General features: G+C 63.6%; 53 protein-coding genes and 1 pseudogene (1 of these 54 cut by a window edge). 16 read left to right on the plus strand and 38 right to left on the minus strand.

What is annotated here, in order from left to right:
- Window positions 1–180, plus strand: a 180-nt coding sequence (locus tag CK498_RS23235; RefSeq protein ID WP_176475834.1) for an ATP-binding protein, incomplete at its 5' end; no start/stop codon positions are given.
- Window positions 181–616: 436 nt separating this feature from the next.
- Here the strand turns inward: CK498_RS23235 and folD are convergent.
- The 6 genes from folD to CK498_RS23265 form a co-directional block, all read right to left on the minus strand.
- A complete protein-coding gene (gene folD, locus CK498_RS23240) occupies window positions 617–1471 on the minus strand; it encodes a bifunctional methylenetetrahydrofolate dehydrogenase/methenyltetrahydrofolate cyclohydrolase FolD (RefSeq protein WP_095623231.1) in 855 nt (284 codons plus the stop codon).
- A gap of 117 nt (window positions 1472–1588) precedes the next feature.
- Window positions 1589–2068, minus strand: a complete 480-nt coding sequence (locus CK498_RS23245) for an AAC(3)-I family aminoglycoside N-acetyltransferase (protein ID WP_095623232.1) — start codon at window positions 2066–2068, stop codon at window positions 1589–1591.
- A gap of 207 nt (window positions 2069–2275) precedes the next feature.
- Window positions 2276–2749 (minus strand): SRPBCC family protein, encoded by a 474-nt coding sequence (locus CK498_RS26920; RefSeq protein ID WP_095623233.1) that lies wholly within the window; start codon window positions 2747–2749, stop codon window positions 2276–2278.
- A gap of 35 nt (window positions 2750–2784) precedes the next feature.
- Window positions 2785–3285 (minus strand): GNAT family N-acetyltransferase, encoded by a 501-nt coding sequence (locus CK498_RS23255; RefSeq protein ID WP_095623234.1) that lies wholly within the window; start codon window positions 3283–3285, stop codon window positions 2785–2787.
- Window positions 3286–3361: 76 nt separating this feature from the next.
- The gene (locus CK498_RS23260) at window positions 3362–3826 is read right to left on the minus strand and encodes an HIT family protein (protein ID WP_095623235.1); all 465 of its coding nucleotides are present in this window, start codon (window positions 3824–3826) and stop codon (window positions 3362–3364) included.
- A gap of 241 nt (window positions 3827–4067) precedes the next feature.
- Window positions 4068–4985, minus strand: a complete 918-nt coding sequence (locus CK498_RS23265; protein ID WP_095623298.1) for a pyridoxal-phosphate dependent enzyme — start codon at window positions 4983–4985, stop codon at window positions 4068–4070.
- A 411-nt stretch (window positions 4986–5396) separates the two neighbouring features.
- Here CK498_RS23265 and CK498_RS23270 point away from each other — a divergent pair, with 411 nt between their 5' ends.
- Complete coding sequence (locus tag CK498_RS23270; protein WP_095623236.1) at window positions 5397–5831, plus strand: GFA family protein; 435 nt, start codon at window positions 5397–5399, stop codon at window positions 5829–5831.
- Window positions 5832–5887: 56 nt separating this feature from the next.
- Here the strand turns inward: CK498_RS23270 and CK498_RS23275 are convergent, their stop codons facing one another.
- On the minus strand, window positions 5888–7453 hold the full coding sequence (locus CK498_RS23275) for a glutamate synthase-related protein (protein ID WP_095623237.1): 1566 nt from the start codon (window positions 7451–7453) through the stop codon (window positions 5888–5890).
- 215 nt (window positions 7454–7668) lie between these two features.
- On the opposite strand from CK498_RS23275, the gene CK498_RS23280 reads away from it, so the two are divergent.
- Window positions 7669–8259, plus strand: coding sequence for a LysE family translocator (locus tag CK498_RS23280; protein ID WP_095623238.1), 591 nt, complete (start codon window positions 7669–7671; stop codon window positions 8257–8259).
- Here CK498_RS23280 and CK498_RS23285 read toward each other — a convergent pair.
- The 4 genes from CK498_RS23285 to CK498_RS23300 form a co-directional block, all read right to left on the minus strand.
- Complete coding sequence (locus tag CK498_RS23285) at window positions 8248–9078, minus strand: AraC family transcriptional regulator (protein WP_217987844.1); 831 nt, start codon at window positions 9076–9078, stop codon at window positions 8248–8250. The genes CK498_RS23280 and CK498_RS23285 overlap by 12 nt on opposite strands.
- Window positions 9079–9243: 165 nt before the next feature.
- Window positions 9244–9633 (minus strand): DUF1801 domain-containing protein, encoded by a 390-nt coding sequence (locus CK498_RS23290; protein ID WP_095623239.1) that lies wholly within the window; start codon window positions 9631–9633, stop codon window positions 9244–9246.
- A gap of 105 nt (window positions 9634–9738) precedes the next feature.
- A complete protein-coding gene (locus CK498_RS23295; RefSeq protein ID WP_095623240.1) occupies window positions 9739–11436 on the minus strand; it encodes a methyl-accepting chemotaxis protein in 1698 nt (565 codons plus the stop codon).
- A 105-nt stretch (window positions 11437–11541) separates the two neighbouring features.
- Window positions 11542–11895 carry a DUF1428 domain-containing protein gene (locus CK498_RS23300; RefSeq protein WP_095623241.1) on the minus strand — a complete coding sequence of 118 codons (354 nt, stop codon included), beginning with the start codon at window positions 11893–11895 and terminating at the stop codon, window positions 11542–11544.
- A gap of 226 nt (window positions 11896–12121) precedes the next feature.
- On the opposite strand from CK498_RS23300, the gene CK498_RS23305 reads away from it, so the two are divergent.
- From CK498_RS23305 to CK498_RS23325, 5 genes are all read left to right on the plus strand, one after another.
- The gene (locus CK498_RS23305) at window positions 12122–12592 is read left to right on the plus strand and encodes an aminoacyl-tRNA deacylase (protein WP_095623242.1); all 471 of its coding nucleotides are present in this window, start codon (window positions 12122–12124) and stop codon (window positions 12590–12592) included.
- Window positions 12593–12682: 90 nt separating this feature from the next.
- A complete protein-coding gene (locus tag CK498_RS23310; RefSeq protein WP_095623243.1) occupies window positions 12683–14446 on the plus strand; it encodes a chloride channel protein in 1764 nt (587 codons plus the stop codon).
- On the plus strand, window positions 14433–15524 hold the full coding sequence (locus tag CK498_RS23315; protein WP_095623244.1) for an extracellular solute-binding protein: 1092 nt from the start codon (window positions 14433–14435) through the stop codon (window positions 15522–15524). Before CK498_RS23310 ends, CK498_RS23315 begins: the two co-directional genes overlap by 14 nt.
- A 66-nt stretch (window positions 15525–15590) precedes the next feature.
- A complete protein-coding gene (locus tag CK498_RS23320; RefSeq protein WP_095623300.1) occupies window positions 15591–15818 on the plus strand; it encodes a DUF2835 family protein in 228 nt (75 codons plus the stop codon).
- 78 nt (window positions 15819–15896) lie between these two features.
- Window positions 15897–17576, plus strand: a complete 1680-nt coding sequence (locus tag CK498_RS23325) for a GGDEF domain-containing protein (RefSeq protein WP_095623245.1) — start codon at window positions 15897–15899, stop codon at window positions 17574–17576.
- A 194-nt stretch (window positions 17577–17770) separates the two neighbouring features.
- Here the strand turns inward: CK498_RS23325 and ureG are convergent, their stop codons facing one another.
- The 21 genes and pseudogenes from ureG to CK498_RS23430 form a co-directional block, all read right to left on the minus strand.
- The gene (ureG, locus tag CK498_RS23330) at window positions 17771–18409 is read right to left on the minus strand and encodes an urease accessory protein UreG (protein ID WP_095623246.1); all 639 of its coding nucleotides are present in this window, start codon (window positions 18407–18409) and stop codon (window positions 17771–17773) included.
- A gap of 256 nt (window positions 18410–18665) precedes the next feature.
- Window positions 18666–19358, minus strand: coding sequence for an urease accessory protein UreF (locus tag CK498_RS23335; protein ID WP_095623247.1), 693 nt, complete (start codon window positions 19356–19358; stop codon window positions 18666–18668).
- The gene (gene ureE / locus CK498_RS23340; protein WP_095623248.1) at window positions 19348–19863 is read right to left on the minus strand and encodes an urease accessory protein UreE; all 516 of its coding nucleotides are present in this window, start codon (window positions 19861–19863) and stop codon (window positions 19348–19350) included. The genes CK498_RS23335 and ureE overlap by 11 nt, the downstream gene beginning before the upstream one ends.
- Window positions 19864–20099: 236 nt before the next feature.
- A complete protein-coding gene (ureC, locus tag CK498_RS23345; RefSeq protein ID WP_095623249.1) occupies window positions 20100–21803 on the minus strand; it encodes an urease subunit alpha in 1704 nt (567 codons plus the stop codon).
- Window positions 21800–22165, minus strand: a complete 366-nt coding sequence (locus CK498_RS23350; RefSeq protein ID WP_095623250.1) for an urease subunit beta — start codon at window positions 22163–22165, stop codon at window positions 21800–21802. Before CK498_RS23350 ends, ureC begins: the two co-directional genes overlap by 4 nt.
- A 10-nt stretch (window positions 22166–22175) precedes the next feature.
- Window positions 22176–22478, minus strand: a complete 303-nt coding sequence (locus CK498_RS23355; protein WP_095623251.1) for an urease subunit gamma — start codon at window positions 22476–22478, stop codon at window positions 22176–22178.
- 216 nt (window positions 22479–22694) lie between these two features.
- A complete protein-coding gene (locus tag CK498_RS23360) occupies window positions 22695–23588 on the minus strand; it encodes an urease accessory protein UreD (RefSeq protein ID WP_095623252.1) in 894 nt (297 codons plus the stop codon).
- 261 nt (window positions 23589–23849) lie between these two features.
- Complete coding sequence (gene urtE, locus CK498_RS23365; protein ID WP_095623253.1) at window positions 23850–24548, minus strand: urea ABC transporter ATP-binding subunit UrtE; 699 nt, start codon at window positions 24546–24548, stop codon at window positions 23850–23852.
- Window positions 24548–25381: an urea ABC transporter ATP-binding protein UrtD gene (urtD, locus tag CK498_RS23370; RefSeq protein ID WP_095623254.1), complete on the minus strand. Its 834-nt coding sequence runs from the start codon at window positions 25379–25381 to the stop codon at window positions 24548–24550. The genes urtE and urtD overlap by 1 nt, the downstream gene beginning before the upstream one ends.
- Complete coding sequence (gene urtC, locus CK498_RS23375) at window positions 25378–26496, minus strand: urea ABC transporter permease subunit UrtC (protein WP_095623255.1); 1119 nt, start codon at window positions 26494–26496, stop codon at window positions 25378–25380. Before urtC ends, urtD begins: the two co-directional genes overlap by 4 nt.
- A 5-nt stretch (window positions 26497–26501) precedes the next feature.
- Window positions 26502–28067: an urea ABC transporter permease subunit UrtB gene (urtB, locus tag CK498_RS23380; RefSeq protein ID WP_217987847.1), complete on the minus strand. Its 1566-nt coding sequence runs from the start codon at window positions 28065–28067 to the stop codon at window positions 26502–26504.
- A 193-nt stretch (window positions 28068–28260) separates the two neighbouring features.
- Window positions 28261–29550 carry an urea ABC transporter substrate-binding protein gene (urtA, locus tag CK498_RS23385; RefSeq protein WP_095623301.1) on the minus strand — a complete coding sequence of 430 codons (1290 nt, stop codon included), beginning with the start codon at window positions 29548–29550 and terminating at the stop codon, window positions 28261–28263.
- A gap of 410 nt (window positions 29551–29960) precedes the next feature.
- Entirely contained in the window at window positions 29961–31763 is a 1803-nt protein-coding gene (locus CK498_RS23390; protein WP_095623257.1) for an acyl-CoA dehydrogenase C-terminal domain-containing protein, read from the minus strand.
- Window positions 31764–31947: 184 nt separating this feature from the next.
- Complete coding sequence (locus CK498_RS23395; protein ID WP_095623258.1) at window positions 31948–33444, minus strand: tripartite tricarboxylate transporter permease; 1497 nt, start codon at window positions 33442–33444, stop codon at window positions 31948–31950.
- A gap of 34 nt (window positions 33445–33478) precedes the next feature.
- Window positions 33479–33961, minus strand: coding sequence for a tripartite tricarboxylate transporter TctB family protein (locus CK498_RS23400; protein WP_095623259.1), 483 nt, complete (start codon window positions 33959–33961; stop codon window positions 33479–33481).
- 105 nt (window positions 33962–34066) lie between these two features.
- A complete protein-coding gene (locus CK498_RS23405; protein ID WP_095623260.1) occupies window positions 34067–35065 on the minus strand; it encodes a Bug family tripartite tricarboxylate transporter substrate binding protein in 999 nt (332 codons plus the stop codon).
- A gap of 187 nt (window positions 35066–35252) precedes the next feature.
- The gene (locus CK498_RS23410; protein ID WP_095623261.1) at window positions 35253–35993 is read right to left on the minus strand and encodes a response regulator; all 741 of its coding nucleotides are present in this window, start codon (window positions 35991–35993) and stop codon (window positions 35253–35255) included.
- 46 nt (window positions 35994–36039) lie between these two features.
- Complete coding sequence (locus CK498_RS23415) at window positions 36040–37761, minus strand: ATP-binding protein (protein WP_095623262.1); 1722 nt, start codon at window positions 37759–37761, stop codon at window positions 36040–36042.
- A gap of 8 nt (window positions 37762–37769) precedes the next feature.
- Window positions 37770–38192, minus strand: coding sequence for a septal ring lytic transglycosylase RlpA family protein (locus CK498_RS23420; RefSeq protein WP_229359193.1), 423 nt, complete (start codon window positions 38190–38192; stop codon window positions 37770–37772).
- 31 nt (window positions 38193–38223) lie between these two features.
- Window positions 38224–39090, minus strand: coding sequence for a uroporphyrinogen-III C-methyltransferase (gene cobA, locus CK498_RS23425; RefSeq protein WP_217987845.1), 867 nt, complete (start codon window positions 39088–39090; stop codon window positions 38224–38226).
- 141 nt (window positions 39091–39231) lie between these two features.
- Window positions 39232–40691, minus strand: a pseudogene (locus CK498_RS23430) (sodium-dependent transporter).
- A 294-nt stretch (window positions 40692–40985) separates the two neighbouring features.
- Between CK498_RS23430 and CK498_RS23435 the strand changes: the two are divergent.
- The 4 genes from CK498_RS23435 (at window position 40986) to maiA (ending at window position 44565) form a co-directional block, all read left to right on the plus strand.
- The gene (locus CK498_RS23435; RefSeq protein WP_176475888.1) at window positions 40986–41456 is read left to right on the plus strand and encodes a MarR family winged helix-turn-helix transcriptional regulator; all 471 of its coding nucleotides are present in this window, start codon (window positions 40986–40988) and stop codon (window positions 41454–41456) included.
- Between the two features lie 68 nt (window positions 41457–41524).
- Window positions 41525–42838 carry a homogentisate 1,2-dioxygenase gene (gene hmgA / locus CK498_RS23440; RefSeq protein ID WP_095623266.1) on the plus strand — a complete coding sequence of 438 codons (1314 nt, stop codon included), beginning with the start codon at window positions 41525–41527 and terminating at the stop codon, window positions 42836–42838.
- 28 nt (window positions 42839–42866) lie between these two features.
- Window positions 42867–43901, plus strand: a complete 1035-nt coding sequence (locus CK498_RS23445; protein ID WP_095623267.1) for a fumarylacetoacetate hydrolase family protein — start codon at window positions 42867–42869, stop codon at window positions 43899–43901.
- A gap of 19 nt (window positions 43902–43920) precedes the next feature.
- On the plus strand, window positions 43921–44565 hold the full coding sequence (gene maiA / locus CK498_RS23450; RefSeq protein ID WP_095623268.1) for a maleylacetoacetate isomerase: 645 nt from the start codon (window positions 43921–43923) through the stop codon (window positions 44563–44565).
- Between the two features lie 87 nt (window positions 44566–44652).
- On the opposite strand, the gene CK498_RS23455 is transcribed toward maiA, so the two are convergent.
- The 3 genes from CK498_RS23455 to CK498_RS23465 all read right to left on the minus strand — a co-directional run bounded on the left by CK498_RS23455 (window position 44653) and on the right by CK498_RS23465 (window position 49017).
- On the minus strand, window positions 44653–46629 hold the full coding sequence (locus CK498_RS23455) for a tripartite tricarboxylate transporter permease (protein ID WP_095623269.1): 1977 nt from the start codon (window positions 46627–46629) through the stop codon (window positions 44653–44655).
- A 74-nt stretch (window positions 46630–46703) separates the two neighbouring features.
- On the minus strand, window positions 46704–47816 hold the full coding sequence (locus CK498_RS23460) for a type 2 periplasmic-binding domain-containing protein (protein WP_229359194.1): 1113 nt from the start codon (window positions 47814–47816) through the stop codon (window positions 46704–46706).
- A gap of 106 nt (window positions 47817–47922) precedes the next feature.
- Window positions 47923–49017, minus strand: a complete 1095-nt coding sequence (locus tag CK498_RS23465) for a 4-oxalomesaconate tautomerase (protein WP_095623270.1) — start codon at window positions 49015–49017, stop codon at window positions 47923–47925.
- A gap of 148 nt (window positions 49018–49165) precedes the next feature.
- Here CK498_RS23465 and CK498_RS23470 point away from each other — a divergent pair, with 148 nt between their 5' ends.
- Window positions 49166–50083: a LysR family transcriptional regulator gene (locus tag CK498_RS23470; RefSeq protein ID WP_095623271.1), complete on the plus strand. Its 918-nt coding sequence runs from the start codon at window positions 49166–49168 to the stop codon at window positions 50081–50083.
- A 99-nt stretch (window positions 50084–50182) separates the two neighbouring features.
- On the opposite strand, the gene hppD is transcribed toward CK498_RS23470, so the two are convergent.
- On the minus strand, window positions 50183–51283 hold the full coding sequence (gene hppD / locus CK498_RS23475; protein WP_095623272.1) for a 4-hydroxyphenylpyruvate dioxygenase: 1101 nt from the start codon (window positions 51281–51283) through the stop codon (window positions 50183–50185).
- Between the two features lie 222 nt (window positions 51284–51505).
- The gene (locus CK498_RS23480) at window positions 51506–52114 is read right to left on the minus strand and encodes a LysE/ArgO family amino acid transporter (protein ID WP_095623273.1); all 609 of its coding nucleotides are present in this window, start codon (window positions 52112–52114) and stop codon (window positions 51506–51508) included.
- A 137-nt stretch (window positions 52115–52251) separates the two neighbouring features.
- Between CK498_RS23480 and CK498_RS23485 the strand changes: the two genes are divergently transcribed.
- A complete protein-coding gene (locus tag CK498_RS23485) occupies window positions 52252–53199 on the plus strand; it encodes a LysR family transcriptional regulator ArgP (RefSeq protein ID WP_095623274.1) in 948 nt (315 codons plus the stop codon).
- 5 nt (window positions 53200–53204) lie between these two features.
- Here the strand turns inward: CK498_RS23485 and fdhA are convergent, their stop codons facing one another.
- Window positions 53205–54398, minus strand: coding sequence for a formaldehyde dehydrogenase, glutathione-independent (gene fdhA, locus CK498_RS23490; protein WP_095623275.1), 1194 nt, complete (start codon window positions 54396–54398; stop codon window positions 53205–53207).
- A 262-nt stretch (window positions 54399–54660) separates the two neighbouring features.
- Here fdhA and cfa point away from each other — a divergent pair, with 262 nt between their 5' ends.
- Both cfa and CK498_RS23500 read left to right on the plus strand, forming a co-directional pair.
- The gene (gene cfa, locus CK498_RS23495) at window positions 54661–55812 is read left to right on the plus strand and encodes a cyclopropane fatty acyl phospholipid synthase (protein WP_095623276.1); all 1152 of its coding nucleotides are present in this window, start codon (window positions 54661–54663) and stop codon (window positions 55810–55812) included.
- 170 nt (window positions 55813–55982) lie between these two features.
- Window positions 55983–56761 carry the 5' portion of a sensor domain-containing diguanylate cyclase gene (locus CK498_RS23500; RefSeq protein WP_095623277.1) on the plus strand. It continues 136 nt past the right edge of the window, so the window shows 779 of its 915 coding nt (coding positions 1–779); the start codon lies at window positions 55983–55985; the stop codon falls past the right edge of the window.

Genomic DNA, 56761 nt, shown 5'->3' on the forward strand with positions numbered 1-56761 from the left:
ATCACCGCCAACCAACCGTTCAGCGCCTGGGACAGCATCTTCCCCGACAGCATGATGGCGGTGGCCGCCATCGACCGGTTGGTGCACCACGCCACGCTGATGGAGCTGAGCGGGGAAAGCTACCGTAAGCGTGCTTATCAACGTCAATTACAAGGAGGAAAAGCCGGGTCGTCAGACTGACGACAATTACCCCACCCAACCGGCCATTTTAATTGTCGCCAAGCGGCCAAAGTAGTTGACGTCGCATATTCAATACCTTAGCACACCGTCCCAGAGCGATAACGGCGACGTGGCAGAAGGGAGTGTCGACGACTCGATCATGGGAAAAATACCCTCTCGATACCAAGATGGGCGGGGAGGCATTGATCTTGAACGTGTGAGGCTGGACCAGCACGAGGCTCGGCGACAGGTAACTCGGGGGATGATACGACGTATCCAAAAGCGATGGTGGTGACGCTGAGAGCAGAAAGAGCGAAATGCTCATAATGTTTGCAGTACCGTGAAGGTTCACGCCAGGGCTGACCAACGCCCTGCGTAGCGCAGCCGCTGATCAGCGCCATTTCACGTTGCCAGGTAGCGAGGTCTTCCTGATATTCGTGCTGTGTCGACTGACGGTCTACTCCCCTACACTATGCACATTGTCAGCCGCGTCTACTGTCTGTGAAATCAGGGTTGATATGGTCATCGGCCCCACGCCCCCAGGTACAGGCGTATATGCCGAACATCTTTCTACAACACTGCCCAATTCTATATCACCCACTCCACCCTGGTGGTAGCCGGCATCAATGACGACAGCGCCATCCTTGATCCAGCTGCCCTTGATGAATTCAGGTTTACCCACCGCCCCCACGACTACGTCTGCATTTTCTATGATTCCAGGAAGCCCTTCCGTCCTTGAGTGGCATATGGTTACCGTAGCGTTGGCATTCAGCAGCATCATTGCCATGGGCTTACCAAGGATAGGACTTCGACCTACGACCACTGCATGCTTGCCGGCGAGGCTAATACCATAGTGACTGAGTAGCCGCATGACGCCCATGGGGGTGGCAGAGCCGTAGGATTTCTCTGCCATGGACATCCTGCCGAAACCGTGGCAGGTCACACCGTCCACATCCTTATGGAGAGCGATTTTGTCGAAGCAGACGCGCTCATCAATTTGCGCTGGAACAGGATGCTGAAGAAGGATTCCGTGTACGTCGGGGTTGTTGTTTAATTCAGATATTTTTTCCAGCAATTCTTCCGTAGTGGTAGTTTGAGCAAGCTCTATTTTCAGGGATTGCATGCCCACTCTTTCACACGCATTGCCCTTCATTCTGACATAGGTTGCCGAAGAGGGGTCATCGCCAACCAATATCGTAGCCAGTATTGGGGCGACTCCATTGTTTCGTTCCTTGATCCTCGCCACTCGTACGGCCAGCTCGTTCTCGATTTTTTGCGACAGCGCCTTGCCGTCCAATACTACTTTGTTCAACCTGTCCCCCTCTAAGGCTGGAGCCAGTCCTCACAGGGCAAGGGACATGCTCCACGCAGTGGCAATGAATGAAAGTGACGATAGGTATCACGATACCACAAGGCAGCCAATGCCTGGCTATACGCCCCCTCCATCCAAGGTGATATCAAAGTGTAGAACGTCTTCCCGGCGACCGAGCTTGCTGTACAAGGCAATTGCCGCTTGGTCTTCCTCGCCGGTATCTGCCTGGACGAAGATGGCGTGGGCGCCGCGCCGCGTCCCGATTTGCTTGAGCTGCTCGATCAGGGCAGTGGCAATTCCTTGCCGCCGGTGGACTTCCGCTACCGCCAGGTCGTAGATGTAGATCTCGCTGCGCGGCTGCTCGAATTTCTTCAGCTCATAAGCCGCCAGCCCACCAACGACCACACCACCCTTCAGTGCAACCAGGGCGATAAAACCGTCACTCTCGAGCATCTGGCGCATATAGCCGGCATCAGGAGGGCTGCCGGTATAGGTCTCGGGCTGGTCGAATACCTCGCCGAAGGTAGCCAGGAGCCCATCCATCAGTGCCAGATCATCGGGGGTGAGTTGATGGATTCGATAGTCGCCACTATTCATTCGATAGTCCTCTCGCGAGCTAGTCATTATGTCATTTATTGTTGTTATTCACGAAGACGCCAACCCGTATGGGTTGATCATGCGCCCTTATGGATGGCACTGATTGATACACGTCTCCTCCTTTTGCACATAAGGCTGACAAAACAGAAAGCTTTATAGTAGAAGCGAAGCCGCAGCAAGCAAAAACTATTGCTGTGCTTTGACCGGTTATTTCGCACCTTCGCGAGCACGTCGCTCTGCTTCGATTTTCAGCGCTGTTACGCTCCTTTGCAGTGATGCAGTCAGCATCCTCTGCATCGGGCCTGCAAAGACCAGCACGAGCCTCCCGTCGAAAGACTCTTCCGTGCGTACACGCGTGCCCTCGCCCTCTGCCTCAAACACCCACGTGTGGACAGCACGAATGCCGAGTGGCGCACGTCCAGTCCAGCCAATCATTCGCCCCGAGTCGACTGCCTGGAGCGTCGATGCGATCGGCACACCGCCCGCTTTCCATCGGAACCTCTCCCCAGGCGCAAGAGTCCCGCTGAAATGGATAGATGTCACGTCTGCGTTCCACTCCGGCCACGTTAAAAGGTTCGTTTTCACCGCCCATACCAATGATGATGGGGCATCAACATACGCCTCGGCTGAGGCGATAACTGATGCATCACGATTGATCTCCACAGAAATAACCTCGATCACTTAGATGCCAAGTATCGCGTGGCATGACGCTACACTCAGCTACTGGTACGTTGCATTTCCTGACGATACAGCTCTAAGTCCAACCCCAAGAACTTAGTTCCTGGGACTGGATTGTTCGTCACCGGCGGATGCTTAGCGAATCCATATGATTTGTACAATTTCAAGGCTGTCTTGAACTCAGGGAGAACATCAAGACATATTTTTTTGTAACCGCTAGTGATGGCTTCTTTCAATATTCTGTCAACTAGCTTGGCACCCAAATTACTTCCACGCGCACTGGGGCGGATATAAACTCGTTTCATTTCACAAGCCGTGTCATCCAACTTTCTAAATGCCGCGCACCCAACCGGGCTATCGTTTTTCTTCAACAAGAAAATCTTAGATTCTTCAGAGCCATACTTATCCGGCAATCTATCGAACTCCTCCTCATTATTCTGAAAAGAGAGATCCGCAGAAGTACTATTCACATACTCATGGTATAGGTCAAGAACGTCGCTCAAGTCAGCCGGAAAAACTGCTCTTTCTATTTTATACAACTCCCCCTCCTACCTGTCAGGACATTAAATCATGTGAATTATAGCGGAGAAAACCAGCAGCCTCACACTAAAACATCTATACATTTGCAGATGTTCTTATTTTTTCAGCGAGCTCGGCAAGTACGACATCGTCTGCTCGCTTGTAATCATGAGACGAGATATAGCCTTCATAGTTTTCAAAGTATTTATCTAAACTAGAAGCAATCGGCTTGAACTCATGACTGCCACCCGTACCATGCATCGGAAATAGCTTAGCATGCAGGTGATCCACTCCGTATCCTTCAAAGATCATGCCCGTTCGAGCGACGCCATCAAGAGCATTATCGAGTAGGGTGCCGACTCGCTTCGCTGCTAATACCAGTGCAGACACCACCTCATCTTCCTGAGCAAACAGGTAGCTCTCGGTATGCTGCTTTGGAATGACTACCGAGAATCCAGGCGTATTCGGAAAGATTGACAGGAAAGCCAAATGATCTGGGCCCTCCCATATCTTGTGGCACGGGGCTTTGCCGCTTACAATATTGCAAAAAATACAGTTCATATTCGTCTCTATATCTGTAATGTATAACGACGTCCGACATGTTAGGTAGTCAAGACGACTACAAGCTACCCGCTTGATAAGCGAGGGGAGGCAGCATTAGACTCAGTCAGGAAGGCAGCAATGTAAACACGTATTATTCACTGGAGGGAACCTCTCCGGACACCCTGGATCCTACCCTTGCCGATGTTCAGCTTGGCGCTTTCATTATCACTGAAGATATCTTTCACTTCCTAGCCTCGCTTCACCTGGACTTTTCACCGACCCTAATCTGATCAACTGTCGAAGTAGCCCCACCACACACCACAACCAGGATATTGCTAAAACTCTTAAGTTCTGGTGAATTCTCATATACCACTGCCAGGCTTGCACCGCAGGCTGGTTCGACCAATATGCGATGATCGTCAAGAAAACGCTCGCAAGCAGACAGTGCGCTTTGATCGGATACCACGACACTGCGGACTGGGTGGTCTTTAGACCATTGAAAGGCTTGCTCACAAACACGCTTGGCACCAAGCGAGGTGGCGATGCTCGTTATCTGTTCCAGCTCTACCGTATGGCCAGCTCTTACGGCTGAGTTAAATGAGGCGGCGCCCATCGTTTCTACAGCTAGAACGGGAATATCACTCCATCCATTGCGATGTAGCCCTTCAATCACGCCAGACAGTAAACCACCGCCGCCGACGGAGAGTACAACTGCATCTGGCTTAAGGCCGGAGCGAAAAACCTCATCAATTAGCGTCGCGTGACCTTGCCAAAGCAATGGGTCATCAAAGGGATGAAGAAATGCATCTGATACGTCGATCAACGATTGTGCAAAGGCGTTGGCTTCTTGCCAAGAGGTACCGTGCACGATGACCTGCGCTTTCTCCAACTGTAGAAGCTCCTTAGCTCTTTCAGTAGTGGTTTCAGGCACCACAACCGTTACCGGAACACCTAAACGTCGGCCAGCGTAGGCAACAGCCAAGCCAGCATTTCCTCCAGAGGAGGAAATGAATCTACGAGCACCTCGAGAAAGGCAGGTCTCACACGCATAACCAATGCCCCGAATCTTGAATGAACCAGATGGTTGCAACGCGTCGAGTTTAAGCCAGACGGAACGCCCCGAGGTAACGCTCATCGTGCAGGATTCAATTAGTGGCGTTTCAATGTGTAGTGTCATAAATCCCCATATCTCTTCCAGCCCGTGCGGCTTCATAGTGAAGGCGAAGCGGCTGCATTCGTTGCTTCATACGCTTCCATGGAGTGGACCACTCCAATAGCAAGAGTGCCGAGAGTTAAACACCAGTCCATGTGGCCGAGCACGCTACCGCCCCTACCCTGCACGATACGATGGCGACCGCCATCCATGCGATAGTCGCTGTGCTGCTTGTAGTCGCTACTCTCTCTACCTTTTGCCCCGCCATCCTCAGCGGCCTTAGGCCAAGAATAAACAGGGCTGGCTTCGGTTGCAAAACAGCCAAACACGAAGATGCCAATCCAATGGGCAAGTATGGCGCGATTGGTACTCCGTGTTTTGCGCTACCCGCCATACTGTTGGTGAGGCATTGCGTATCATAAGAGGAGGTGCGTCATGGCCAGCGAGCCGAGCTATCAGGGGAGCTGCATTTGCGGCGCTGTTCGTTTTACCGTTCAGGGCGAACCGGTCGCCATGGGCTATTGCCACTGTGAATCTTGCCGACGCTGGTCGGCCGGCCCGGTGAACGCCTTCAGTCTCTGGAAACCCGAGGCAGTAAGCGTTACCCAGGGTGCCGACAAAATCGGCAGTTACAACAAGACGCCAGGCAGCACTCGTCAGTGGTGCCGGGACTGTGGCGGGCACGTCTTCACCGACCATCCGGAGCTAGGGTTGATCGATGTCTACGCCGCCGTAATGCCGGATTTTCCTTTTTCTCCCGGCATCCATGTGCATTACCAGGAGACCGTGCTGCACCTTCAAGACGGCCTGCCCAAGATGCGCGATGTCCCCAAGGAGATGGGCGGTTCGGGGGAGCATCTCCCGGAGTAGGTGACACGGCGCTTGCTCTGCGCCGCGCTACCTATCCGAGGCGTAGTTAGTTGCGCTCAGGATGTCGGAGGCATCACACCGGCATAGCGCACGCCGCTGAGCAGCGCCATCTCGCGCTGCCAGGTGGCGAGGTCCCCCTGGTTGAACTGGTGGAGGGCGTCGTGACCACAGGCGCGGGCCATCACCTGCATCAGCTCGATGGAGGCGCCAAAGAAGGTCTTGAGGCGCTCTGCCGAGGCATCCACGTCGAGGCGCTTGCGCAGGTCTTCGCGCTGGGTGGCGATACCCGCCGGGCAGTTGTTGGTGTTGCAGATGCGGGCGCCTACGCAGCCGATCGCCTGGATGGCGCTATTGGAGAGCGCGATGCCGTCGGCGCCCAGCGCCATGGCCTTGACGAAGTCGATCGGCACACGCAGGCCGCCGGTGATGATCAGCGTGACCCGGCCGCTGGCCTTCTGCTCGTCGAGGTAGCGACGCGCCCGGGCCTGGGCGGGGATGGTCGGCACCGAGATATGGTCGCGGAACATCGTCGGGGCGGCCCCGGTGGCGCCACCGCGGCCGTCGAGGATGATGTAGTCGGCGCTGGCGTCCAGCGCGAACTGGATGTCGCGCTCGATATGATTGGCGCTGAGTTTGAAGCCCACCGGCACGCCACCGGTCACTTCGCGCACGCGGTCGGCGAAGCGCTTGAAGTCGCCCACGCTGGAAAGGTCCTCGAAGGTCGGTGGCGAGACCGATGGTTCACCGGCGGTGATGTGGCGTACTTCGGCGATCTTGGCGGTGTTCTTGTTGCCGGGCAGGTGGCCGCCGGTACCGGTCTTGGCGCCCTGGCCGCCCTTGAAGTGGAAGGCCTGGATTTTCTCCAGCAGCGCTTCGCTGTAGCCGAACTTGGCGCTGGCCAGTTCATAGAAGTAGCGCGAGTTCTCAGCCTGCTCTTCGGGTAGCATGCCGCCCTCCCCGGAGCAGATGCCGGTACCGGCCATCTCGGCGCCTTTGGCCAGGGCGACCTTGGCCTCCTGGGAGAGCGCGCCGAAGCTCATATCGGAAACGAACAGCGGGATCTTGAGGGTCAGCGGCTTCTTGGCCTCGGGACCGATCACCAGTTGGGTATCCACCGCAGCGTCTTCCATCAGCGGCTTGGTGGCCATTTGCGCCACCATCAGCTGCAGGTCATCCCAGTGCGGCAGGGTGTGACGCGGCACGCCCATGGCGGTTATCGGGCCGTGGTGGCCAACGCCCTTGGTGCCCTCCTTGGCGAGCTGGTGGATGAACTCCACGGTGGGCTCTTCTTGGCTGGCCTTGGGCTCAGGCTGGCCACCGCTGCTCTTCTGCTCGGCGGCGGCGTCCTTGCTTTTGGGACTCTCCTGGCCTACGTCATCGTCGCTGAACTGCTTGTGGGTACCATCGCAGTACGGCGCGTCCCGGGTGTGCTTGCACTGGCAGAGAAAGGCGTCGCCGTCCTTATCGGCCTTGAACATCTTGGGCGTGATGCCGGTGCCGCTGTGGGAGCCGTCGCAGAACGGCTGGTCGCTGGAGCGTCCGCACATGCAGAACGCATACTCCTCACCTTTGTTCAGGCTTACTTTAGTGGGCTTGTTCGCCGCGATGATGGGTTGGCTCATGGGGACTCCGTGTTGTGGTTATTGGCGCGAGCCGGGTGTCAGGCCCGGCGCGTGGCGCTATTCGTCAACGGTCGTTGCCACTCTCCATTGAGCTAGCCTAGAGGGTTTTGTTCAATCACGCCGAGCCAACGGCTGTGATGGATACCTCAATTTCGTTCAATATCGGTCGGCGCCGTCACGGCAGACTCCTGACACTGTGTTCCAGGAGACGAACGATGAACCTTGCCATGATCCTGCCAATGTCGGCCTTTGCCCTGGCCGCGTCCATTTCACCGGGACCGGTGAACCTGGTGTGCCTCAGCAGCGGTACTCGCTACCCCATCTCACGTGGGCTGGTCTTCGTTACCGGCGCCACCCTGGGCTTCGTTGTTCTGTTCCTCGCCGTGGGCCTCGGGCTCTACTCACTGCTGACGATGGTGCCAGGGCTGAAGGACGCCCTACGCTGGGCCGGCGTAGCATTTCTACTCTATCTAAGCGTGCAGCTGTTCCGCGATGATGGTCATCTGCCGGAGGGCGATGCTCAGCGAGCCCCCGGGTTTCTAGCCGGCGCGCTGATGCAGTGGCTCAACCCCAAGGCCTGGCTGGCGTCGGCCTCCGGCATCGGTGCCTACACCGGCGGCGATGTCGGTCTGCTGTGGCTGTTCGCCGCCCTCTATCTGCCCATCTGCTGGCTTTCGCTGGGTAGCTGGGTCTATGTCGGTGCCTTTCTACGCCGCTACGTGCAGCGCCCTGGCGTCCTGGTCGCCGTCAACCGGGGGCTGGCGGTGCTGCTAGCGGTCAGCTGCGTCTATCTCTTATTCGAGTAACGGGCTTCGGTACTGATGGGGTGTAGCGGCCACCAGACGCTTGAAGGTGCGCTGGAAATGCGGCTGGTCGCTGAAGCCGGCATTCAGCGCTGCCTCGGCGATCGGCTTGCCCTGCTTGAGCTGGCGCTGGCCTAGTTGAATGCGGCGATTGATCAGGTAGGCATGCGGCGTGAGGCCGAAATGCTGCTTGAAGGCACGGATCAGGTGGCCGGCGCTGTAGCCGGAGCGCTGGCAGAGGGCATCCAGCGATACTTCCTCAGCAACGTGCTCATCGAGGTAGGCAGCCAATTCGCGCAGGGTGGCCGGCGGTAGTGAGCGCGGCCTGGTCGGCTGCCCCGTCAGGTGATGCATTAGCGCCGAGAGATATTCGACCAACTCGCTCTGCTTGTTCAGAAGGTCGCGCTGCGGGTCCAGCAGGGCATCGGTCATGCAGCGATAGCCGGCGTACCATCCAGGGTCGGCGATTACGGCGGCGGAAATGTCCTGCCAGCACGGCGTATCGATCAGCCCCGCTGCATGGCGCAGCCGAGTCAGCCACTCGGCGTCCACGTAGAGCATGCGGTAGGCCCAGGGCTGGCCGTCGACAGGATTGCAGGCATGCACCCAGTCCGGGTTCATCAACACCAGGTGCCCGGCGTGGATGCGATACTCGTCATCGAGGTAATGGAAGGTGCTCTCTCCAGCAGTCACCGCCCCCAACGACCACTGGGTATGGCTATGTCGGGCGTAGCCGACCTGGCGGCCATCCTCGACCACGCGCAGCTCCACATGGGGCATACGCGGCTCGCGCCAGAAATGGGGCTGGTGGACATGTGCCATGCTCGGATCGTCTCGCTACCAAGGAAAGAAGCGTGCTCAGCCTCGATGCGATAACTCTACGACATTCGCCGCCGTCCTTCGAGGATGCTGGCGACTCGGCAGCGCTGCGCGCTGCAATCGCGAATGACTTCGCTCCCACAATGATCTTGCAGCGAGGTAGTCAGGTCATTTTAGCCGTTCCAGGCGCCCCTTGCGGCGCACGATGTTCTTGTAGTCCCACTGGATATCCCGCGCCTTGCCGAGCCAGCGGCGTAGCGGCTCTGCGTCGATCTGCTCCACCGCGGTATAGCGGACCTCGGCGGCCTTGAAGCTGCCTTCCTTGCGCAGCCCGCTCTCATCGAAGGATTGTCCGCTCCAGAACAGCAGCCGCACGCAGTGCTTGAGCTTGCTGTAGCCGACGATGGGATTGCCTTCCAGGAACCATACCGGGTGGGCATGCCATAGCTTGCCCTCTGCGTCGGGCAGATAGCGCTCGATGGCATGGGCCAAATACTCGCATATCTCCCGGTCGGCCGGCGCCTGGCGCGCGTGATACATCTGGATATCGGGATGCATGGCGACTCTCCTGTAGCAGTATCACTCCCAGGATAATCGGCCAGACAGGTAAAAATTCGACAGCCGCCCCAGGGGAGCGGCTGTCGCGAGCTGAATTGGCGGTGCCTAGAACTCGGACCAGTCCTCGACGGCTTCAGCGGGTTTCTTGTAGTCCTGTCGGGACTTTTCAGCAGCGGGCTTGGCCGGCGCCTCAGGCGGTTGGCTGCGCTCGCTCTGCTGATGCGTCAGCTGTGTGGCGTGCGGCTCAACTGGCGCGGCCTGGTCGTCGACGCGGAAGGTGGCTATCAGCGCGGCGAGATGCTTGGCCTGGTCTTCCAGCGAGGTGGCAGCGGCGCTGGTCTGCTGCACCAGCGAGGCATTCTGCTGGGTGACCGAGTCCATCTCGGTGATGGCACTGTTGATCTGCTCGATGCCGCTGTTCTGCTCGCGGGTAGCACTGGAGATCTCGCCCATCAAGGCAGTGACCTGGCGGATCGACTCGACGGTCTCGCCGATGGTGGCGCCACTGCGTTCGGCCTGCTCGGCGCCGCTGGTGATCTTGGCGGTGGTCTCTTCGATCAGCGTGCGGATCTCCTTGGCAGACTCGGCGCTGCGCGAAGCGAGGTTGCGCACTTCGCTTGCTACCACGGCGAAGCCGCGGCCCTGCTCGCCAGCGCGGGCTGCTTCTACCGAGGCGTTGAGAGCCAGGATATTGGTCTGGAAGGCGATCGAGTCGATCACGCCGATGATGTCGTTGACGCGGCTGGCACTGGTGGAGATTTCGCGCATCAGCTGTACGGTGTGCTCGACCTCCTGGCCACCAGCCTCGGCGCGCTGCGAGGCAGACGCCGAGAGGCCGTCGGCCTGCTGGGCGGTCTCGGTGTTCTTGCTCACGGTGGCAGCCATCTCTTCCATGCTCGAGGCGGTCTGCTGCAGCGCCGAGGCCTGCTGCTCGGTGCGTGAGGAGAGATCCTGGCTGCCCAGGGCAATTTCGCCGGCGCCGGTGAAGACGCTGTCGCTGCTGCTGCGCAGCGACACCACCAGGGTCTTGAGCTTGTCCTGCATGCGCGCCAGGGCGCTGTAAAGCTGGCCGATCTCGTTGCGGCCGCGGTCGCGAATCTGCCCGGTGAGATCGCCAGCGGCAATCCGCTCAAAGTGATCGATGGCCTCGCGCAGCGGCGTGACCACCACCCGCATCATCGCCAGGCGGATCGCCACCGCGGCGAGCAGCGCCACGACCAGTAGCGTTATGGCGATCATGCCGACCATGTCGCCAAGCCGGCCGACCTCATCGATCACCGCGTTGCCGCGCCGTTCGGAGTAGGCGACGAAGTCCTCCATGGCGGCGTCGAGCTCGGCCCCCAGCTCGGCCATCTGATCCTGGCTGCGCTGCACCTGGAAGGGCGCGGCATCCATCAGCGGCTCTAGCCCTTCCACTACGTAGGCATCGTAGGCGGCGATGATCGCCGCCACGTAGGGCGCCCGTGAATCGTCGGCGTCGATGGGCACGGCACGGAACTCGTCGAAGCGCTCATGGGCCCCGGCCAGGGCCTCCAGAGCCTGCTGCTGGCTCTGCTGGCCACGCTCAGCGTTACCTTGCGTGCTCAGGCTGGCAAAGCGGTCCAGCATGATCTGCGCGCGCAGCACGTTGACCTGGGTGCGGTTGGCCATCGTGGAGAGCTCCACGTTGGTTTCCGCGAGCTCATGCAGCGCCTCCTCGCTGGTGGCGCTGGCATAGAAGCCCAGCCCGCTGATCAGCCCGATCATCAGTACCAGCGCGGCCAGTGCTGCCGTCAGGCTCCACTTTATGGATAAGTGTGTCATCTGCCTCGTCCCCTCGCGATGGCGATATTCAACATGTCATCGGCCGGTGGGGGACGAGGTTGAGGAGAAATGAACCGATTACGACTAAAGCATGAGGCCTGAAAGCTACGCCTCTACCACCACCTCGAAGCCGCCGTAGATCAGCCGCTTGCCGTCGAACGGCATGGGGTTGACGTCGGGCTGCAGGCGCGGGTCTTCCATCACCTTGGCCATGCCGCGGTCGCGTACCTCGCGGGACGGCCACAGGATCCACGAGAAGATCACCGTCTCGTCCCCCTGACACTTCACCGCTAGGGGGAAGGAGGTGAGCTTGCCCTCGGGCACGTCGTCGCCCCAGCACTCCACCATCTGCAGCGCACCGTGCTCCTTGAACACTAATGCAGCGTCGCGGGCATGCTGAATGTACTTGTCACGGTTGGCGGTGGGCACCGCGGCGACGAATCCGTCTACATAGGTCATGGCTGATCTCCTTCGTCTCTGGGGTGGTGCCCGCACCAGCGCTGCCAGGGCGGGCGGAGATGTCTCTTCAACGAGTATCGAACGACACGCCGCGAAATCGACATCGACCAGACCTTGGGCATGCCAGGCGCTGCCCGTCTATGCTGATCACTAGGAGAGTTGCATACAGCGAAGGGAGGCGCACGCACAGGTCATTAGCGGCCCAGGCGGCCGAAGGAGCACTACCATGACCATTCCGATGACGCTTCGGGAGTACCTCCGCGCCTGCGACATCGACTACGAGGAGGTGTCCCACCCACGCGAAGTCACCACCAGCCGTATCGCCCAGCGGTCGCATATTCCCGGCGATCAAGTGGCCAAGGCCGTCATGCTGCATGGTGAATCCGGCTATGGCCTGGCGGTCGTGCCCAGCACCCACGACACCGATCTCGACAGCCTGACGGCGCTGTTCAAGGAGCGCTTCGAGCTCGCTTCCGAAGAGCAGATCGTCAGCAGCTTCGACGACTGTGATCCCGGCGCCGCACCTCCGGTGGGCCAGGCCTACGGACTCAAGGTCTATGTCGACGACATGCTGCGCCACCAGCCGGACATCTACTTCGAGGCGGGCGACCACGAAACCCTGCTGCACATGAGCGGCCGCGAGTTCGAACGCCTGATGGACGGCGCTCCCCACGGCCGCTTCAGCCACCATCGCTGACCCCATACCGAGGCCACCAGCGCCTCGCCTCCCCCGCGCTGTCGGCCGGTGTCGCTTGCCGGCAGCGCGCACTGCGCCTACAACTTGAGCATGGACACGCTTCCGGCATCCCATACCGCTGGCCGTGGGCCACTGGCGGTGATCCGTTTTCTTGGTCTGGTGCTGCTCGGTGCCCTGGTGGGCGGCATCGCCGCGCTGGCCGCGGTCGGCTTCGTGACGATCGTGCTGTGGCTCAACGAGGTGCTACTGATATCGCCCCGCAGCCGCATGATGTTCGATCAGCGCGGCATGCTGGTCGCCGCCACCGTCGCCGTACCGACACTGGGCGGATTGATCGTCGGCCTGCTACACCGCTATATCCCCGAGGGGCGGGCGCACTCCCCCGCCGATGTGATCGCCGCCGTGCAGACCCGCCGCGGCCGCTTGCCGGGCCGTGCCGGCGGAATGTCGGCGCTTAGCGCGATGATCTCACTCGGCGCCGGCGCCTCGGTGGGCCAGTACGGTCCCTTGGTTCATCTTGGCGCGACCCTGGGGTCACTGGGCGCACGCCTGCTGCGCATGAGTCGCTCGGACGACAACATCACCATTGCCTGTGGCGTGGCGGCGGCCATTGCTACCGCGTTCAATGCCCCGCTGGCGGGGATCGTGTTCGCCCATGAGGTGGTGCTGCGCCACTACGCGCTGCGCGCCTTCGCCCCGGTCGCCGCGGCGGCCATCGTCGGCTATGTCATCGCCACCAACGTGCTCGAGCGCGGCGCCCTGTTCCATGTCGCCGACACCGCCGTACCACGCCCCTGGGAGTTTGCCCTGTTCGTGATCATCGGCGGCATGGGGGCCCTGGTCGCCGGTGGCTATATGCGCGCCATCCTCGGCGTCGGACGGCTAGCCGGCCGTGTGCCGCTGGCCGCGCCGCTGCGGCCGGCCCTGGCCGGCGCGCTGCTCGGGGTGGCTGCCCTCTGGGTGCCGGACATCCTCGGCATGGGCCAAGAGACGTTGCGCTTCGCTACCATTGCCGGGGCCTTCGGCAGCGGCGAGCTATTGCTGGTGCTAGTGCTCAAGCTGGCGGCGACCGCGCTGTGCCTGGGCATGGGCTTCAGCGGCGGCGTGTTCAGCCCGGCACTGGTGATCGGCACCCTGTTCGGTGCCCTGTGTGGCACCCTGGTGGGCCAATTCAGCGATGCGCCCCAGGCAACCTTCGTGTTCTACGCCGTATGCGGCATGGTGGCGGTCACCGCGCCGGTGATCGGCGCTCCCCTGACCAGCCTGCTGATCGTCTTCGAGCTCACCGGCAGCTATGCGCTGACCACCGCGGCACTGGCCAGCGTAACCCTGGCCAGCCCGATTGCCGCCCAGCTGTTCGGCCGCTCGCTATTCGATATCCAACTCTCGAACCGCGGCCTGGATCTCTCCGCCGGGCGCGGCCGCGCGCTGCTGCAGGCCACCCAAGTAGCCGAGCAGCTGACCCGCGACTGCGTGACCCTGGCTCCCCGCACGCCGGTTCACGAGGCCATCCGCGCGCTGGGTGAAGCACGCCATGCCGAGGCCTACCTGGTCGATGCCCGGGGCCGCTACTGCGGCTGCGTGACGCTTCCCGAGCTGGAAGCGGCGCAGCAGGCAGGCCAGGCAGACAGCCATATTGCCGATTTCATCGTCACGGCACGTCCGGTGCTGCATCCCGACAGCTCGCTATGGGATGCCATGGCACAGCTCGAGGAGGTCACTGGCGAGGCCCTGGCGGTGGTCGACGCGGAGCGCGACGACGCCTTCCTCGGCGTGGTCTACGAGGCACGCATCGCCCGCGCCTATCTGCGTCACAACGATGCGTTACGCAAGGAGGAACATGGTACCGGTTAAGCCAGGCTCGCTGGCCCTGATGCTGGTCGGCTGCGCGGCGCTGACGCATGCAGCCGATGATGATGCCTTACACGTCCTGAGCTGGGGAGGCGCCTACGAGCGCGCTCAGCAGGAAGCCCTCTTCACCCCCTTTACCGAGACGACCGGCATCGCGGTTGAGGTGCACCGCTACGATGGCGACCTGGCACCGCTGCGCCGTGCGGTGGCCGAAGGCAATGTACCCTGGGACGTCATTGACATGACCCGCAGCCAGGCCATGGCGGCCTGCGACGCGGAGCTACTGGAGCGCTTGCCGGCCGACCTGCCCGCCCCGGCGCCGGATGGCACGCCGGCCAGCCGCGACTTCCTGCCCGGGGCAATCGGGGAGTGCGCCCTCACCCACAGCGTCTTCGCTACCGTGGTGGCTTACCGCCGCGATGCCTTCCCCGGGCAACGTCCCACCCACATTGGCGACCTGTTTGATCAGCAGCGCTTCCCCGGCCCGCGCGCTCTGCAACGCACCCCGGCGGTCAACCTGGAGTGGGCGCTGCTCTCCTATCGGGTGCCCCGCGAGGAGCTGTACGACCTGCTCAGCACCCGTCGCGGCCTGAGCCTGGCACTGGAGCGACTCGACACGCTCGATGAGATCCACTGGTGGGAAGCCGGTGATACCCCGCCACAACTGCTTGCGGATGGCGAGGTGGTGATGGCCTCGGGCTATAACGGCCGTTTTTTCGATGCCATGCTGGATCAGGAGACCCCTATCGAGATTCTCTGGGACGGCCAGGTGCAGGAGCATGAGACCTGGGCGATGCCACGCGGCGTCTCGAACCGGGATGCCGCCCACGATTTCATCCGTTTTGCCACCACCAGCGAGCGTCTCGCCGAGCTGGCGCGACGCATCCCCTACGGCCCAGCGCGCCATTCGGCCAGCCTGCAGGTCACCACTCACCCGCAGAGCGGCCAGGACATGCGCCTGCATATTCCCACTCACCCGCTGAACAGCGCCGGCGCCATCGAGAAGGACGAGCAGTGGTATGCGCGCACCCAGCAGCGCATCGACGCCTTCTTCGCCGACTGGCTGGCGTCGCGGCCCTGATGGCGACTGCCAAGGCAACGGCGACTGGGGTATCATGAGCGGCGACTCACAGCCATGACCCGCCCCATGCCCAGTATCGATGTGGTGATCCGCCTGACCCGCGACGAGTGCCTGGCCCACTATGAGGGCCGCGCCCAGAACGTGCACACCCGCAGTCTGGATGGCCGCAAGGTGATCTTCCCCACCGCTGCCCTGACCCGTATCGTCGGCCGCGACGGGATCGACGGCGTGTTCCGGCTGCACTTCACCGCGGCGGGCAAGTTCGCGTCCATCGAGCCGTTGCCGCGACGCTGAACGTTTAAACTACCAACTCGACTTTGTCGGTCGTTGGGCTAGTCTCTAATCGACGACAGTTTCCCTTCGGACGCGCCCATGCCAAGCCTTCTGGGCCACCGCTCGCCGCTGCGGTGGCTACTGCTCAGCGCGCTACTGATCACCGCCCCCTTGAGCGCGGCGAATGAGCCTGAGCTCGAGCGTGTCACCCTGCAGCTGGCCTGGTATCACCAGTTCCAGTTCGCCGGTTACTATGCCGCCAAACAGCGAGGCTACTTTCGTGAGGCCGGCTTCGAGGTGGAGATTCGCCACGGCGGCCACGACGTCTACGGCCGCCCCATCGACCCGGTGGAAGATGTGGTATTTGGCCGTGCCGACTTCGGCGTGTCGCGCTCCGACCTGCTGCTCTATCACAGCCAGGGCCTGCCGGTGGTGGTGCTGGCCAATATCATGCAGCGCTCGCCGCTGGTGTTTCTGACCCTGGAGGAACACGGCTTCACGCGCCTGGAAGAGGTCGGCGAGCGGCCGATCAGCGTCACCCTGCCCGACGTCGATGCCCGGCTCAGCGCCGAGACCCTGGCCAGCTTCCACCGTGCCGGCCTCGACCTCGAGCGGCTAAACAATCGGGCACCGAGCTGGGCGCTGGACGACTTGCTCGACGGCACCACCCAGCTGATGCCCGGCTACCTCACCGACGCCCCCTACTTTCTCGAAGCCTTCGGCGCCGAGCCGGTCACGATCACCCCCGAGTCGTATGGCATCGACTTCTACGGTGACCTGCTGTTTACCCGCGCGGCACTGATCGAAGAGCGGCCGGAGCGGGTCGAGGCGTTCCAAGATGCTGCCCTGCGCGGCTGGGCCTACGCGCTGGACAACATCGAGGAGGTGGCCGAGCTGATCACTCAGCACTACCCGACGCGCAACGCCCTCTACGATATTCACTTCCTGCGCCACGAGGCCGAGAAGCTGCGCGGCCTGATGCAGCCAGAGTTGATCGAGATCGGCTACATCAACCCCATCCGCTGGGAAAGCATCGCCGAGGTGTATGTGGAGCTCGGCATGATCGAGCACTACGACCTGGAGGGATTTCTCTATCGGCCACCGGCCCCCGCCAGCACCGACTTCAAGCGCCTGGTGCGCTGGGCGCTGGGTGGCGGGATCCTGCTGCTGCTGGTCATCGGCCTGGCCAGCTACCTGCTGATGATCAACCGCCAACTGCGCCACGAGGTGGCACGCCGCCAGACAGCCGAAGATTCGCTACGCGAGCTGGCCGAGAAGGATGGCCTGACCGGCGTCGACAACCGCCGGCTGTTCGAGGAGCGCCTGCAGCAGTGTGTGGCCCATGCCCGGCGCCATCACCAGCCACTGACGCTGATCCTGTTCGATGTCGATCACTTCAAGCAGGTCAACGACTGCCATGGACACCTGGCCGGCGACCAGGTGCTGGTGGAAATTGCCCAGATCACCCGCCCGCTGCTGCGCACCGACGACCACTTCGCCCGCTACGGCGGCGAAGAGTTCGCCGTGCTGCTGCCGGGCACCGATCACGCTGAGGCGTTGCAGGTCGCCAAGCGCATCTGGCAGGTCAACCGCGACCACCGCGTGACCAGCAACACCGGCCCAATCTGCTATAGCCTGAGCCTGGGGGTGGCCAGCCTCGACGAGCGAGACCAGGATCCGCACGATCTGGTCAGGCGTGCCGACGAGCGGCTCTATCAGGCCAAGCACCAAGGCCGTGATCGCTATTTCGGCGCCGCCGGCTACGCGACCAGCACCTAGCTGGTGCGCCGCATGCAACTCATTTTCATCGCATAACCTGGGTTAAGGTAACCGCCAACCCAGGGGTCCAATGTTAGAGAGTGTGGGGTCATGGATGACTCGTTGCGGCCAGGATGCCGCTCACACCCCCTGCGTTGCCCTGATCGCGCCCAGCCGCGATCAAGGCACTCTTTTTTTACGCGCAGTGCATCCTGTCAGCTGACAGCAGCACCCGCCTGCGCTCTGCGCTCCGGTAGCATGCCGCGGTCGAGAATGAAGCGGATGATCTCCTCGAGCCCCACCCCGTCGTAGAGGTTGGTGAACACGAACGGCCGCTCGCCACGCATCTTCTTCGAGTCCCGCTCCATGACCTCGAGCGACGCATGCACCTGCTCGGCAATGTCGATCTTGTTGATGATCAACAGGTCCGACTTGGTAATGCCCGGCCCGCCCTTGCGCGGGATCTTGTCGCCGGCGGAGACGTCGATCACGTAGAGGGTGAGGTCCGAGAGTTCGGGACTGAAGGTCGCCGAGAGGTTGTCGCCGCCCGACTCTACCAACACCAATTCGAGTTTGGGATGGCGCGCCTGCAGGTCGTCGATGGCGGCCAGGTTCATGGAGGCGTCTTCACGAATCGCGGTATGCGGGCAGCCACCGGTCTCGACGCCGAGAATGCGCTCTGCCGGCAGCGCGTCGTGCTTGAGCAGGAAGTCGGCATCCTCGCGGGTATAGATATCGTTGGTGACCACGGCGATATCGTAGTGGTCGCGCAGCGCCAGGCACAGCTGCTTGAGCAGCGCGGTCTTGCCGGAGCCCACCGGGCCGCCGACGCCAACGCGTAAACAATGGGTCATGTCATGTCTCCTCTTGTACTCTTTCGTCATCATCCTGTCGGTACGGGCGACTCACTGGACTAACCACGCCACGCGTCCGAAACCCTGGCACCCCGGTCGGACTCCCACGGTCGGAAAGACGGCACATCCCTGTGCCGGCTTTCCTCGATCTTCTTCCCTGAAGATCGCCCGCATCGTCTCGACCGTGCTGCCAGCGGACGCGCGAGGTGGATTCGCCAGTGATCGCCCGGCCTTGCTAGGCGCTTGGCGCTCAAGACTAGCTTCTGAATAGTCGGGAATATTGCGTTTCATGCAGCGCGCTGGCCATTGCCAGGCCGGGCAGCGCCGGGCCGAGTTCGTCGTCGTCCAGGCCCAGGGCCAGATCGACGGCCGCGACCAGCGCCGGGCGCAGCCGTTCGACCAGCCGCTGGGCGGCGGTATGCCCCAGCGGCAGCGCCTTGCAGGCCACCGCCAGCTGGTTCTCGAGCCACGCCCAGGCGAAGCCGAGCAGTGCCTGACGTTGGGTCACGCCACGCATTCGGGCGGTCCAGGCAAAGAGTGTCACGTAGCCGGCGTCAGGCGGCAGCATGCCACTATCCGGCAGTCGCTCAAGGCTTCCCAGCAGCCGCGCCAGCGAAGCGCCGAGGCGACTGTCTTCGGCGGCCAGCTCGGCGGTCTCGCGGTTGGCGGCAAGCCAGGCATCCCACTCCGCCACGCCATCAGCGTCGTCCTGACGCCAGGCCGTGTGCAGGCGCGCCAGCGCCGGCAGTTCGCAGTGCGCCAGGCCATCATCGAGCACGCCCTCGAGCCATTCACCGAGGCTCGCCTCGTTGCTCACCCAGCCCAGCTCGAAGGCGCTCTCCAGGCCTTGCGACCAGGCGAAGGCACCGATCGGCAGCGCCGGGCTGACCAGCTGCAGCAGGCCCAGCAGCGCCAGGTCGTCGCCCTGTGCCGGCGACTCAGTGGCCATGGGGGTGATCATGGTCGTGTGCATGTTCATGTGAGTGGCCATGCGAATGGCCGCCGGTCTGTTGGTAGGCGCCGGGCTCGGGGTCGAAGGGCGCCTGGTGATGCTCGAGGGTCGCCCCCAGCAGCTCGGCCAACTCTTCGAGCACATGATCCGGCGGGAAGCGCACCCAGCCCTGGTCGGGCCGTGCATCGTCGCTGCCCAGCGCCAGCTGCACGTGGCGATTGCCGAGGTGGTAGGCGAGCCGCGCCAGCGGCAGCCCGGCGGCGACCCGGGCGGTGACCACCGGCTCGGCGGCAGCCTCGATGCGGATCACCTCGCCGCTCTCGGCGCGCAGGCCGTCGCCGGCACGCAGCACCGGGCCGCGGTCGAGGAACAGGCCCAGTTCGCGGCCGCTATCGCTCACCGCCTTGAGCCGGCCCTTGGTGCGCGGCTCGAAGGGCAGCGTCAGGGTGTCGCTGGCCTGGCCATGCTCGATGGGGCCCAGGCGTTCGGTCAGTTTCAGCATTGGTACAACACTCCTCGAGGCAAGCCAGCCTTGCCCTCTCTCAACACCACGTGACCGAAACCCTGACACCCCGGACGGGCTCTCGCGGTCGGAAAGACGGCACCTCCCTGTGCCGGCTTTCCTCGATCTTCATCCATGAAGATCGACCGCGTCGCCTCGCCCGGGATGTCAGCGGCCACGCGAGGTGTCGCGATGACAAGCTGGCTTACTATGCCGCTGTCAGTGACAGCCATGATTCAGAATAAATGATAGCGCTGCGCCAGCGGCAGCTCGGTGGCCGGCTCGCAGGTCAGCAGCTCGCCATCGCAGCGCACCTCGTAGGTCTGGGGGTCGACCGTCAGTTCGGGGCAGGCGTCGTTGAGCTTCATGTCGCCCTTGCGCACCCCGCGCACGTTCTTGCAGGCAGCAAGCGCGCTGTTGAGCCCCAGCCGCGCCTTGATGCCGCCGTCGATGGCCGCCTGGCTGACGAAGCTGAGCCGAGTCTGGCTGGCGGCACGGCCGAAGGCGCCGAACATGTAGCGATAGTGCACCGGCTGCGGCGTGGGGATCGAGGCGTTGGGATCACCCATGGGCGCCGCGGCGATCATGCCGCCCTTGATCAGCAGCGCCGGCTTGACGCCGAAGAAGGCCGGATCCCAAAGTACCAGATCGGCGAGCTTACCGACCTCCACCGAGCCCACTTCATGACTGATGCCATGAGTGATCGCCGGGTTGATGGTGTACTTGGCGATATAGCGCTTGGCGCGGAAGTTGTCGGCGCCCAGTGCCTCGTCCTCGGGCAGCAGGCCGCGCTGTACCTTCATCTTGTGGGCGGTTTGCCAGGTGCGACAGACCACCTCGCCGACCCGGCCCATGGCCTGCGAGTCGGAAGCGATCATCGAGATCACCCCCAAATCGTGGAGGATGTCCTCGGCGGCGATGGTCTCGCGGCGAATACGCGAATCGGCGAAGGCCACGTCCTCGGGAATATTGGGATCGAGGTGGTGGCACACCATCAGCATGTCGAGATGCTCGTCGATGGTGTTGACCGTATAGGGCCGGGTCGGATTGGTCGACGACGGCAGCACGTAGGCCTTGGAGCAGGCAGTGAGGATATCCGGCGCGTGGCCGCCGCCGGCACCCTCGGTGTGGTAGGTGTGGATGCCGCGCTCCTTGAAGGCGGCCAGGGTGTCCTCGACGAAGCCCGACTCGTTGAGGGTGTCGGTGTGGATCGCCACCTGCACGTCGTACTTTTCCGCCACGCTCAGGCAGTTGTCGATAGACGCCGGCGTGGTGCCCCAGTCCTCGTGCAGCTTGAGGCCCATGGCGCCGGCCTCGAGCTGTGCCTCCAGTGCCTCCGGCAGGCTGGCATTGCCCTTGCCCAGCCAGCCGATGTTCATCGGCATGTCGTCGACCGACTGCAGCATCTTGCCGATATGCCAGGCACCCGGGGTGCAAGTGGTGGCATTCGAGCCGGTGGCCGGCCCGGTGCCGCCGCCGAGCATGGTGGTGATGCCGCTCATCAGCGCCTCTTCGATCTGCTGGGGGCAGATGAAGTGGATATGTGCATCAATGCCGCCGGCGGTCAGGATCTTGCCCTCACCGGCGATGATTTCGGTGCCTGGGCCGATAACAATCGCCACATCGGGCTGGGTATCGGGGTTGCCGGCCTTGCCGATGGCCGCAATGCGCCCTTCTTTGAGGCCGACATCGGCCTTGACGATGCCCCACCAATCGAGAATCAGGGCGTTGGTGATCACGGTGTCCATCACCGCATCGTCGACACGCTGGCTCTGGCCCATGCCGTCGCGGATCACCTTGCCACCGCCGAACTTGACCTCGTCGCCGTAGTGGGTGGCGTCCTTTTCCACCTCGATCCACAGCTCGGTGTCGCCCAGGCGCACCCGGTCACCCACGGTGGGGCCGTACATGTCGGCGTAGGCCTGTCTCGAGATCTTCATGACTGGCCTCCTTGGTCTGGTTTCTGCGCCTTTCGCGCGGCTTCGGGCGCGGTAGAGAGCAGCGCACCCATGACATCGCCGCGGAAGCCATAGATATGCCGCGTGCCGGCGTAGGGAATCAGCGTTACCTCACGGGTCTGGCCGGGCTCGAAGCGGATCGCCGTGCCGGCGGCAACGTCGAGGCGATAGCCCCGTGCGCGGTCGCGGTCGAAGGTCAGCGCCGGGTTGGCCTCGGCGAAGTGGTAGTGGGAGCCGATCTGGACCGGTCGGTCGCCGGTGTTGGCAACCTCGACGCTGATACGCTCGCGCCCTTCGCAGAGCGCGATCTCGCCGTCCTGCAACTGATACTCTCCGGGAATCATGGCGAGCTCCTCAGACGATAGGGGTGTGGACGGTGACCAGCTTGGTGCCGTCGGGGAAGGTGGCCTCGACCTGCACCTCGTCGACCATCTCGGCCACGCCCTCCATAACGTCGTCACGGCCGAGGATCTCGCGGCCGAAACTCATCAGCTCGGCCACGCTGCGCCCGTCGCGAGCGCCCTCCATGATCTCGAAGCTGATCAGCGCCACCGCTTCCGGGTAGTTGAGCTTGAGGCCGCGGGCTTTCCTGCGTTCGGCAAGCTGTGCGGCAGAGAACAGCAGCAGCTTGTCCTTGTCTCTTGGCGTCAGTTCCATAGCGCGTCCCTCATATCATTGATGTTTGCTGGCAGCGCGTCGCGCTGCCGAGGTAGCCAACCTCATCGCAACTGAAGTCACTCCCACCTTTGCCTTGGCGCCACTCCCCTGTGGGAGCGAATTCATTCGCGATTGCAGCGCGCAGCGCTGCCCGGCCGTGGCCAGACGACTCCCATCGCGACTGACGTCGCGGCGATCTCGCTTGGGCCTGCCTCATCATGTCAGCCAGATCCGTGGCGTATGCGCCTGGCGCTCCAGCAGCGCAGGCCTGAGCAGTTCCCAGGCCTGCTGGCAAATCGCCCAGGCCTCGTTACGCTCATGCCCCAGGTAGCGCAGCAGCAGCACGCCGTGACGCAGCGTTACCGCCCAGCGGGTATTGTCCGGCAGTGCCTCGCGCAGCGCCTCGATGGCCGCTGCGGCATCGCTGTCGTTAAGCCCTACTGCCCACAGCGTCGCCTGCACGCTGGCACCGCCCTGCCCCCAGCGGCCGCGAAAGCGCCGGTGCTGGGGATCCAGCGGCTGGCGCTCCAGCCACAGTGGCTTGCCGTCCCGGATCAGGCGGAAGCGCTGCTCGATGCACCCGGAAACGTACGGCAAGCGGCTCGCCGGGCGGCCCAGCGCCAGCACCTCCCAGCCCAGGCAGCGCGCATTGCCGTGCAGCGCTATGTCGGTCAGCTGTGCGCCGCGCGAGCCATCGAAGGCGATGGTCTCCTGGGGCAGCCACTCGAGGCTGGCACCGTCGTCGACGCTGAGCCGGGTCTGCTGGCACCAGGCCACTCCTTGGCTATCGGCCTTGTAGAGTTTGTTGGCCGCCGGCGTGGTCAGCAATGCATGACTGCCGCCCGCCAGGCGCGCCGAGATATTCAGCGCATCGCCGCTGACCAGGCCACCGGGGGGATGCAATAGATAGACGTGGCAGGCCCCTTCGCGGCCTTCGGGGTAAAAGGGACGCTGCACGCGCAGCGGGCCCTGGTGGCGCGCCTGGACCATGCGGGTGACGCCGTCACGGCGCTCGAACCCCAGCGCCAGCGAGGCCGCCCAGTGACGCTCGGCATCGAAACGATGCCCCGAATCGTGAGCGCTTGGCAGGGCGTGCGGAATAGCCGTCATCTAGCGGGTTCCATCAAATGGGTGAACGATACGCAGTATGTTGCAAGCAGCGTACCATCTTGGTGAAAAGCCACTAGCACCCATAAAAAACAATCGCTTAAAGTGTATACAAAAGCGTCGCCGCTGACCTAATGCACCATATAAGCGCCCCATCGGAATATCTTCGCACCACATTGGCGCACCTTGAGAGCAGAGCGCACCACCAGAGGGCAAAACCCGCCAAGCGACTAACCACCGGGCGGGTGCTGGGCGCTGCCGAACCTAGACCGTCAGATGCTGCTTGATCAGTTCGTCGGAGAGCTCGGCGATGGGCCCCTTGGCCACGTGGCGGCCGCGATCCATGATCACGAAGCGGTCGGCGTACTTGCGGGCGAAGGGCAGCTTCTGCTCCACCAGCAGCACGGTCAGGCCGTCCTCATCGATCAGGGTGCGGATGACCTCGCCGATCTGAGCGACGATATTGGGCTGAATGCCCTCCCCCGGCTCGTCGAGGATCAACATCCTCGGCTCGATCACCAGCGCTCGGCCGATGGCCAGCTGCTGCTGCTGGCCGCCGGAGAGATCGCCGCCGCGCCGGTGGCGCATCTCCTGGAGCACCGGGAACAGCTCATAGATGCGTTCGGGAATGCTGCGCTTGCCGTCGCTGCGCGCAGCGAGGCCGGTACGCAGGTTCTCCTCGACGCTCAGCAGCGGAAATATCTGCCGCCCCTGGGGCACGTAACCGATGCCCAGCCGCGAGCGCTCCTCGACCCGCTTGCGGGTCAGCTCGATGTCATCGGCGAAGCGCAGGCTGCCGTCGGCCACCCGCTCCTCGCCCATCACGCACTTGAGCAGGGTGGTCTTGCCCACCCCGTTGCGGCCCATCACGCAGGTGCACTCACCGGCCGGCACCTCGAGGGTCAGGTCCCACAGGGTATGGCTCTCACCGTAGTACTGATTGAGCTTGTCGACCTTGAGCATCAGGCGGCCTCCTCGCTTTCACCGAGGTAGACCTCGATTACCCGCGGGTCATTCTGCACTTCGTCCATGCTGCCCTCGGCCAGTACGCTGCCCTGATGCAGCACCGTGACCTTGCGCGCAATCGAGCGCACGAAGCCCATATCGTGCTCCACCACCACCACCGACTGCTTGCCAGCCAGGCCGGTAAGCAGTTCCGCCGTGCGCTCCATCTCCTGCTCGGTCATGCCCGCCACCGGCTCGTCGACCAGCAGCAGCCGCGGGCGCTGCATCAGTAGCATGCCGATCTCCAACCACTGCTTCTGGCCGTGGGAGAGGACCCCGGCCGGCCGCCGGCGCTGCTCGGCAAGGCCGGTCATTTCCAGCACTTCGTCGATACGCTCCCGCGCCGGGCCGTCGAGGCGCGCAAACAGAGTCGGCAGCACACGCTTGTCGGCGGTCATGGCCAGCTCGAGGTTCTCGAACACCGACAGCGCCTCGAACACCGTGGGCTTCTGGAACTTGCGACCGATGCCCAGGGTGGCGATCTCGGGCTCGTTCATGGTCAGCAGGTTGTGGCGGGTACCGAACCACACCTGGCCCTGATCGGGGCGAGTCTTGCCGGTGATGATGTCCATCATGGTGGTCTTGCCGGCGCCGTTGGGGCCGATGATGCAGCGCAGTTCGCCATCGTCGACGGTCAGGCTGAGGTCGTTGATGGCCTTGAAGCCATCGAAGCTGACCGTGACGTCCTCCATGTAGAGAATCGGCCCGTGACGTACGTCGACTGGCGACTCGGCGGGGGCCATGAAGTCGAACACGCGATCGCGCTGGGATAGCGACTTGATCAGGCTCATGGGGTCACCTCCTGGGCGTCGGCGTCATTGCGACGCCGCTTGAAACGATAGGCGAGCAGTCCGGCCACGCCCTTGGGCAGGAACACCGTGACCAGCACGAACATCGCGCCGAGGGCGAACAGCCAGGCATCCGGCATGACGCCGGTGAATACCGTCTTGGCGTAGTTGACCAGGATCGCCCCAATCACCGCGCCGTACAGCGTGGCACGACCACCCAGTGCAACCCACAGTACGATCTCGATGGAGAAGATCGGCGAAAACTCGCTGGGGTTGATGATACCCACCTGAGGCACATAGAGTGCGCCGGCAAGGCCGGCAAGCATCGCCGAGACCACGAATACGAACAGCTGGAAGCGTTCGACCCGGTAACCGATGAACCGCGTGCGCGCCTCGGCATCGCGGGTCGCCACGCAGACGCGGCCGAGCTTGCTGCCGACGATGGCGCGACACACCACATAACCCACCGCCAGGGCCACCCCGGTGGCCAGGAACAGCCCCAGCCGAGTGGCATCGCTCCTCAGGTTGTAGCCGAGAATATCGCGAAAATCGGTCAGTCCATTATTACCGCCGAAGCCCATCTCGTTGCGGAAGAAGGCCAGCATCAGGGCGAAGGTCAGCGCCTGGGTGATGATCGACAGATAGACCCCGGTAACCCGCGAACGGAACGCCAGGAAGCCGAACACCAGCGCCAGCGCCCCCGGCGCCAGCAGCACCATGATGAAAGCGAACCAGGCCATGTCGAACCCCTGCCAGTACCACGGCAGGCTCTCCCAGTTGAGGAAGACCATGAAATCCGGCAGTTCGGGATGCCCGTAGACCCCACGGTCGCCGATCTGGCGCATCAGGTACATGCCCATGGCATAGCCGCCGAGGGCGAAGAAGGCGCCGTGGCCGAGGCTGAGGATCCCCAGGTAACCCCACACCAGATCCACCGCCACCGCCAGCAGCGCATAGCTGAGGTACTTGCCGAACAGGTTGACGGTATAGGCGTTGACGTGGAGCGGATGCCCCGCCGGCACCACCAGATGCAGCAGCGTGACCAGCGTCATCGCCGCCAGCAGTACGCCGAGGAATAGCTGGGTCGAGCGCTCATTGAACGGTTGCGTTAACCACATCGCGATCAGCCCTCCGCCGCACGGCCCTTTTGCGGAAAGAGTCCGCGGGGGCGCTTCTGAATGAACAGGATGATGAACACCAGCACGATGATCTTGGCCAGCACGGCACCTGCCCAGGGCTCGAGAATCTGGTTGATCACGCCCAGCGACAGGCCGGCGACCAGGGTGCCCCAGAGGTTACCCACGCCGCCGAACACCACCACCATGAAGGAGTCGATGATGTAGTTCTGGCCCAGGTTGGGGCCGACATTGGTGAGCTGCGACAGCGCCACGCCGGCGAGCCCGGCGACACCGGAGCCCAGCGCGAAGGTCATGATATCGACGCGGGTCGCGCGGATGCCCATGGAGCGCGCCATGGCCCGGTTCTGGGTCACCGCACGCACCTCCAGGCCGAGCCGGGTACGGCGCATGATCAACATCAGGGCGGCGAATACCACCAGGGTAAAGCCCAGCACGTACATGCGATTGAGGGTCAGCGACAGAGCATCGTTGACGACCAGCGAGCCACTCATCCACTCCGGCGTCACCACGGTGCGGTTCTGAGGGGAAATCGCCGTGCGCACCAGCTGCTGGAGAATCAGGCTGATGCCGAAGGTCGCCAGCAGCGTTTCCAACGGCCGCCCCTTGAGAAACTGGATCACGCCGCGCTCGATGGCGATGCCAGCCAGGGCTGCGACCATGAAGCCTGCGGGTATCGCCAGGATCAGCGCCAGCCCTGGCTGGCCCGGCAGTAGCTGCTGCATCGCCCAGGTGGTGTAGGCGCCGAGCATGATCAGCTCGCCATGGGCCATGTTGATGACCCCCATTACGCCAAAGGTGATGGCCAGGCCAATCGCTGCCAGCACCAGCACCGAGCCGAGACTCAGCCCGAAGTAGAGCGTCTCGAGGCCACGGTTGATGCGCAGATTCTGTTCGATGCTGTTGACCGCCTCCTGGGCGGCGGCAGCCAGCAGCGGGTCGTCGCTGCTGGCCGCACGATTGAGCGCCACACGCACCCGAGAATGCAGGCTGCCCTGCAGGGTCTCGACCGCCTCGACCTCGCCCTGTTCGAGACGATGAATGGCCAACGCCAGGGTCAGGCGCTGGCGCACCCGGGAATCCGCTTCCTCATCGATTACGGCCGCGATGGGCTCGGCCAGCTCTGAGTCGACCTCGCCGAGCAGACGCTCCGCCGAGGCGCGGCGCAGCTCGAGGTCGGCCGCGTAAAGGTCGACCACCGCGATGGCGCTGCGCAGCTGGTTGCGCAGCGCATTGTTGATACCGATACGATCCAGCTCGCGGCGCGACATCTCGCCGAGCGCCTCACCGTTCAAGGCATCTTCCACCGGCCAGTCGCGGCCCGTGTTGTCGAGCACCACCACGAAGCGACCGTCATCAGCGCGCTGCAGGCGGCCGTCGAGCAGCGACTGCAGCCAGTAGCGGGCCCGGTCATCTTCGCTGGCGACGATGGCATCGATGGCTTCGCCCTTGGCCGGGAAGCTGTCGACGTCCAGTGCTTCGAGCAGTTCAAGGGCCGCGGTGTCGCGCTCGGCGTCCTGGGCATGGGCAATGGCGGGGGGCAGGATCAGCATCAGCAGGGCCAGCAGGCCCGCCAGCAACGCCTGGAGCCAGCGCCGCGCCCACCACTGGGCACGGCAACGGCCGGCCTCGGCCAGCGTCGGCCAGGGCCACGGGAAATTCCTCATCGGGCTTTTCCTCTGGAATGAAGTCAAAGGAGATGGCGTACCGTTCCGCCGCCCCGAGGGGCGGCGGAGAGCGTAGGACTTACTCGGCCAGGGCAGCTTCGGCTTCTTCGGCCGCGGTGCTGCCACCACAGGAACCGGTGGACACGTTGAAGTTGCCGCAGCGCATCGGCGCGCGCCAGTCGGCAATCAGGTCGCGCGAGCCCGGCAGATAGTCGGACCATGCATCACCGGCCACGGTGGAGGGCGTCTGCCAGACGATGTCGAACTGGCCGTTGTCCTGGATCTCACCGATCAACACCGGCTTGGTAATGTGGTGGTTGGGCATCATCGCCGCATAGCCGCCGGTAAGATTGGGCACCGTCACGCCAATGATGGCGTCCTTGACCGCGTCGACATCGGTGGTACCGGCCTTGCGTACCGCCTCGGCCCACATGTTGAAGCCGATGTAGTGGGCCTCCATGGGATCGTTGGTCACCGCCTCCTCGTCGCCGGTGTAGTCGATCCAGGCGTCGATGAAGTCGTAGTTCTCATCGGTATCGACACTCATGAAGTAGTTCCAGGCCGCCAGATGACCGACCAGCGGAGCGGTGTCGATCCCGGTCAGTTCCTGCTCGCCCACCGAGAAGGCCACCACCGGGATATCCGCAGCATCAACGCCCTGGTTGGCGAGTTCGGTGTAGAACGGCACATTGGCATCGCCGTTGATGGTCGAGACCACCGCGGTCTTCTTGCCTTCGCTGCCGAAGCGACGGATGTCGGAGACGATGTTCTGCCAGTCGGAGTGGCCGAAGGGGGTGTAGTTGATCATGATGTCTTCGTCGGCCACCCCGAACTCATCCTTCAAGTAGGCCTCGAGAATGCGATTGGTGGTACGCGGAAAGACATAGTCGGTCCCCGCCAGCACCCAGCGCTCCACGCCGACCTGATCATGCAGGTAGTTGACGGCGGGAATCGACTGCTGGTTGGGTGCCGCGCCGGTGTAGAAAACGTTCTCGGAGGACTCCTCGCCCTCGTACTGCACCGGATAGAACAGCAGGCCGTTGAGCTCCTCGAACACCGGCAGCACCGCCTTGCGCGAGACAGACGTCCAGTTGCCGAAGACCACGTCGACCTCTTCCTGAGCCAGCAGTTCGCGAGCGCGCTCGGCGAACAGCGGCCAGTTGGAGGCGGGATCGACTACCACTGCCTCGAGCTCACGACCCAGCAGGCCGCCCTGCTCGTTTTGCTGCTCGATAAGCATTTCGACGGTGTCCTTGAGCACCGTTTCACTGATCGCCATGGTGCCCGACAGCGAGTGGAGGATACCGACCTTGATCGGATCGTCGGCCAGCGCCTGGCCGGCGCCGGTCAGGGTGCCCGCCGCCAGCATGGCGGCGATGAGACGACGGGGAGTAAAGGATGCCTTGGGTGCGTTCACGAGATTCTCCTTGCGGAATCTGGTTGTTATACGCCGTCGCGGGCGCCTGGCCCGCACTGCGGCGTTGTGTCCAGCGTCGCGTCAGCCCGCAGCGGGTACCGCGCGTGGCTATCGCATAGGAGATATCGCAAGGGTTATGCCAGCGCCGACAAGAGGCCCTGGTTTGTTAGCCATTTCAATCAGTTGAGAATAATAGGTTGAGGCGTCATCGACGCCCAGCGCACCATTAGCGTGCAATGCATGGGGCGCGCACCAGTGCAATGCGCCAAAATGATGAAACAGCGCGCACCCACACGGTGCAGCGTGCGTAAAACAAGCCGGCCGCCCAACGGGCGGCTGGCTTGCATCAGGGCCGGCGGCACTCAGTCGGGATAGAAGGCGGCCTCGTCGAGGGCCATCAATGGCTCGGCCCCGGCATGGATCTGCTGCTCGAGGGCCAGGGTATGCGGCAGCATGCGGGCAATGAAGTGGCGACCCACGCTGAGCTTGGCCTGATAGAACGCCGCCCCGGCCGGGCCATCCTGGCGCAGGCCATGCTCGGCGGCACGGGCCATCTTCCACCACATCCAGGCATAGGTAACGTGGCCGAACAGCTGCAGGTAATCGTGGGCCGCGGCGCCGAGCTCCTCGGGGTGGCCATCAGCGCGCTCCAGTAGCGCGGCAGTGACCGCCTCGAGACGCGCCAGCTCCTGCTCACAGGCGCGCTGGAACGGCGCCAGGGTATCGCTGGCCTCGCTGGCCAGGTCGGCGCGCATCACCGCGGCGAAGCGCTCGACGTAGGCGCCACGATTGCGAAATAGCTTACGCCCCACCAGGTCCATGGCCTGTATACCGTTGGTGCCCTCGTAGATCATCGCGATGCGCGCATCGCGCACGTACTGCTCGGCGCCCCACTCCACGCAGTAGCCGTTGCCGCCGTAGAGCTGCTGCGCCTCGACGGTGGCCGCGAAGCCGCGGTCGGTGAGAAATGCCTTGGCTATTGGCGTCAGCAGCGCCACCAGGTCGGCGGCCTGCTCACGCGCCGCGGCATCGGGATGAAACTTGACGCAGTCGAGCTGGCTGCCGACGAAGGCGGCGAAGGCTCGGCCGCCCTCGTTCCAGGCGCGGGTATTGAGCGCCATGCGGCGGACATCGGGATGCACCAAAATGGGGTCCGCGGGCTTGTCGGGGGCCGCCGGGACGCTCGGGGCACGACTCTGCAGACGTTCACGAGCGAAGTCCATGGCGCTCTGGTAGGCCACTTCGCCGAGACCGAGCCCCTGGATGCCGATCGACAGGCGCTCGTAGTTCATCATGGTGAACATGGTCGCCAGGCCCTGGTGCGGCTCGCCGATCAGGATGCCCTCGGCGCCGTCGAAGTTCATCACGCAGGTGGCACTGCCCTTGATGCCCATCTTGTGCTCGAGGCCGCCGCAGCTCAGCGCGTTGCGCTCGCCGAGGGTGCCGTCGGCATTGACCTTGAACTTGGGCACCAGGAATACCGAGATGCCCCGGGAGCCGGCAGGCGCATCGGGCAGTTTGGCCAGTACCAGGTGGACGATGTTGTCGACCATGTCGTGCTCGCCGCCGGTGATCCAGATCTTGCTGCCGGTAATCGCGTAGCGGTCGTCTGCGAGCGGCTCGGCGCGGGTCTTGATCAGCCCCAGGTCAGTGCCGCAGTGGGGCTCTGTAAGGCACATGGTGCCCAGCCACTCGCCGCGGTGCATGGGCGGCAGGTAGATCTGCTTGATGGGGTCCGGGGCGTACTGGTCGAGCAGCAGGGTGGCGCCATTGTTGAGCGCTGGATAGAGCGCGAAGCTGGCGTTGGTGGCGTAGAGCATCTCCTCGAAGGCCACCGTGAGCATCTTGGGCAGGCCCTGTCCGTCGTAGTCGGGATTGCCGCCAAGTCCCAGCCAGCCGCCCTCGGCGAGGGTCTTGCAGGCCGCCTTGAAACCGGCAGGCGTGCTCACCTCGCCGTCCTTGAGATGGCAGCCCTCGGCATCCCCCGTCTGGTTGAGCGGGAACAGTTCGGCCTCGGTGACCCGTGCCCCCTCCTCGAGGATGGCATCGGCGAGCTCGGCACCGAACTCGGCGGTAGCCGGCATCGCTGCCCACATCATAGGTGCTTCCAGCACCTCGTTGAGGACGAAACGCATGTCGGTCAGTGGTGCCCGGTAAAAGGCCATGGTGTCTCTCCTGGTCGGCGGCGGTCACCGTCTATCGCGGCAACCACCAAAATTCAAACGATTGCTTGAATTCTAGACCAGTCACCTACGGGCTGTCATAGCGACCTTGGGCGTAGACCGCCAATAGCAGCGCGGGGGCGCCGGCTGTGCCGACGCCCCCGCGTAGCTCCTGAAGGACCACGTCTCAGGCCTGAGCGCGTACTCCGGCAATGGCCTTCTTGACCAGCGGCAGAGCCAGCGACAGCACCGCGATGATCAGCAGCCACATCGAGATCGGCTTGTCGATGAAGATCGACCAGTCGCCGCCGGAGATCTGCAGCGCGCGACGCATCGACTCCTCCATGATGGCGCCCAGGATCAGTGCCAGGATCAGCGGTGCCGCGGGGAAACCGAACAGCCGCATGCCGAGCCCCAGCAGGCCGAAGCCCAGCAGCAGCAGCAGGTCGAAGACGCTGAAGCTCATGCCGTAGACGCCGATCATGCAGAAGATCAGGATCAGCGCCAACAGCAGCGGACGCGGCATATCGAGGATCTTGGCGATCAGCGGAATCAGCGGCAGGTTGAGCACCAGCAGGAAGATGTTGCCGATGTACATGCTGGCGATCACGCCCCAGAACACATCCGGACGGCTCTCGATCATCGCCGGCCCGGGGGTCACGCCCATCACCAGCAGCGCCCCCAGCAGTACCGCGGTGGTGCCCGAGCCGGGTACGCCGAGGGTCAGCAGCGGCACGAAGGAGCCGGTACAGGCGGCGTTGTTGGCCGCCTCCGGCGCCGCCACGCCCTTGATGTTGCCCTTGCCGAAGGTGTCACCGTCCTTGGCCAGGCGCTTCTCCATGCTGTAGCCCAGGAACGAGCCGATGGTGGCGCCGGCCCCCGGCAGCACGCCGGTGAAGAAGCCCAGGATCGAGCTACGCCCGATCGGCGCGGCGATGTCGCGACACTCGCGGCCGGTGAGCTTGAGCGAACCGATGGCATTGCGCGGCTGCTCCTTGCCCCCACCGCCGCGCAGCAGCATGTAGAAGACCTCGGCCAGGGCGAAGATACCCAGCGCCACGACCAGGAAGTCGATGCCGTCGAGCAGGTGGGCGGCACCGAAGGTGTAGCGCTCGGTGCCGGTCTGCAGGTCGATGCCGATGATCGAGATCATCACCCCGACCACCGCGGCGATCAGGCCCTTGACCAGCGACTTGTCGGACAGCGAGACCACCGCGGTGAGGCCCAGCACCATCAGCGCGAAATACTCGGCGGGACCGAAGCTCACTGCCACCTTGCCGAGCAGCGGCGCCACCAGCATCAGGAAGACGATCGACACCGTGCCGCCGATGAAAGAGGAGTAGGCCGCGATTGCCAGCGCCTTGCCGGCCATGCCCTGCTTGGCCAGCGGGTAGCCGTCGAAGGAGGTGGCCACGGTGCCGGCGACGCCCGGCGCGTTGAGCAGGATCGACGACGTCGAGCCGCCGAAGATTGCGCCATAGTAGACGCCGGCCATCAGGATCAGGCCCGATGACGGCTCCATGGCGAAGGTGATCGGGATCATCAGCGCCAGCGCACTGATCGGCCCGAGGCCGGGCAACATGCCGATGATGGTACCAGCAAACACCCCGAAGAAGACGTAGGCGATGTTCATGGGCTCCAGCGCAATGCCGAAGCCGTACATCAGGTTATTGAAGGCTTCCATGGAAGTATCTCTCTCACGTGACGTTGACGTCGGCTCAGAGCGGCAGAATGCCCGTCGGCAGATAGACATCCATGACCTTGGTCATGGTCAGATACAGCGCCAGCACGACGCCAAGCGATACCGCCATGTTGACCCCGTGGCGACGGTAGCCGTAGTACCAGGCCAGCCCGAAGGAGAGCGTGGTGGAAGCGACAACGAACCCGATGGGTGCCAACAGCAGCGCGTAGAGCACGATGGCCAGCGAGGTGATCACCACCCGCGACCAAGGACGCAGCAGCAGCGGCTGGGCCTGTTCATTGGGGTCGAGCTCGTCGGGTATGTCCTGTGCCTTGGGTTTTTCAAGGAACAGCAGCAGTGAGAGGCCAAGCAGCGTGAAGCCCAGCACCTTGGGGAACAGGTCGGAATCGACCGGGCGCGGCAGCGGGAAGTTGGGGATCTGCCAGGCCATGGCCAGGTAGCCTACTGCCACCAGTGCCAGGCACAGCGCCAGGATCTGGTTTACGTTGAGTCGTGTCATGAGGAGTCTACCCCGAACCCTATGAAGGCGGGTTCAAGTGTCACATTCAAGAACGCGTGGGCCTCGCTAGCGAGGCCCACGCCGCAACAGCGCTGGGTGGTCGACTTAGTCGCCGAGCAGGCCCAGCTCGCTCAGCACTTCGCTGAACTGCTCTTTCTGCGCGTCGAGGAAATCGCCGAACTCTTCGCTATTCTGATAGGCATCGAGCCAGCCCAACTGGTCGCGGGCGTCGGCCCAGCCATCGGTCTCGAGCATCTCGGCGAAGAGGTTCTCGTAGTAGGCCACCGCCTCTTCCGGCATGTTCGGGGTGCCCATCACGCCGCGCCAGATATCGAAGGTGTAGTCGATGTCCTGTTCGAGGTAGGTCGGGATGTCGGCCAGGGCACCACCCAGGCGCTCCGGCGCGGAGACGCCCAGCGCACGGATATCGCTGCCCTCGCCCAGCTGGCCTGCGGCTTCGCCGGCACCGGTGATGACCGCTTCGACGTGGCCGCCCATCAGATTGGTCATCGCTTCACCACCGCCAGAGAACGGGATGTAGTTGACGTCCGAGGCATTGAGACCTGCTGCCGAGGCCATGCCAGCCATAGAGATGTGGTCCATGGAGCCCGGCGCGCTACCGCCGCCGACGCTGAGGCTGGTGTCCGCTGCCATGGCTTCGATCAGGTCGTTGAGACTCTGGTATTCGGAGTCGGCCGGAACCAGCACGATGGAGTAGTCGGTGATCAGGCGCGCGATCGGCGTGAAGTCGGTGTGATCGTAGCGCGAGGTGCCGGCCAGCGGGACCAAGATGATCGGCGGGCTGGTGGCGAAGATCTTGTGCGGGTTGCCGTCGTCGCGGGCAATCTGCGCCCAGGCCACGGCACCGCCGCCGCCCGGGGTGTTGATCGCCGCGTAGTTTTCCTCGGCGAGGCCCTCTTCCTGGATCACCCGCGAGGAGGTGCGCACCAGGGTATCCCAGCCGCCCCCCGGATTGGCCGGGGCGATGAACTCTACCGAGCTGGTCGGCTGCCAGTCGTCGGCCTGGGCCGTGGCGGCGCCGAAGGCCATGGTCGCGGCCAGCGGCAGGGCCAGGAAGGATAGACGGGTAAGCTTGGCGGTCATGGCGTTCTCCACTTCAATTGCTTTGGTTGTTATCGGCACGCTTGCGGTGCCTCGATACGTCTCGTCCTGCACCCTAGTGCAAGGTGATTCGGGCCGACAAGCTTGTGGCGATAAACGATAAAAAGCGCATTAGCGGCATTCTGCTCATTATGTTCACGCCGAAGTATTGCAGGACGAGTGCCGTCCCTCATCCGCCCTCGCCCAACCACTCATCGGCACTGCCCACCAACCGGTAGCGGCGCTCCGGCCTGCCTACATCACCATAGCCCAGTTCGGCACGCGCCACGTCCACCGATACCAGAAATTCCAGGTAACGCCGCGCCGTGGAGCGACTGGCGCCGATCAGAGTAGCCAGCTGCATGGCGGTTAGCGGGCCGGCCTCCTCACGCAGGGCACCCACTACCGCTCCCAGCGTCAGGCGGTCGATGCCCTTGGGCAGTGCCGTGCGGCTGGCGGCGGGAGCCTTTTCGGTACTCGCGCGCATGCGCCCCAGGGTGCGGTCGAGCTCCTCCTGGCTCATCTCGGCCTTGTGGTCCAGCGCGGCACGCTCCTGGCGAAAACGATGCAGCATCTGCGCCATGCGCGCACCTTCGGTGGGCTTTATCAGGTAGTCGAAGACACCACCACGCAGCGCCTCGGCGATGGTTTCGACCTCCTTGGCGGCGGTGATCATCACGATGTCGAGATGCGCGTGACGACGACGCATCTCCCACAGCAGTTCGAGACCCTCGACGTCGGGGATATAGGCATCCAGCAGCACCAGATGAATGCTGCTCGCGTCGCGGGCGAGAATCGCCATCGCCTCGGCGCCGGTCTTGGCCATGCCGACCACCTCGAAGCCATCGCTCCGCTCGATGAAGGCGCGGTTGATATCGGCGATGCGAAAATCGTCCTCGACGATCAGGATCCCATACACGGGTTCGCTCATCTGTTTCCCTATTGTTGTATGCGTTGCTGGCGTGTTGTTGCCGTGCTCAGGCATCGCTGACGCTGGTCGCACGGCACAGTGTCTTGTCGAGCACCACGGTGAAACCGGCACCACCCAGCTCGCTGTCCTCCAGGGTGATGGCGCCGCCGTTCTCCTCGCATAGCCGGCTGACCAGCGCCAGGCCGATACCGCGATGCTTGCCGGGCTTGGTCGAGAAGCCCTCGCTGAAGATCGATTCGACCTGCTCGGGCGGCACGCCGGGGCCGTTGTCCTCGACCTCGATCAGCAGCTGGTCGCCGAGATCGGTGAAGAAAAGCCGCACCCGCGGCTGGCGCGGGCCAGCGTCGGCATCGAGGCCAGCCGCGCTGGGTGTGCCGATGCCCTGCACTGCGGCATAGCAGGCGTTGTCGAGCAGATTGCCGATCACCGTCATCAGCACCTCCTGACCGTGCAGCGTCAGCGGCTCGCCGAGCGAGCTCTGTTCGTCGATCTCGAGCTGCACGCCCAGCTCGCGGGCGCGGGTCAGCTTGCCCATCAGGGTACCACTGAGGACCGGGTCGGCGACGTGGGCCATCAGAAACGCCATCTGCGCCTGAGCCCGCTCGCTCTCCTGATGAATCAGCGCCAGCGCCTCCTTGACCCGGTCGAGCTGCAGCAGGCCGGAGATGGTATACAACTTGTTGGAAAACTCATGGGCCTGGGCACGCAGCATGTCGACGTCGCGGGTCACCGCGCTCAGCGCCTGGGACAGGTCGACGATCTCGCGCCGGCTGCGGAAGGTCGCCACCGCCCCCTCGACCTCACCTTCGTGCATCACCGGCACGCGGTTGACCACCACCGGATGATCGCCCAGCCACATCTCCTGGTCGAACTGGCGTTCGCCACTGTCGAGCACCTCCATCAGCCGCGAGTTGGGCACCACCTCCTGGACCGGCTGGCCGAGCACCTCACGCTCGCTGGGCAGGTCGAGAAAGCGTCGCCCCTGCTGGTTGAGCAGGGTGATCTGCCCCTCGTGGTTGACCGCCAGGATGCCCTCGTGGATCGACTGCAGGATGGCCTCCTTCTCCATCGCCAGGCGTGCGATCTCGTGAGGCTCGAGCCCCAGGATCACGCGCTTGAGGTGGCGCGACAGACCATAGGCGCCGGCGAAGCCGAACACGATCATGAGTGCCACCAGCATCCAGCCGAGGTTGGTATGTTCGATGACATCCAGCTCCACGCGATCGAGCATGAAGCCTACCGAGACGATGCCGACGATATTGCCCTCGGCGTCGAATACCGGCGTCTTGCCGCGAATCGCCTCGCCCAGCGAGCCGGTGGCCTCGGAGACGTAGGACTCGCCGTGGATCAGCGCACGATCGTTGTCGCCACCGACCATCGACAAGCCGAGCCGCTCCTCCAGCGGGTGGGAATAGCGAATGCCTTCCTCGTCGCCGACCACCACGTAACGGGCCCCGGTCTCGCGGCGGATGCGCTCGGCGATGGGCTGGATGGTGGCACTGGGATCGTCGTCGTTGAAGGCCTCGATCACGGCCGGGATGCTGGCCACCGAGAGCGCCACCGACAGCGCCCGCTGGCCGATCTGGTCGGCGATGATCTCGGCCTTGCGGTGATTGAGGTAGGCGCCCTGGGCCAGCAGCATGCCGGCCAGCAGCGCGCCCACCAGCAGCATCACCTGCAGCCGGAAACTGCGCAGCTTGAGCCCACGGCGGCTGCGGCGCCGCCAGCGGGCGACTTCGGCGATGACGTCAGGACGGGTAGTGCGCATACGGGGCCTCACTCGGCGCTGACGCGCACCGGCGCGACACCGCTGCGTAGCATGTCGAGCTCCTCGGCGGCGCGCCGCGACAGGTCGATGATACGGCCACGCACGAAGGGGCCACGATCGTTGATGCGCACCACCGTTTCGCGGCCGTTGTCGAGATGGGTGACGCGCACGCGGGTACCGAACGGCAGGCTGGGATGCGCCGCAGTAAGCGCCCGCTGATCGAAACGCTCGCCGCTAGCGGTCTGGCGACCGTGGTAACGGTCGGCATAGTAGGAGGCGATGCCCTCCTCGGTGGCCACGCCAGCGCCCGACTGGCGCGACGCCTCGCGGCTAGCGCAGCCAGCGAGCAGCACGGCCAGCGACAGCAGCGCACATAGTACCATTAACCGCACTGACCCGCGGGCGGCAAGGCGCGTGGGAAGTCCATGCATGTCGAGCGGCCTACCTCTGACAAAGTCGCACTCAGGCGCTGTCGGCGTTGGCCTCGGGGGTGGGGTGCTTACCCTCCTGCCAGCCACCGCTGCCGGCCCCGCGCGGGTCGAACCACGCCAGGCGCGCATGCAGCGCCACTACCTGGCCGACGATGATCAAGGTCGGCGGCTTGATAGTGCCCGCCGCAACGTCCGCGGGCAAGTGCCGCAGGGTGCCAACATGCACCCGCTGGCGAGCCGTGGTGCCCTGCTCGATCAGCGCCAGGGGAGTGTCGTCGGCCAGGCCATGGGCGCGCAGCGCCGCGCTGATGATCGGCAGCCCTCCCAGCCCCATGTAGAACACCAGGGTCTGTCCGGGGTGGGCCAGGGTCGCCCAGTCCAGCTCGCAGCTGCCGTTCTGCAGATGACCGGTGATGAAGCGCACCGATTGGGCATGGTCGCGGTGAGTCAGCGGAATACCGGCATAGGCGCCACAGCCCGCTGCTGCGGTGACCCCGGGGATCACCTCGAAGTCCACGCCAGCCGCCGCCAGGGTTTCGAGTTCTTCGCCGCCGCGGCCGAAGATGAACGGATCGCCGCCCTTGAGGCGCACTACGCGCTTGCCCTGGTGCGCCCAGTCCACCAGCGCCTGGTTGATGCCCTCCTGAGGCACACTGTGCTGCGAACGCGCCTTGCCGACGTAGCATCGCTGGGCCTGGGGATTAGCCATGGCCAGGATCTCCTCGCTGACCAGTCGGTCATGCAGGATTACCTCGGCGAGTTGCAGCCGCTTGAGCGCCTTGAGCGTCAGCAGCTCGGGATCGCCCGGACCGGCGCCCACCAGAGCAACCTGACCGCGCGGAAAGTCACGGCGATTGGCCAGGCCGACATCGGCGGTTAGCGAGGGATAAGAGGCCATCATAAGAACCAAAAGGAATAAAAGAGACAACAGATATGCCGAAGTTTAGAGCATCATGGCAGGCGCCGCCAGCCTGTCGGACACACGATACTGCCCCGCCGGCCGAGGCCGACAGGGCAGTGACTAGCGCTGCAGGCGAGGTCAGGCGCCGCGCGGACGCCGCAGGCGCGGGCTCGCCACCTCACCGATGACCACCACCAGCGCCAGCAGGGCCAGCAGCCACGGCCACTGCGACGCCAGATGCAGGGTCGCGATGCCCAGCGCATCGACGAAGATCAGCAGGATCCCCAGCGGGCTGACGTAGCGAATCATGAACAGCCACAGCGCGTGCTGGGTATCGGACAGGCCGAGCTCGGCCTTGAATATCTCGTGGCGCAGCAGGAAGCCGGCCATCAGCGCCATCGCCAGGCCACCCAGCGGCATCATCCAGCGCGAGGTCAGGTAGTCGAGCCAGTCGAAGGCGTTGCGCCCCGCCAGGGTCCAGTCGGCGCCCCAGTTGAACGACAGCATCGCCAAGCTGCTGACCAGCCACAGCACGATGCCCACGCCCCAGGCGGCGTGCTTGCGCGCGATCCCCTTGCTCTCGTTGAGCCAGGCCACGGTGGCCTCGATCATCGAGATCGACGAGGTCAGTGCCGCCATCGACAGCATCACGAAGAACAGGACGCCGAACAGCGTGCCCAGCGGCATCGACTGGAAGGCCAGCGGCAGGCTCATGAAGATCAACCCCGGCCCCTCGCCGGGATCCATGCCGTTGGCGAAGATGATCGGGAAGATCGCCAGGCCGGCCATCAGCGCCACCACGGTATCGGCGGCCGCCACGCTGAAGGTGGTGCGGGCAATCGAGCTGCGGTCGGGCAGATAGGCGCCGTAGGTGAGGATCGCCCCGGAGGCCAGCGACAGGGTGAAGAAGGCGTGCCCCAGGGCCGCCAGCATGCCCTCGCTGGAGAGGCCTTCGGCGTTGAAGGAGAACAGGAAGGCGACCGCCGCGCCGAAGCCGCCGGAGAAGACGCCGTAGCCGATCAGGATCGCCAGCATGATCACCATGCCCGGCATCATCCAGCTGACGCTGCGCTCGATGCCGGCCTGGACCCCCTTGCTGACGATCAGCATGGTCAACACCACCACCAGCGTGCTCCATAGGCCGAGGTTGAAGGGGTTCTCGTTGTTGGCGACGAAGATCGCCACCATGTCGTCGACGCTCGACCCGCCCAGCGAGCCGCTGAGCATCTTCCACAGATAGGAGAACGACCAGCCGGCCACCACCACGTAGAAGGAGAGGATCATGAACCCCGCCAGCATCGCCATCCAGCCCACCAGCGACCACAGCCGCCCGTGTCCCGACTCGCGGGTGACGCGCCGGATGGCGTCGATGGGACTGCCGCGTCCGCGCCGGCCAAAAGCGATCTCGGCCATCATGATCGGCACCCCCACCGCCAGGATGCAGGCCAGGTACACCAGCACGAAGGCGCCACCGCCAAATTCGCCAACGATATAGGGAAATTTCCAGATATTGCCGAGGCCCACCGCGGAGCCGGTGGCGGCGAGCACGAACCCCAGCGGCCGAGCCAGAGATTCTTGGGTTGTTGTCTTGTCGTCATTGCCAAACCTTTCGAGGAAGCTTGTTATTGTCGGCGATTACCGAACGATTCGCTACCGAAGCGCCAGACATCATCGTCATTGACCAGATAAAACGTCATGAACGGCATAAAATAACGTTTCTTTTGAAACGATATGCTGCGTGAAGCGCCCCCGACAAGCGCTGATCGTCGCCTGTCACCCTTGCCTCGCCAGAAAATCGTCACGAAAACCTGACACCTGCACCCGAGCACCATCCCGCGCTTCCTCGGTTACACTGGGGCACGACTCGAACGACACGACACAGGATACTTGCCGTGAGCCACGCCCCCTCATCGCCGCCGCCCGAGCTGCAGCTGGAGCAGTTCCTGCCCTATCGCCTGGCCCATCTCGCCGAGCGCATCAGCCAGTCGTTGGCGCAGATCTACGCCCGCGAGTTCGAACTCAGCATCGCCGAGTGGCGCATCCTGGCATGGCTGCATCAGCGCAGCAGCCTAACCGCCAGCCAGATCTGCGAGCTCACCGACATGGACAAGGCGCGGGTCTCGCGGGCCGTCAAGTCGCTGGGCGAGCGCCAACTGCTGGCCCGCCAGCGCACCCACCGCGACCAGCGCAGCATGCGCCTGAGCCTCACCGAGGCGGGACAGGCACTGATGGCCGAGGCGATCCCACTGGCCCTGGCGTGGGAGGGCGAGCTGGTCGACGCACTCAGCGGCGCCGAATATCGTGACCTGTTCCGGCTGCTCAACAAGCTCGATGCACGCCTGGATCAACTGGTCGAGGCTTGACCCGACCCAGGCCTCCGGCTAGATTTAGTTTCAAATGAAACAAAATAAGTCTAGTCAGGAGATTCGCCATGCCATCCCAGCATGCCGTGCCGTCGTACCACTGCGGCTTTCGCAATCACGTCTCGAGCGAGGCGCTGCCCGGCGCCCTCCCCGAGGGCCAGAACTCGCCGCAGCGCTGCGCCTACGGCCTGTATGCCGAACAGCTGACCGGCTCGGCCTTCACCGCGCCGCGCGGCCACAACCTGCGCAGCTGGCTATACCGTATTCGCCCCTCGGTGGTGCAGAGCGCCTACCGCCCGCTCGACCATCCACGCTGGGTGACCGCCCCCGACGCCTCGGCGCTGGCCGATCCCAACCAGATGCGCTGGGACCCGCTGCCGCTGCCCACTGAGCCCAGCGATTTCATTGACGGCCTGACCACCATCGGCATCAACGGCGATGCTCAAGGCCAAGCCGGCTGTGGCGTGCACGTCTACGCCTGCAACCGCAGCATGCAGCGCTTCTTCTACGACGCCGATGGTGAGCTGCTGATCGTGCCGCAGCTTGGCGATCTGGTGGTGCGCACCGAGATGGGCGTGCTCGAGGTGGGCTGCGGCGAGATCGCGGTGATACCGCGCGGCGTCAAATGCCAGGTGCGGCTGGCCGAGGGCAGCGAGGCGGCACGCGGCTATGTGTGCGAGAACTACGGCGCCCCCTTCGAGCTGCCCGGACTTGGCCCGCTCGGCGCCAACGGCCTGGCCAACCCCCGCGACTTCCTGACCCCGCCCGCCGCCTATGAAGACGTGGCGGGCGAGTTCGAGCTGCTGGTGCGTTTCGCCGGCCGGCTGTGGGTGACCCAGCTCGACCACTCGCCGCTTGACGTGGTCGCCTGGCACGGCAACTACGCGCCCTACAAGTACGACCTGGCCCACTTCAACACCATCAACACGGTGAGCTTCGACCACCCCGACCCATCGATCTTCACCGTGCTGACCTCGCCCTCGGACACCGCGGGCGTGGCCAATATCGACTTCGTGATCTTCCCGCCGCGCTGGATGGTGGCCGAGAACACCTTCCGCCCGCCCTACTTCCATCGCAACCTGATGAGCGAGTTCATGGGCCTGATCCATGGCGAGTACGACGCCAAGGCCGAAGGCTTCGTGCCCGGCGGCGCCAGCCTGCACAACTGCATGTCGCCCCATGGGCCGGATGCCGAAACATTCGACAAGGCCTCCAGCGCCGATCTCAAGCCCCACTATCAGGCCGCCACCCTGGCCTTTATGTTCGAGAGCCGCTATCCGTTCCAGACCGTGCCCGGCGCACGCGACGCCAACTTCCGCCAGCGCGACTACGTCGATGTCTGGTCGACGCTGCGCTCCCACTTCGACGACGAGCGGCCCTGATTCCCCTGACGACAAGGATTCCACGACGATGAAACTCGCCACCCTCAAGCTCGACCCCAAGCAGCAGCGCCGCGACGGCGAACTGGTGATCGTGTCCCGCGATCTGCGCCAGGCCGTCAGCGCCAGCGATATCGCCGACACCCTGCAGCAGGCCCTCGAGGACTGGGACGCTGTCAGCCCTCGGCTCGAGCAGCGCTACGCCGAGCTCAACGCCGGCAGCGCCATGGGCGCCTTCGATCTCGACACACGCGAGCTGCACTCGCCGCTGCCGCGCAGCTACCACTGGGCCGATGGCTCGGCCTATCTCAACCACGTCAAGCTGGTACGCCAGGCGCGCGGCGCCGAACTCCCCGAGAGCTTGTGGAGCGACCCGCTGATGTATCAGGGCGGCGGCGACGTCTTCCTCGCCCCGCATGAGGACATCGCAGCGCTCAGCGAGGAGCACGGCATCGACTTCGAGGGTGAGATCGCGGTGATCACCGACGACGTGCCCATGGCGGTAACGCCGCAGCAGGCCGCCGGCCATATCAAGCTGATCATGCTGGTCAACGACGTCAGCCTGCGTGGATTGATCCCCGGCGAGCTGGCCAAAGGCTTCGGCTTCTTCCAGGCCAAGCCGGCCTCGAGCTTCTCGCCGGTGTGCGTGACCCCCGACGAACTGGGCGACGCCTGGCAGGACGGCCGCGTGCACCTACCGCTGAGCGTGCACCTCAACGGCGAGAAGTTCGGCGAGCCCGAGGCCGGGCCGGACATGATCTTCGGCTTCCCCGAGCTGGTGGCTCACGCCGCCAGGACCCGCCACCTGGGTGCCGGCGCCATCGTCGGTTCGGGCACCGTGTCCAACCCCGACCCCGACGGCGGCCCTGGCAAGCCGATCGCCGACGGTGGTGTCGGCTACAGCTGCCTGGCCGAGGTGCGCATGGTCGAGAAGATCCTGTTCGATGAGATCAAGACGCCCTTCATGCGCTTCGGCGACAGGGTGCGCATCGAGATGTTCGACCGCCACGGCCACAGCATCTTCGGCGCCATCGACCAGCAGGTGGTAAAGTATCAGCCCAAGTGAGCGGCCAGGAGAGGCAAGCATGACCACGCTATACGGCTACTACCGCTCCTCGGCGGCCTACCGGGTGCGCATCGTCCTCAACCTCAAGGGGCTGGCCTACGACCAGGTGCCGGTCGACCTGGTCAAGGGTGGGCAGCGCTCTGAGGAGAGCCTCGCCCGCAACCCCCAGGGGCTGGTGCCGGTGCTCGAGACCGATGACGGGGTCCAGCTGACCCAATCACTGGCGATCTGCGAGTACCTGGAGGAGTGCCATCCGACCCCGCCACTGCTGCCGGCGGACCCCGCCGGACGGGCGCGGGTGCGCGCCCTGGCGCAGCTGATCGCCTGCGAGATGCATCCGCTCAACAACCTGCGCGTGCTCAGGTACCTGGTGGATGAGCTGGGCGCCAGCGACGCAGCCAAGCTGGCCTGGTACCGCCACTGGATCGCCGAGGGCTTCAGCGCGCTGGAGGCCCAGCTCTCCCGCGCGGCGGGCAGCGGCGACTTCTGCCACGGCGACTGCCCGACCCTTGCCGACGCCTGCCTGGTGCCCCAGGTGTTCAATGCCGAACGCTTCGACTGCGACCTCGGCGACTACCCACGCATCCAGTATATCGTCGCCAACTGCCGTGCCCTGCCCGCCTTTGAGCAGGCCGCGCCGGCGGCGCAGCCCGACGCACGCTAACTCCCCCTACCGACACGGCGCCGTGCAACACGCACAGCGCCGGTTTCTCAGCCCACGGTCATGCCATCCCCTCGCACCAGTACGCCATCAGCGGAACCACAGCGCATCGAGGATCCCGCTCGGGTAAGTGAGGCTCATGAAGTGCGCCATGGCGACCAGGAAGACCCCCGCACCCGCTGCCAGAATCACGGCAATCCAAGGCTTGAGCTTGGCAATGAACAGCAGGAAACCCAGGCAAAACAAAATCGCCGACGAGACCAGCCCCAGGCTGAGAATCATGCCCACGAGGGCGAAGAAACCCAATATCCAGAGCATCTCTTCACGCAGCGGCAACCATGTCCAACCAGCACCGGCGAGCGTCAACCTGACCACCTCAGCCGCCATGGAGGCCAGGATGATCGCCATGGCAAGCAGCGGGAAGACGCTTCCGAGCAGCGACATCTGACGAGTTTCATGCCAGGTCAACAGCGACAGTGCGAGCAGGCCGATGAACAGGAGGATATCGATGTTGCTGAGGCGAAGCTTGCCTCCCTCCTGAGCCTCCGAATCCCCCGCCCCATCGCGCTTGAACTGCGAGGTAGGCTCATTGGCTTGCGTACGCTTACGGCGGAAATGCTGCAACAACGGCAGGAACAGCGAGATGCCAATCATGGCAGCGATGATAGCGACACCAGGCCGTGCAAAGGCACTGCTGCCTTGGAACTGCACGGCTTGGTAGAAGTAGGTTTCAGCACCGGCAGCGAGCACGAAACCGATCAGGAAGGCGGGACGCGACCAGCCGGCACGCTTCATCAGTACACCCAGCAAGCCGACCAGGCCCAGCGCTATGAGGTCACCGGTGGAGCGCGTCGCTTGATAGGCCGCGAACAGGATCAGCGTAGTGATCAAGGGCGCCAGAATGACAAAGCGGACACGGGTCAGGCTGGCGACGGGCCCCGCCAGGCCAAGGCAGAGTGCCGCGCCCAGGATATTGGCCAGCGCCAACGACCAGATGATCGTGTAGGTCAGGTCGAGATGCGTTTCGATCATTCCGATCCCGGGCTGCAGGCCCAGCAGCAAGAGCCCGCCGAGGAAAACGGCGGCGGTGCCCGAACCGGGGATGCCGAACAGCAAGGTGGGCACCATGGCACCACAGGCGGTGGCATTGTTGGCCGACTCGGGGGCAATCACCCCGCGAATGTCGCCTTTACCAAACTGTGATTTGTCCTTGGCACTCTGCACGGCATGGCCGTAGGTCAGCCAGTCCACCACCGAACCGGCCAGGCCGGGAATGGTGCCGATCAGGCTCCCCGCCCCGGCGCAACGCATCACCAGGCCGCGCTCTCTTGCAACGTCCCCGAAGCCTTGTCGCCAGCCCTTGCCAAGGGCATAGGTCTGATTGGCGATGGCCCCGCGCCCCTTCAGCAGGTCGATGATCTCCGGCAACGCGAAGATACCCAGGCCGACGACCACCAGCGGCAAGCCATCGTAGAGATAGTCGATATCGAGGTTGAGCCTGAACTCACCCGTGGCCGGTGCCATGCCGATACCACCTACCAGCAGCCCCAGGCCGCACGCCGCCAGGCCCTTGAACATGTCGCCCCCTGACAGGACGGCCACCATCGACAGCCCCAGCAGCGTCAACATGAAGAGCTCTGAGGACGAGAAAGAGAGCACCACCGGCCGCGCAACGACGATGAACAAGGTAAGCACAATCGCGCCTATCAGGCCGCCGATCATCGACGAGAGAAAGGCACTCGACAAGGCGCGTGCCGCCTGGCCCTGCTTGGCGAGGCTGAACCCATCCAGCACAGTGGCTTGTGAAGCACTTGACCCGGGAATACCCAATAACACCGATGCAAAGGTGTCCCCGGTAGGAATGACCGCCACCAACCCCATCAACATGCCCAAAGCAATCGCAGGATCCATGCCATAGAGGAATGGCAACAGTATTGACATGCCTGCAATGCCGCCTAGCCCGGGGATAATGCCTACGATTAGCCCGATGGAAACACCAAGCATCATGTAGAGCAGATGGGGCAAGGTGAAAACTTGCCCTAAGCTAGATAGCAATACATCAAACATAGGAAGAATCTCGTAATAAATGGCAGCGTGCCGGGCCGCCCACCCAAGCGGACAGCCCGGCGTCTAGGTGCACGTCAGATTGAGGCACCAAAGCGACTTTCGAGCCACTCGGCCAACCATTCACGAGTACCATCATCGAGGGTCATCACCTCCTGCAGGTGACGCTCTGCCACGCTTCCATTGACCAGGCTATAGGGGCCGAGCTGGGCTTCGGACTCTTCCAGGAAGCGCTCGTCATTGATGAATGCGCTAGCAGCGCTGCGGTAGTCATCGATGATATCCTGAGGCGTATCGGCAGGTAGCATGATCAGCTTCTGCAGCGCAAAGCCGGCGGCAAAAAACTGGCGAAATGCATCGTAGGCAGGACCTTCGGGGGCGGCACCGTGGAGTTCTGCATAGACTTCACTGAAGGTAGGCAGGTCGGGGAACGCCGGGTCGCGCACCAGCTCACCCTCATCATTCAGCATGCCCAGCGAGAATAACGGGATGGCGTCTCCCGCTTCCACCAAAGGCTCAACGCTGCTGAAATACGCGGAGGTGGTCTGAAAATCGATCTTGGCCTCTCCGCGCTCGAAAGCCAGGCGGCCTTCGCCACGGCTGCGCATGCCGAACACCGCCGTCACGTCCATATCCAGCATATCCAGCGCTATCAATACCGGCATCTCGAGACCGGTAGGGGTTTGCGCGGCAAACTTCACCGGGGTTTCGAGAAGCGCCGCCATGACAGCGTCCTGGTCTTCGCCCAATTCGCTGCTGGCATACACCACCCCGCCGGTGGGCGAGGCGAGGACCGGCAGCCAGTCGGCATAGTCGTAGCGTACGCGATCTTCGTTCAGCATGGCCGGGAACTGCGTCGATGCCGACGTGGCAAGGATATGACTGCCGTCGCTGCTTGCCCGTCTGGCGAACACGTTGGCCCCATTGATCGAACCGCCGCCAGGCACATTGTCGATCATGATGGTGGGGGCACTTTCCAGGTATTCAGTAAGCCAAGGGGCAAGGAATCGCGCCCACACATCGGTACCACCACCCACACCAAACGGGACGGTGAACGTGACATTGCCCGGCACATTGCTATCGGCATGGCCGTAGCTTCCAAACAGCAGCGCAGCACTCACTACGCCAGCCTTAACAAGCTTGCCAAGCCCGGGGGCCAAGCCAGTTTCTTTGCGGTGAAACAGTTTCATGGCGTTACTCCTTTCTACTTATAGGATATATGCGATACTAGGCTTACCATCCAAGCGCCAAGGCGCTTGCCATTCGGGGCCAAAAGGGCCTATAAAAAAGTCAAAATCATGCGCTGAGTGCTGGATAAAAGATGTCCCCACTCATTATTTTGCGTGCTGTTCTTATCATCGAGACGCGCGATACGTCACCACTTCCTCCGCCACCGTGTGACACATCGAGCTCCATGACACCGAGAGGGTGCTCGATACTCACACTTTGCAGAAGATCCCCCGGGCCAAGGTGGCCTGCCTTGACTGCCACACGGTTGGCCAGCGTCCCCTCGACGCTTATGGCACTTGCAAGTGCTATTGCCCCGGTCACGGCTATCGACTTATGGCAGCTATGTGGGACGAAGTATCGGGCACGCAGGGTACACGCCGGCGCATCCGAACAGGAGACGATGATCGGCTTGGGCAGAACGCTCTGAGTCACGTCTCCCATGCCCATGAGCCGCCCCGCCTGGCGCCTAATCTCTTCCAGGCGGTCCAGCATGTCACGGTTGGCATCCAGCTGCTCGGCCGTTTCATTGCCTTGCACACCCAGTGCGTTGGCTTCCACCAACACCACGGGAGTTGCCGCATCAATGCAGCTCACCTCGACCCCATCAATGACATCGACGGTGTTGCCGGTGGGCAGCAGGTGCCCGGTCTTGGCGCCGACGACATCCAGAAAGCTCAGACGTATCCCTGCGGCACTGCCGGGTACACCGCTAATCGAGACATCACCTTCGTAGCAGACCTGCTTGTTCGGCGTGGAAACCTGGCATTCGATGAACCGCTGAGTGTTGAGATTGCGGACACGAACACTGGTGATACCTTCATCAGCCTCGACCAAGCCGGTTTCAATGGCGTACGGGCCAACTGCCGAAAGCATATTGCCGCAATTTGGATTGAAGTCGACATGTCGCTTCAGCACATCGACCTGGGCAAAAAGATAATCGACATCGGCATCTGGATGGGTGGATCGCTCGACAATGGCCACCTTGCTGGTCAGTGGATTTCCCCCACCGATACCATCGATCTGCAGCAGATGACCCGAGCCCATCAGCCCCAGGAGCAAATCGGCCCTGGCCGCTTCCGAATCGGGTAGATCCCTCATTCTCAAGAAGGGCCCCCTAGAGGTGCCCCCCCTCATGATGATGCAGGGAATGCTATTGCTCATGAATCATATCTCGGCTCATGTTTGACGTGATATGAGCTTGTCACCCCGCCTTTGATGCCTCAAATGCAAATATACATGCAAATTATGGCGATACGCGCATTAATGTGCTAGCGTTATTAGTTGAAAACAATGATGCAAGAGACATGTCATGCTACATAGGGTCGAGTTCCTGGATCTACAGGCGTTCGTGCTGGTCGCCGAGCTGGGTAACTTTCACGAGGCTGCCAAGCGGTTGCATCTCTCACAGCCGGCATTGTCACGCCGCATTCAGAAGCTAGAAGAGGTCCTGGAGGTGTCGCTGCTCGAGCGCACCACCCGCCGTACACGCCTGACGGCGATCGGAGTGGACTTTCTGCCGAGGGCACGTCGGGTCATCGAAGAGTACGAGTCTTCGATCTTCGGCATCAGGGAGCTGGCGACCCACAAGAAAGGCACCCTGACCATCGCCTGCCTGCCGACGGCCGCCTTCTACTTTCTGCCCAGTGTCATTCGGGTGTTCAGCGAAGCCTGGCCCGGCATACGCATCCGCATTCTCGACGTCAGCGCCAACGAGGGGTTGGAGAAGGTGGTAAGGGGGGAGGCGGATTTCGGCATCAACATGATCAGTGCGCAGAACCCCGAGGTGGACTTCACGCCCTTGCTGAAGGACCCCTTCGTGCTGGCACTGCGCTCCGATCACCCATTGGCCCATAAAGCCGAGATCCAGTGGGACGACCTTCACGACGTGCGCTTGATCACGGTGAGTCGCGACAGCGGCAACCGTACTCTGCTGGACAACGCCCTATCCGCCGATGGTATCCGCTTGAACAGCTTCTACGAGGTGCAGCATTTGTCCACCTCGCTGGGTCTGGTCGAGTCGGGGTTGGGCGTGGCGATCCTGCCCCGTATGACGATGCCGGGTGCCGACCACGACACGCTCTGTTCACGACAACTTCCGGCACCCAACATACAACGGACCATCGGCCTGGTGACCAGCAACTCGCATAGCCTGTCGGGGACGGCACAGCTGTTCATCGACCTGTTGCTCGAGAAGTGGGGGAACGACAGGGAGGGTGAGTTTCACTAGGTTGGTTTGTACGAAAAGTCGGCGAGCGATAGCCAGTTACGGCAAAAACCCCGCGGCATGGGCCGCGGGGTAAGCGTCAGGAGCGGTATGTCGAGGGGCTCAGTCGTCCTTGATCACGCCGCGGCGGATCTGATCCTCCTCGATGGATTCGAACAGCGCCTTGAAGTTGCCCTCGCCGAAGCCGTCGTTGCCCTTGCGCTGGATGATCTCGAAGAAGATCGGGCCGATCACCGTTTCGGTGAAGATCTGCAGCAGTACCCCCTCGCCTTCGGCACCGTCGACCAGCAGGCTCAACTCGCGTAGCTCGGCGACGTTCTCCTGATGATTGGGCACCCGCGCATCGACCTTTTCATAGTAGGTGTCCGGGGTGGAGAGGAAGGTCACGCCGTTGGCACGCAGGGCACGCACCGTGGCATAGATATCGTCGGTGGCCATGGCCAGGTGCTGGATGCCTTCGCCGTTGTACTCGCGCAGGAATTCGGCGATCTGCGAGTTGTCGTCGGCGGACTCGTTGATCGGGATGTGCATCTTGCCGCACGGCGCGGTCATCGCCCGCGACAGCAGCCCGGTCTTCTTGCCCTTGATGTCGAAGTAGCGATTCTCGCGGAAGTTGGCGATGTCGGTATAGAAATCGGCCCACTTGTCCATCTGGCCGCGGTCGACGTTGTGGGTCAGGTGGTCGAGCACCTTGAGACCGACGCTGCGCTCGTTGGGTTGGCTACCAGGAATCTTCTCGAAGTCGATGTCGTAGATGGTGCGGCCCTGGCCGTCGACCCGGTTATCGACGAAGTAGAGCAGCGAGCCGCCGATACCGCGTACCGCCGGAATGCCGACCTCACCGGGCCCGACCGGATTCTCCACCGGCTCGGCGCCGTTGGCCACGGCATGCTCGAAGGCCTGCTCGGCGTCGGCCACCTTCCAGGCCATGGCGCAGGCGCTGGGGCCGTGGATCTTGGCGAATTCGGCGGCGTGGCTGTTCGGCTCGGCGTTGAGCACGAAGTTGACGCCCTCCTGCTGGAACAGCGAAACCTGTTTGGAGCGGTGCTTGCGGGTCTCGGTGAAGCCCATCTGGATGAACAGCTGGCGAAGTGCCTCCAGGCCTTCGGCGCTGGGTGCGGTGTATTCGACGAACTCGAAGCCGTTGGTGCCGATCGGATTGTTTGCGCTCTGCTGCGCAGCGACCTGTGCCGGTGCGTTCATGGAGACCTCCTCAGGGTGTTGTTGTGGGTCGTGACCAATGTCGTGCCCCCAGACTAGAGCCCCGGCCACACCGCGAGCAGTGCTATTTCATGCCTCTGGCAAGGTGTTCTGGCAATGCAGCGTCGGCCGTTGTAACGGTTCCTTGCCAGCCACTGGCAGCCGTGATGCTGCGCCGCCGCTGCGGTCGAAACCCCTGACACCCCGTAACGAAAGCCTTACAGCTCACGGCAGCATCGCGCCGCTGGCGAGCCGCCATGCCACCCACGCCAGGATCATCGCGATCAGTGCGTCGATGATCTGCCATACGCGGGGGCTGGCCAGACGCGGGGCCAGCCAGCCTGCAGCAGCTACCAGCCCGAAGAACCAGCCGAACGAGGCCAAAGCGGCGCCGATGAAGAAACCCAGCGGGCTCGGCTGCACCGCGCCGATGGCGCCCAGCAGTACCAGGGTCTCCAGATAGACCTGCGGGTTGAGCAGGGTTACCGCCAGGGTCGCCGCCAGCGCAGCACGCCAGGAACCCTGGGAGCCCGTGCCGGCCACCAGTGCATTGCTGAGCATCGCGCGGCGCAGTGCCAGCCACGCCTGCCAGGCAAGAAACGCCGCTCCCGCCCAGCGCGCCACCTCCATCAGCAGCGCCTGCTGGGCAATCAATGCCCCTAGCCCCAGCACTCCCAGGCCAATTAACAGCCAGTCACACAGCGCACACACCCCGGCCACCAGCCAGGCATGCTCACGACGTAGCCCCTGCTGCAGCACGAAAGCATTCTGGGCGCCGATGGCGACGATCAGGCCGGCACAAATCAGTAGTCCATGGGTGAGGGAAATCAGCACGCGCAACTCCTCTTGGCAGCATCGATTGGAAGATCGTGCCGAGCAGGCTACGCTGTGCGCTAAAATTAATGAAATTACTAAAGCAACTGAGTGATTAGAAATAATGATGAGCGAATCGACCGCCACGGCGCGCCAAGATGCTCGACTATAAGCTGCTCGCGGCGCTGGCTGCGGTGGTCGACCAGGCCGGCTTCGAGCGCGGCGCGCGCCAGCTCGGCCTGACCCAGTCGGCGGTATCCCAGCGCATCAAACTGCTCGAGGCCCGCCTCGGACAGCCGGTACTGATGCGCAGCCCGCGCCTGGCGCCGACGCCACTCGGTCAGCGCCTGCTCAACCATGTGCAACAGGTGCGGCTGCTCGAACACGACCTGCTCGATGAGGTCCCGGCACTGGGCAGCGGCGATGAGCCGCGGCTGCGCCTGGCCATCAACGCCGATAGCCTGGCGACCTGGTGGCCGGAGGCCGTGGGCCGCTTCAGCGACCGGCATCGGGTGCTGTTCGAACTGGTAGTGGAAGATCAGGAGGTCGCGCTCAAGCGCATGCGCGACGGCGAGGTCGCCGGCTGCATCTGTGACTCACCGCGCCCGGTGCAGGGGGCACGCAGCCACGCGCTGGGCAGCATGCGCTACCGTGCGCTGGCAAGCCCGGCCTTCATTGCCCGTTATTTTCCCAATGGCATGACAGCGGCGGCGCTCAAACGCGCCCCGGCGCTGGTATTTGGGCCCGATGATCGGCTCCAGCATCGCTTCCTGGCGATGTACGGCGTCGAACCACCGTTCCCCTATCACCTGTGCCCGTCATCACAGGGCTTCGTCGGGCTGGCCCTGGCCGGTCTCGGCTGGGGGATGGTACCGGAGCGTCAGGCCGCTCGCGAACTCGGCGATGGGAGCCTACAAGAGATCGACCCCAGCGGCCATCTGGCCGATGGCCGACTAGTGGATCTCTCACCGCAGCGGGTCGTCGACATCCCACTCTACTGGCATCACTGGCGTCAGGGTGGCCAGGTGCTGGATGCCCTGACCGATCACCTGCTGTCGCTCAGCGATAGCTGGCTGGTGCCGCCGGACGCCACGCCCGGCGGCTGACGCGCTCAGGCGGCTACGCTGCCGTGGGGGTCGATGACGAATTTCTTCGCCACGCCACCATCGAAATCGGCATAGCCCTGCGGCGCGTCGTCCAGCGAGATCACCTGAACGTTGACCGCCTGGGCAATATGCACCCGCTCGAACAGGATCGCCTGCATCAGCTGGCGATGGTACTTCATTACCGGGCACTGGCCGGTGTGGAAGGAGTGCGACTTGGCCCAGCCCAGGCCCAGGCGCATCGACAGATTGCCGTGCTGGGCATCGGCGCTCTCGGCCCCAGGGTCCTCGGTGACGTAGAGCCCGGGAATGCCGATCTGGCCGCCGGCACGGGTGATGTCCATGCAGGCGTTGAGTACCGCAGCGGGCTGCTCATGAGAGTGATCGTGACCGTGGCAACGCGCCTCGAAGCCCACCGCATCCACCGCACAGTCGACCTCGCGATCACCGAGAATCGGTTCGAGCATGTCGGCCATCGGCGTATCCTGGCGCAGATCGAGGGTCTCGCAGCCGAAGCTTTCGGCCTGGGCCAGGCGCTCTGGGTTCATGTCGCCGACCACCACGCAGGCCGCCCCCAGCAACTGCGCCGAGACCGCCGCCGCCAGGCCTACCGGGCCGGCACCGGCAATGTAGACGGTACTGCCCGGCCCCACTCCGGCGGTCACGCAGCCGTGGAAACCGGTGGGGAAGATATCCGAGAGCAGCGTCAGGTCGCCGATCTTGTCCATGGCGAGCTCGCGGTCGGGGAACTTGAGCAGATTGAAGTCGGCGTAGGGCACCATCACGTACTCGGTCTGGCCACCGACCCAGCCGCCCATGTCGACATAGCCGTAGGCCGCCCCGGGGCGCGCCGGATTGACGTTGAGACAGATGCCGGTCTTGCCCTCCTTGCAGTTGCGGCAACGACCGCAGGCAATATTGAACGGCACCGAGACGATATCGCCGACCGCGACGAACTCCACGTCTCGGCCACACTCGATCACCTCGCCGGTGATCTCATGGCCCAGCACCAGTCCCTGTGGCGCAGTGGTGCGGCCGCGCACCATATGCTGGTCACTGCCGCAGATATTGGTGGTGATTACCCTGAGAATCACCCCGTGCTCGCACTTGCGCTTGCCCAGCGCCAGTTCGGGAAAGGGAATGGCCTGGACCTCGACCTTGCCGGGGCCCATGTAGACCACCCCGCGATTGGCTTGACTCATGGCTGGCGTCCTTCACTTGTGGTGTTGTTGGCGCCTACAGCCTAGTCGAGCCAGCCTGGTCGAACGTCTCAGGTGAGGCATCGACATGCCTGAAAGAGACATGCGCCGAGTTCACTGCCCGCCGGCGGAGTTACCACGCCGGTTGTCGATCGTCTATGCTCAGTAAACACCTCGTCGCAAGCCTAACAAGATGTCACCGCACGCCCTGCCGTCACCCTAGCCAATGCCCGGAGAGTCCACGCTAACGGAACAGGAGACTGCCATGACCAGCGACCCCCGCATCGGCCCCGTCCCGCTCCCCGACACCCGCGCCCGTCGCGTCGTCGAGCAGTTGCTGGAGGGCTCCGGCGTGACCCTCAACGGCAGCGCCGACTGGGACATTCAGGTGCACCATCCCGATCTCTTCTCGCGGGTGCTCCACCAGGGCACCCTGGGGCTCGGCGAGGCCTACATGGATGGCTGGTGGGAGTGCCCGCGCATCGACGAGATGGCCTGCCGGCTGCTGATGCACGGGCTCGGCGAACGCGCCCATACGCCCTCCGAACGGCTGATGTACCGCCTGCAGACCGGCTTCTTCAATCTGCAGAGCAAGGCGCGGGCGTATATCGTCGGCGAAGCGCACTACGACCTCGGCAATGATCTGTTCGAGCGCATGCTCGACCCCACCATGTGCTACTCCTGTGGCTACTGGAAGCGCGCCGACTCTCTGCACCAGGCTCAGCTCGACAAGCTCGACCTGGCGGCGCGCAAGCTCGAGCTAGAGCCCGGCATGCGGGTGCTCGACATCGGCTGCGGCTGGGGTAGCTTTGCCGAATACGCTGCCCACCACTACCGCGCCGAGGTGACCGGCATTACCATCTCCCACGAGCAGGCGGCGCTGGCCCGCGAACGCTGTGACGGCTTGCCGGTAGAGATCCTGCTGCAGGACTACCGCGACCTCGACGGCCGCTTCGACCGTATCGTCTCGATCGGCATGTTCGAGCACGTCGGCCACCGCAACTATGCCACCTACTTCAAGACCGTGGAGCGCCTGCTCGAGCCCGACGGCCTGTTCCTGCTGCATACCATCGGCTCCAACAGCTCCGACATCACCGCCGACCCCTGGGTCAACAAGTACATCTTCCCCAACGGTGTGCTGCCCTCGGCGATGCATATCGCACGGGCTGCCGAAGGGCACCTGCTGCTCGAGGACTGGCAGAATTTCGGCGCCGACTACGACCCCACCCTGATGGCCTGGCTGGCCAACATAGACGCCAACTGGCACCAGATCGCCGACGTCTACGGCGAGCGCATTAGGCGCATGTTCCGCTACTATCTCTCGGTGTGCGCCGGTGCCTTTCGCGCCCGCGACCTGCAGCTCTGGCAGCTGGTGTTCTCGCGCGGGCGTGCCGGGCGCTACGACGCCCCGCGCTAACCGAGCCATGACAAAGCGTCACGCCCTGTAGTCAATCGCTTACATCCTTTGCAGGGTGACGCCTCCTCATGCTTAGGCGTATATTTGCCTGCTTATATAATGAGGTGCCCAACACCCGACGAACAACAAGAAACACCAACGCAGCGGAACGCCTAGCCAGGAGGCCAACCATGCCTGCCGATGACAGCGTGCTGCCCGAGACCATGGAGAGTCTCGCGCAGCTCAAGGCCATGACCGAACGTATCCCCGGCATGATCTTCCAACTCTTTCGCAGCACCAGCGGCCAGCTGCGCTTTCCCTATCTGGCCGGCAATGCCACCCTGGTCCGCGCAGGCGAGCGCCGCCTGCTCGCCGACGATGCCAGCTATGCTTTCGCACGTATTCACGCCGAGGATTTTCCACGCCTGATGGCCGCCATCGAGCGCTCGGCCAAGTCGCTGACGCCGCTGGCCAATCAGTTTCGGCTCTATCAGCCGTGTGGCGAGGTTCGCTGGATCTCGGTGCGTGCCCAGCCCGAATGGCGCGGAGACGGCACGCTATGGCATGGCCTGATGATGGATGTCAGCGAGCAGGTCGCCCATGAGGCGCATCTGCGCGAACTCTCCGATACCGACGAACTCACCGGCCTGGCCAATCGCCGCAAGTTGATGTGCCGCCTGGACGAGGAGATCTCCTCCGCACGCCGCCACGGCTCGCCGCTATCGCTGATGCTGATCGATCTCGACCACTTCAAGGGTATCAACGACACTTGGGGACACTTGCAGGGCGACCAGGTGCTCGAGGACCTGGCAAGACTCTGTGAGCAGCAGCTGCGTGAGGAGGACATCCCCGCGCGGCTGGGCGGTGAAGAGTTCGCCGTGATCCTGCCGCTGACGCCGCTATCGCACTGCCTACCGCTTGCCGAGCGCCTGCGCGAGGCGATTGCCCTCCACGACTTCGGGTTTGGTGC

It is taken from the genome of Halomonas salipaludis, from assembly GCF_002286975.1.
GTDB classification, from domain to species: domain Bacteria; phylum Pseudomonadota; class Gammaproteobacteria; order Pseudomonadales; family Halomonadaceae; genus Franzmannia; species Franzmannia salipaludis.

What these genes read in the sequence shown, in the direction of transcription:
- CK498_RS23335 (WP_095623247.1), bottom strand. Translation starts at nt 19,358, where the DNA reads ATGGCCACTGAGTCGCCGGCACAGGGCGACGACCTGGCGCTGCTGGGC.
- CK498_RS23395 (WP_095623258.1), bottom strand. Translation starts at nt 33,444, where the DNA reads ATGGAAGCCTTCAATAACCTGATGTACGGCTTCGGCATTGCGCTGGAG.
- CK498_RS23420 (WP_229359193.1), bottom strand. Translation starts at nt 38,192, where the DNA reads ATGCATGGACTTCCCACGCGCCTTGCCGCCCGCGGGTCAGTGCGGTTA.
- urtD (WP_095623254.1), bottom strand. Translation starts at nt 25,381, where the DNA reads ATGAGCCTGATCAAGTCGCTATCCCAGCGCGATCGCGTGTTCGACTTC.
- CK498_RS23290 (WP_095623239.1), bottom strand. Translation starts at nt 9,633, where the DNA reads ATGCATCCCGATATCCAGATGTATCACGCGCGCCAGGCGCCGGCCGAC.
- CK498_RS23465 (WP_095623270.1), bottom strand. Translation starts at nt 49,017, where the DNA reads ATGAGCAATAGCATTCCCTGCATCATCATGAGGGGGGGCACCTCTAGG.
- CK498_RS23355 (WP_095623251.1), bottom strand. Translation starts at nt 22,478, where the DNA reads ATGGAACTGACGCCAAGAGACAAGGACAAGCTGCTGCTGTTCTCTGCC.
- CK498_RS23390 (WP_095623257.1), bottom strand. Translation starts at nt 31,763, where the DNA reads ATGGCCTTTTACCGGGCACCACTGACCGACATGCGTTTCGTCCTCAAC.
- CK498_RS23445 (WP_095623267.1), top strand. Translation starts at nt 42,867, where the DNA reads ATGAAACTCGCCACCCTCAAGCTCGACCCCAAGCAGCAGCGCCGCGAC.
- ureC (WP_095623249.1), bottom strand. Translation starts at nt 21,803, where the DNA reads ATGAAGATCTCGAGACAGGCCTACGCCGACATGTACGGCCCCACCGTG.
- cobA (WP_217987845.1), bottom strand. Translation starts at nt 39,090, where the DNA reads ATGGCCTCTTATCCCTCGCTAACCGCCGATGTCGGCCTGGCCAATCGC.
- CK498_RS23245 (WP_095623232.1), bottom strand. Translation starts at nt 2,068, where the DNA reads ATGAATAGTGGCGACTATCGAATCCATCAACTCACCCCCGATGATCTG.
- CK498_RS23455 (WP_095623269.1), bottom strand. Translation starts at nt 46,629, where the DNA reads ATGTTTGATGTATTGCTATCTAGCTTAGGGCAAGTTTTCACCTTGCCC.
- CK498_RS23485 (WP_095623274.1), top strand. Translation starts at nt 52,252, where the DNA reads ATGCTCGACTATAAGCTGCTCGCGGCGCTGGCTGCGGTGGTCGACCAG.
- CK498_RS23415 (WP_095623262.1), bottom strand. Translation starts at nt 37,761, where the DNA reads ATGCGCACTACCCGTCCTGACGTCATCGCCGAAGTCGCCCGCTGGCGG.
- hppD (WP_095623272.1), bottom strand. Translation starts at nt 51,283, where the DNA reads ATGAACGCACCGGCACAGGTCGCTGCGCAGCAGAGCGCAAACAATCCG.
- hmgA (WP_095623266.1), top strand. Translation starts at nt 41,525, where the DNA reads ATGCCATCCCAGCATGCCGTGCCGTCGTACCACTGCGGCTTTCGCAAT.
- CK498_RS23470 (WP_095623271.1), top strand. Translation starts at nt 49,166, where the DNA reads ATGCTACATAGGGTCGAGTTCCTGGATCTACAGGCGTTCGTGCTGGTC.
- CK498_RS23400 (WP_095623259.1), bottom strand. Translation starts at nt 33,961, where the DNA reads ATGACACGACTCAACGTAAACCAGATCCTGGCGCTGTGCCTGGCACTG.
- CK498_RS23285 (WP_217987844.1), bottom strand. Translation starts at nt 9,078, where the DNA reads ATGGCACATGTCCACCAGCCCCATTTCTGGCGCGAGCCGCGTATGCCC.
- CK498_RS23280 (WP_095623238.1), top strand. Translation starts at nt 7,669, where the DNA reads ATGAACCTTGCCATGATCCTGCCAATGTCGGCCTTTGCCCTGGCCGCG.
- CK498_RS23405 (WP_095623260.1), bottom strand. Translation starts at nt 35,065, where the DNA reads ATGACCGCCAAGCTTACCCGTCTATCCTTCCTGGCCCTGCCGCTGGCC.
- CK498_RS23300 (WP_095623241.1), bottom strand. Translation starts at nt 11,895, where the DNA reads ATGACCTATGTAGACGGATTCGTCGCCGCGGTGCCCACCGCCAACCGT.
- cfa (WP_095623276.1), top strand. Translation starts at nt 54,661, where the DNA reads ATGACCAGCGACCCCCGCATCGGCCCCGTCCCGCTCCCCGACACCCGC.
- CK498_RS23320 (WP_095623300.1), top strand. Translation starts at nt 15,591, where the DNA reads ATGCCCAGTATCGATGTGGTGATCCGCCTGACCCGCGACGAGTGCCTG.
- ureG (WP_095623246.1), bottom strand. Translation starts at nt 18,409, where the DNA reads ATGACCCATTGTTTACGCGTTGGCGTCGGCGGCCCGGTGGGCTCCGGC.
- CK498_RS23305 (WP_095623242.1), top strand. Translation starts at nt 12,122, where the DNA reads ATGACCATTCCGATGACGCTTCGGGAGTACCTCCGCGCCTGCGACATC.
- CK498_RS23315 (WP_095623244.1), top strand. Translation starts at nt 14,433, where the DNA reads ATGGTACCGGTTAAGCCAGGCTCGCTGGCCCTGATGCTGGTCGGCTGC.
- CK498_RS23410 (WP_095623261.1), bottom strand. Translation starts at nt 35,993, where the DNA reads ATGAGCGAACCCGTGTATGGGATCCTGATCGTCGAGGACGATTTTCGC.
- CK498_RS23275 (WP_095623237.1), bottom strand. Translation starts at nt 7,453, where the DNA reads ATGAGCCAACCCATCATCGCGGCGAACAAGCCCACTAAAGTAAGCCTG.
- CK498_RS23350 (WP_095623250.1), bottom strand. Translation starts at nt 22,165, where the DNA reads ATGATTCCCGGAGAGTATCAGTTGCAGGACGGCGAGATCGCGCTCTGC.
- CK498_RS23295 (WP_095623240.1), bottom strand. Translation starts at nt 11,436, where the DNA reads ATGACACACTTATCCATAAAGTGGAGCCTGACGGCAGCACTGGCCGCG.
- CK498_RS23325 (WP_095623245.1), top strand. Translation starts at nt 15,897, where the DNA reads ATGCCAAGCCTTCTGGGCCACCGCTCGCCGCTGCGGTGGCTACTGCTC.
- CK498_RS23260 (WP_095623235.1), bottom strand. Translation starts at nt 3,826, where the DNA reads ATGAACTGTATTTTTTGCAATATTGTAAGCGGCAAAGCCCCGTGCCAC.
- CK498_RS23360 (WP_095623252.1), bottom strand. Translation starts at nt 23,588, where the DNA reads ATGACGGCTATTCCGCACGCCCTGCCAAGCGCTCACGATTCGGGGCAT.
- urtC (WP_095623255.1), bottom strand. Translation starts at nt 26,496, where the DNA reads ATGTGGTTAACGCAACCGTTCAATGAGCGCTCGACCCAGCTATTCCTC.
- ureE (WP_095623248.1), bottom strand. Translation starts at nt 19,863, where the DNA reads ATGCTGAAACTGACCGAACGCCTGGGCCCCATCGAGCATGGCCAGGCC.
- CK498_RS23460 (WP_229359194.1), bottom strand. Translation starts at nt 47,816, where the DNA reads ATGAAACTGTTTCACCGCAAAGAAACTGGCTTGGCCCCCGGGCTTGGC.
- urtA (WP_095623301.1), bottom strand. Translation starts at nt 29,550, where the DNA reads ATGCTGGCGGCGGGCACCCTGACCGGCGCCGGCCAGGCGCTGGCCGAC.
- urtE (WP_095623253.1), bottom strand. Translation starts at nt 24,548, where the DNA reads ATGCTCAAGGTCGACAAGCTCAATCAGTACTACGGTGAGAGCCATACC.
- CK498_RS23270 (WP_095623236.1), top strand. Translation starts at nt 5,397, where the DNA reads ATGGCCAGCGAGCCGAGCTATCAGGGGAGCTGCATTTGCGGCGCTGTT.
- CK498_RS23265 (WP_095623298.1), bottom strand. Translation starts at nt 4,985, where the DNA reads ATGACACTACACATTGAAACGCCACTAATTGAATCCTGCACGATGAGC.
- fdhA (WP_095623275.1), bottom strand. Translation starts at nt 54,398, where the DNA reads ATGAGTCAAGCCAATCGCGGGGTGGTCTACATGGGCCCCGGCAAGGTC.
- CK498_RS23310 (WP_095623243.1), top strand. Translation starts at nt 12,683, where the DNA reads ATGGACACGCTTCCGGCATCCCATACCGCTGGCCGTGGGCCACTGGCG.
- urtB (WP_217987847.1), bottom strand. Translation starts at nt 28,067, where the DNA reads ATGCTGATCCTGCCCCCCGCCATTGCCCATGCCCAGGACGCCGAGCGC.
- maiA (WP_095623268.1), top strand. Translation starts at nt 43,921, where the DNA reads ATGACCACGCTATACGGCTACTACCGCTCCTCGGCGGCCTACCGGGTG.